Genomic DNA, 55708 nt, shown 5'->3' with positions numbered 1-55708 from the left:
CGAGCGCGATGCACGCGACCTTCGAACGCAACCGCCATGTCTGCATCAACGTGCTGCCGGCCGAGCACGAACTGCTCGCACGGCACTTCGCAGGGCTCACCGACCTGCCGATGGAGCGGCGCTTCGATCTGCCCGTATGGGATCAGGGTGAGCAGGACGTGCCCGTGCTGCGCGACGCGCTCGCGAGCCTGCAGGGCACGATCGCCGAGATGAAGGAAGTCGGCTCGCATTCGGTGATGTTCATCGAGGCGACGTCGATCCGCGTGCGCGACGACGGCGACAGCCTCATCTACTTCAGCCGCGCGTTTCATCGCGTATCGCGCACGGCATGCGTGCGGTGACGTTCGCGTGATCAAGCGGGCGGGCGCAAGGCGCGCTGCCCGGCCGCAAGCGCCGCGCCCGCAAACAGCGTCAGCGCCGAATACACGAGCCCGCGCGCGAGCCCCGCGCTGTCCGACACCCAGCCGATCGCGACCGGCCCGGCGATCTGGCCGAATGCAAACACCGTGGTGAACGCGCTGATCCCTTTCGCCCAGCCGTCGGGCGGCAGGTTGTGCCGCACGAAGGCCGTCGTCGAGGCCACCGCCGACAGGAACGTCGCTCCGAACAGCACGCCCGATGCAAACGCGGCGGCCGGATGCACGAACATCGCGGGCATCAACGTCGCGATGCCGAGCAGCGCATTGAGCACGGCAAGCGCCTGGCCGCCGCGCATCCGGTCGAGCAGCCCCGACCACAACCGCGCCGACACGACGGTCGCGACACCGAGCATCACGTAGAACGCCGCGACCACCGTGCCGCTCATGCCCGCGCCGCGCAGCAGCGCGACGATGAACGTCATGTAGCCGATGTAGCCGACACCGAACAGGCCGTAGCCGGCCAGCGCGAGCGCGAAACGGGCCGGGCTCGCGGTCGCGGCCGGCGGCGTGCCGTCGCGCGGCCTGGCCGGTGCCGCATGCCCTTGCTCGATGCGGCGCGCGGCCGACACGGCCACCACCGAAAACAGCACGCATGCGACCGCAAGCGCGAACCATGCCGGCTGCCAGCCGTGCACGCCGTGCGTGAGCGTGGCCGGCACGAGCAGCGACGACGCGACGATGCCCCACCCCGTGCCGCCGTAGTAGAGGCCGAGCAGCAGCCCCGCATCGCGCGGCGATGCCGACGCAAGCCGCGCGGCCAGCACGCCGCCGCTGATGAAGATCAGCGCGCTGCCGACACCCGTTGCCAGCCGCTGCACGAGCAGCACGTGCATGCCCGACGCGAGCCCGCACGCGGCCATCAGCACCGCGGTCAGCGCGCAGCCGGCCGCCAGCAGCGTGCCCGTGCGCCAGCGCCGCGACAGCGACGGAAACGCGAGCGCGCCGATCAGGTATCCGGCCGCGTTCGCGGTGTTCAGCGCGCCGGCCTGCGCGAATGTCCAGCCGAGATCGGCCTTCATCGGCGGCAGCAGCAACGCATACGAAAAGCGCGCGAGGCCGAGCGCGATCGCGCTGCCGAGCGACAGGCAGATCGCGAGCCGCCACGCGGCCACGCGGTCGGGGTCGGTTGCGCCGGCGTCCGGCCGCGAGGGGCCGGCGTGTTCCGGTTGCGGCGCTGCGCGCATCGGGTTGTCTCCATCGTTGTCATGCCGTCCTGATGACGGCGCGCGCGGCTTCAGCCGTCGCGCAAGATCGTCAGATGGTGCCAGAAAACCGGGGGCGCCGCCGCACGCGGGCCGGCGTGCGATGGGCGCGCGCGGTCCTCTTTTTCGAATCACGCGATTCGAAATAATCGGCGTCATTGCATGTCATATTGGAAAAATTCACCGAATGGTTTTAAACGGTATCGATCCCGATAATTGAAAAATCAGGTCGGCTCCGTTATTCGATTTATCGGCGGATTTTCTGCATCGACCACGAAGAAACGCCCGTGTTTAGCACGTCCCGGCTAAAAACCTTGCAACGCATTGCATTCGTAAATTCGTCAGACTAATATCGACGCCACTTGTCCGGCATTCACAAAATGCTGAACGAGGAGCGGGAATATTTTTCCGGCGATTTCATGTTGAATCACTCATGTTCACCACAGGAGAATTGACATGCAGGAAACCCAGCAGATCGAATTGCTTGACTGGATGCAGGAAGACACGCACCCCGAGGCCGTCGACATGATGGTCGAGGATGCCGTGGTGCCGTTCGGCACCGCGCTCTGGCCGGTCTGAGCGGGCCACCCGTTCTCGCGGAAGGGCTTCGGCCCTTCCGCCGCTTCCGGAGATACGCATGCTGAACCTGCACCGCGCGCTCGGGTTTCACCCCGCACTGCGCGACAAGCTGGCACGCGGCGAGTCGGGAAAACTGCTGGTCGGCCATGACACCCGCAACCGCGATATCGCGTTGCGCGCCTTTTCCGCCCTGCCCGAATCGCTCGACGCCACGACCCTCTGCCTCGAAAGCACCGCGCCGGCCGACATCGCCGCCGCGCTCAATGAAGCCGACCTGTTCGTGCTGCTGTACGACTCGTCGTGCCTGCCGGCCCCGTCGCCGAGCGGGCCGCCGTTCCTCGCCGCGATCCGCCCCGCGATCGTCGAGCACTGGAGCAAGTCGGTCCTGTTCAAGGATTACGGCCCGCATCTCGACGAGGCGTTCGCCGAATCGCTCGACGACATTGCCGCACGTAACGGCCGGCTGATCGACGCGGCCAGGCACGCATCGCAGATCCGCTTCATCGACGAAGCCGGCAACACGCTGACGGGCTCGCTCGCGCCGGACCAGAAATGGACGAGCGTGGACGGCATGGGCAATCTCGACGTCGTGCCCGGCGAGATCGCGACGCACGTGACCGACCTGAACGGCTCGGTCGTGTTCAGCGGCACGTTTCTCGGCACCGTGCCGTTCGCGATCAAGTACAAGGTGGCCGAGCGGCTCGCGACGCTGCAGGTCGAACACAGCACGATCGTCGATTTCGACACCGACGACGCGGGCTTCCGGCGCGATTTCACGACTTATCTCGACCGGCACGCGAATCACCGGCGCATCGAGGAATTCGGCATCGGCACGAACCTCGGCATCCGCGGGCTGTACGGCCGCAACGCCGGGTTCGAGGAACGCCACCCCGGCCTGCATCTCGGGCTCGGCGGCGGCGAAAACGGCAGCCACCACCTCGACCTGATCTTCGCGCGCGGCACGCTCGCGCTCGACGAGCGGATCGTGTTCGACGGCGCGTTCACCGTCTGACGAGGTAGCGGGTTGCGTGCTCAGGCTTCGGCGGCAGGCGGGTCGCCGAGCCACTTGAACATCACGAGGCAGTCGACGAACCCGAGCCGCGCGTGACGGTATGCGCGCGGCAGCCGGCCGACGATCTCGAATCCCAGCTTCTGCCACAGCGCGACCGCGACCTCGTTCGTCGCGACCACCGAGTTGAACTGCATCGCGAGGAAGCCGCGCTCGCGCGCGACCTGCTGCGAGTGTTCGCACATCAGGCGCGCGACGCCGCGTCCGCGCGCGGCCTCGCTCACCATGTAGCCGCAGTTGCTTACGTGCTTGCCAGGCCCCGCCGCGTTCGCCTTCAGGTAGTACGAACCGAGCACGACGCCATCCTCCTCGGCAATCCACGTGCAAAGCGGCGCGCCGAGCCACAATGCGCGCGCCGCTTCCTCTGTCGGCGCGGAATCGAATGCATAGGTTTCCTGAGCAGCGACGATGGCGCGATAGATCGGCCAGAAGCGCGGGAAATCGTCCTCGGTCATCGGGCGAATCGTGATCATGCAGGTTCTCTCGTGTTGGCGATGTCGACAGGCAAGCAGCCGATCGTACCGCGATTCATTGACGATTGCCCGCTCGCAGCGCCGCGCAGCGATACGCGCCCGGCGGCACGCCATACCAGCGCTTGAACGCCTGCGAAAAACTCGACAGGTCGCTGAAACCGAGCCGCTCGGCCACTTCCGCGAGCGACAGCCGCGCGTCGCCGAGCAGCGTCTCGGCCATCGCGCCACGCGCCTGCGCAAGCAGCGTACGAAACGTCGTCCCTTCCTCCTGCAGCCGGCGCTTGAGCGTGCGCGGGCTCGTGTTCATCAGCCGCGCCATGTCGTCGAGCGAGAACGGCGCGCTGCCGGGCGTCGAGCCCAGGTACTGGCGCACCATCTCCGACGTGCCCACGCGCGCGCGCCGCGCTTCGACGAGTTGCCCGCAGATCTGTTCGCACATCGACACCGTCAGCGGATTCGCATGCGGCAGCGGCCGGTCGAGAAACCCGCGGTCGAACGCGAGGCTGTTCGCGCGCGCCGAGAACGCCGGCTCGATGCCGGCGATGCGCGGCACGACAAGCGACGTCGAGCGCGCGGCCTGCAGCGTGAAGTGCGACAACGTGAAATCGCCGCTGGCGATTTCCTGCAGCAGCACGGCCGCGGCCGTCATGTCGCGCTCGACGAGGAACCGGCTCAGGTCGCCGTCGAGTTCCGGCGCGCCGAAGTTGAGCACGCCGGTATCGGGCGCCTCGCGGTACGTGATGACGGTGTACGCGTACGTGAGCGGCAGGAAGCGCATCGCCAGCGCAAGCGCGTCGCGCCCGGTCGCGCTCGCGATCAGCCCGTAGCCCCACACGCCGTACGCGGAGAAGTGATAGCGCAGGCCGACCTCGAACCCGAGGCCCTGCGCACGGCCGAGCGCGCGCAGCAGGTTGCCGGTCAGCCGCAGTTCCTGCGCGGCCGTCACCTCGACTTTCGGATCGTCGAGTTGCGCATCCGCGAGGCCCGTACCGGCCAGCAGCGTCGTGTGCGACACGCCGCGTTCGTCGCCGAAATCGACCAGCAGCCGGGCGCTGGCCGGACTCCGGGTGAAATCCCAGAAGCTCATGCGGAGAAACCCTCGAAGCGCCGATTTGGCCCAAATACTAAAACAATTGTCCCCAAGCAGCATTGGTGTTTTCCCATGCGGCCCGCACCATCGGCGTCATCCAGTCGTCGCCCGAACGACCCCAACGCCCCAGGAGGAGACACCATGCGACCGCGTCGCCCGACCGATCCCGCCGCCCGCTTCGCACACCGCCGCGCCGCCTGCGCCCGCATGCCGGCGCGCCTCGCCTGATCCATCGACTACCGAAGCAAGGAGACGATTCCATGAGCAAGACCTTCGACTACATCGTCGTCGGCGGCGGATCGGGCGGCTGCGTCGTCGCGGGGCGCCTGACCGAGGATCCGGCCGTGACCGTGTGCGTGCTCGAGGCCGGCGGCCGCGGCGACAGCGCGGTCGTCAACGTGCCGACCGGCGCGGTGGCGATGATGCCGACCCGCCTGAACAACTGGGCGTTCGACACGGTGCCGCAGCCGGGGCTCGGCGGCCGCATCGGCTACCAGCCGCGCGGCAGGACGCTCGGCGGATCGTCGGCGATCAACGCAATGGTCTACATCCGTGGCCATCGCGTCGACTACGACGGCTGGGCCGCACTCGGCAACGAAGGCTGGGCGTACGACGACGTGCTGCCGTACTTCCGCCTGAGCGAGCACAACGAGCGCTTCGACGATGCGTGGCACGGTCGCGACGGCCCGCTGTGGGTCAGCGACCTGCGCACCGGCAACCCGTTCCATGCGCGCTACCTGGCAGCCGCGCAACAGGCCGGCCTGCCGCTCACCGACGATTTCAACGGCGCGCAGCAGGAAGGCATCGGGATCTACCAGGTCACGCAGAAGCACGGCGAACGATGGAGCGCGGCGCGCGCGTACCTGCTGCCGCATCTCGGCCGTCGCGACAACCTGACGGTCGAAACGCACGCGCAGGTGCTGCGCATCCTGTTCGACGGCACGCGCGCGAGCGGCGTCGAAGTCCGCCAGCACGGCGAAGTCCGCACGCTGCACGCACGGCGTGAAGTCGTGCTTGCGGCCGGCGCGCTGCAGACGCCGCAGTTGCTGATGCTGTCGGGCGTCGGCCCCGGCCGCGCACTCCAGCAGCTCGGCATCGCGGTGCAGGCCGACCTGCCCGGCGTCGGCCGCAACCTGCAGGATCATCCGGATTTCATCTTCGGCTATCGCACGCGCAGCGTCGACACGATGGGCGTATCCGCACGCGGCGGCCTGCGGATGCTGCGCGAGTTCGCGCGCTTTCGCCGCGAACGGCGCGGGATGCTGACGTCGAATTTCGCGGAAGGCGGCGGTTTCCTGAAGACGCGCGCCGATCTCGCCGCGCCGGACATCCAGCTGCATTTCGTCGTCGCGCTCGTCGACGACCATGCGCGCAAGCTGCATGCCGGCCACGGACTGTCGTGCCACGTGTGCCTGCTGCGGCCGCGCAGCCGCGGTTCGGTCACGCTGAGCAGCGCCGATCCGCTCGCGGCGCCGCGCATCGATCCCGCGTTCTTCGACGATCCGCGCGACGTCGACGACATGGTCGCGGGCTTCCGCATCACGCGCCGGCTGATGGAAGCGCCGGCGCTCGCGAGCTGGATCACGCGCGACCTGTTCACCGCGAACGTGACGACCGACGACGAGATCCGCGACGTGCTGCGGCGGCGCACCGACACCGTGTATCACCCGGTCGGCACCTGCCGGATGGGCCGCGACGAATGGGCCGTCGTCGATCCTCAACTGCGCGTGCGCGGCCTGCAGGGGCTGCGCATCGTCGATGCGTCGGTGATGCCGACGCTGATCGGCGGCAATACCAACGCGCCGACGATCATGATCGCCGAGAAGGCCGTCGACCTGATGCGCGGCGTGAGCCGTGTGCCCGCGCGGTCGCACGATGAAGCCGTCGGTCCGTCGACGGATCGCGATGCCGCTCTTTCCGCGTGCGCCACGCACGATGCCGTCCAGCCTGAGGAACCCCGCCATGCTGTCGCCTGATCCTTCCCGTTCCGCCGACTCCGCCGCACCGCTGGCAGCGATCGTCATCGGTGCCGGCTTCGCCGGCATCGGCATGGCCGTCGCGCTGCAACGCGCCGGCATCCACGATTTCGTGATCGTCGAACGCTCGCACGACGTCGGCGGCGTATGGCGCGACAACCGCTACCCGGGCGCCGCGTGCGACGTCCCCTCGCACCTGTACTCGTTTTCGTTCGAGCCGAATCCGGCCTGGTCGCGCATGTTCGCGCCGCAACCGGAAATCCACGCGTACCTGCAGCATTGCGCACGCAAGTACGGCCTCGCGCGCTACCTGCGCTTCGGCGCCGACGTCGACCATGCGCGCTACGACGAAGCCCGCGCGCCGTGGCACGTCACGCTCAGCGACGGCACGACGCTGAGCGCCGCGCTGCTCGTCAGCGGCACCGGCCAGTTGAGCCGTCCTGCGCTGCCCGACCTGCCCGGCATCGACACGTTTCGCGGCCGCGCATTCCACTCCGCGCACTGGGATCACGACTATTCGCTCGCCGGCAAGCGCGTGGCCGTGGTCGGTACCGGCGCATCGGCGATCCAGTTCGTCCCGGCGATCGCCGGCAGCGTGCAGCACCTGACCGTGTTCCAGCGATCGCCGGCCTACGTGATACCGCGCCCCGACCGCGCGTATCGTCCGTGGGAGAAGGCGCTGTTTCGGCGGATGCCGTGGGCGATGAAACTGCATCGCGCTTCGATCTACATGCGCTACGAATCGCGTGCGATCGCGTTCACGCGCCTGCACGGACTGATGAAAGTGGCGGTCGCCCGGCCGTTCCGCAAGCTGCTCGCGCGCGACGTGCCGGACCCCGCACTGCGCGCACTGCTCACGCCCGACTACCCCATCGGCTGCAAGCGCCTCCTGCTGTCGAGCGAGTACCTCGCGACGATGAGCCGCGACAATGTCGCGCTCGTCACGCAGCGGATCCGGCGCGTGACGGAGGACGGGATCGAGACCGTCGACGGCGTCCATCATCCGGTCGACGCAATCGTCTACGGCACGGGGTTCGCGGCCACCGAGTTCCTGTCGCCGATGCGCATCGCGGGCCGCGACGGGCTCGACCTGAACGACGTGTGGCGACGCGGCGCGCAGGCGTATCTCGGGCTCACCGTGCCCGGCTTTCCGAATTTCTTCATGCTGTACGGCCCGAACACCAACCTCGGTCACAACTCGATCGTCTACATGCTCGAAAGCCAGATCGCGCACGTGATGCGCTGCGTGCGAGCGATGCGGCGCAACGGTGCGCGCGAGATCGACGTCGACGCACGCCGCTACCGGCGCTTCAACGCGCACGTGCAGCAGCGGCTCGCCGGTTCGGTGTGGAGCGGCTGCAAGAGCTGGTACGTCGATGCATCCGGGCACAACAGCACGAACTGGCCGGGCTTCACGCTGACCTACCGGTGGATCACGCGCTTCACCGGCACGTCCGCGTACCGCTTCGCGCATCCGCTGCCCGGGCCGGCCGCGCCGGTGCACGGCACGGTGGTCGCGCCGCCGGCCAGCCGGCTGGAGGCGCTCGCGGCGGCTTCGCTGCGCGGCTTCCTGCGCATCGCGTTCCGGCCGCTGATCGGGCCGCCGTTCGGCGCGCGCACGCAGCGCCGTGTCGTCGCGCTGCTGTCGCCGCTGATGCCCGGCGCGGGCGGCACGCTGCGCTACCGCACGTCCGCGTGCCACGTGCCGGTCGAAGTCGTCGCGCCGAAGCGCGGCGATACCGGCGGCGCGATCCTGTATCTGCACGGCGGTGCGTTCTGTCTCGGCGGGCCGCATACGCATCGCGGCGTGACGACGCGGCTCGCGAACGATGCCGGCCTGCCGGTGTGGGTGCCCGATTACCGGCTCGCGCCCGAGCACCCGAGCCCGGCCGCGCTCGACGATGCGCTGGCCGTGTACGACGCGATGCGCGCGCAGGGATATGCGCCGCACCGGATCGTGATCGCCGGCGACTCGGCCGGCGGCGCGCTGGCCCTCGCGCTCGCCATTGCGCTGCGTGCGCGCGGCGAACCGGCCGCCGCCGCGCTGCTGCTGATCTCGCCCGTGACCGACCCGGCGCTCGGCGGCGCGACGCTGGCCTCGCGCCGCCACGACGATCCGATGATCCGGCGCGGCTGGCTCGAACAGGGGCTGCGCTGGTATCACGGCGCCGGCTCGGCCGCCGCGCGCGGCCCGCTCGACACCGACCTGCGCGGCCTGCCGCCGATGCTGATCCAGGCCGGCGACCAGGAGGTGCTGCTGTCCGATGCGCAGCGGCTCGCCGATCATGCGCACGCATGCGGCGTGCCGTGCCGGCTGGAGATTCATGCCGCGCGCTGGCACGTGTTTCATCTGCAGGCGTTTTACCTGCGCTCGGCGCGGGATGCGTTGCGCACGCTCGCGGGGTTTGCATCGCAACGCGTCGCCGCGACGGCTGGACGCTGAAACGGGCGTGCCCGGCGGTCGGCACATGGCCGGTCGCCGCGGCGGCTTGCGGCGAAGCGACACCGTCTTGCAAAAACCGGCCGTTTATTTTTTTCCGCCGCGCGCGGCCGTCATGATCCCCGCAAGCCCCGGCGTGCCGCCGGGGTGACAACCACCCCACTCTGGCGGACACATCATGAAAAGAAGGCACACCCTCAACGCGCTTGCGCTGCTCTGCTGCGTCGGCATCCAGTGCGCGACGTCGGCGTTCGCCGACGAACCGAAGAAGGTCGCATTCGTCGACACGGGCAACACCGGGCGCAGCGTGATGGCCGAAGCGATTGCCGGCCAGCTGATCGCGCAGCGCCATGCGCACATCGCGGTGATCTCGCGCGCAGTCGACGAAGATCCGTATGACGAAAAGCCGGAAGAGAACGGTGTGATCCTGATGAAGCGGCGCGGCATCGACACGTCCGCGCACCGCTCGGTGCAGTTGAACGCGAACGACGTCAAGCATTCCGACGTGATCCTGACGATGACCGACAAGCACAAGGAGAAGGTGCTCGCGCTCTATCCGTCGGCCGCCGGCAAGGTCTTCACGCTCGCCGAGTATGCGTCCGGGAAGCACCTCGACGTGCCCGATGCTTGGGGCAAGCCGATCGACTTCTACGAGTCGGTGACCGCGCAGCTCGACACGTACATTCCGGCCGCGCTCGACAAGGTCGCGACGATCGCGCCGGCGAAGCAGTAACGCGGGAAGCCTGTCGGCCGCCGGACGCGCAATGCGCTGGCGCCGGCGGCTTGCCGCTACTCCCGCCCATCCGTCCTCGACGGCGCTTGCCCCGTCATCGCGCCATCGACACCGGCCATTCGGCCGAATCGCCACGCCTCGTACCGGAAGAAAGAATGACCGTGGGCCGGGAAATCGCGGTATCGCACGCCATCCCCGAACGGCAACCCAACGCTGAAAACCCTGCTGGCTGTGCTCAAGACCGTCGGCCTGCGCCTGTCCGTCGTCCCCGCGCAGCCCGCACGCGCTTGAGCGGCACCGTCCCGCTCACGGCCTGACCATCCACACGAGCAGCATCTCGGCGGGCGCGGCCGCCATCCCCGCCGGCGGATGCTCGATCGTCGGCTCGACCGCCAGCGCCTGCGCGATCGCCGCCGCATCGTCGATCGTCGTCGTGCGCACGATCGTCATCAGCCGGGCCGGCCGGCGCAGCGTCTCTCGATACAGCGCGCCGTACCACAGCGGCCGCATGCCGAGCGCGTCCTGCAGCACGTACGGATAACGCCACAGCCGCAGTACGAAGCGGCTTTCCGGATGGGCCGGATCGGCGCGGACGAACACGCGCCGCGTGCTTTCGCCATGCGTATAGCGCGGCAGCACGGGCAGCGCGTCGGCCGGCGCCTGCGGCAGCAGCCAGCGCAGCGCGGTGGCCGGCGACCACGGCGTCGCGCGCTGCCAGCCGGCCTGCGCGAGATGCCGGTCGAGCGTGTCCGACGTCGCGCTCCATTGCAGCGGCAGATACTCCTCGCGATCGCCGCCGATCTCGGTGCGCCGCGTCGGCACGCGCTGCCATCCGCCGCGCAGCCACTGGTCGACGGTCATCGCGACCACGTCGCCGACATGCGGGCGCGACGCGCGATCGAGCTGCCATTGCGCGGGCACCGTCCATACCGCGGCCGTCGCGAGCACGACCACCACCGCGACGAGCGCGCCCCGCGGCTGCACCTGCTCGCGCACACGCCAGTACGCATAGGCGCCGGCAAGCAACGCGAACCAGGCCAGCCCGAGGCTCCAGCCGCCGAGCAGGCCCGACAACCAGGTATCGCCGACGTACAGCCGCGCGAACCCGCCGAGCACGATCCACAGCACGACCGCCGTCACGACCGGAATGCGCCACCGTGCTGGCCGGTCGCGCGTGAGCACCCAGCCGAGGCCGCTGCTCGCGAGGATCGCGAACGCGGCGTCGGCATCGGGCAGCGGCACGTGCAGCGCGCCGGGCGGCAGGCTCGCGGGCGTCGCGCCCGGTACGCCCGCGCCGAACGCCGGCACCAGCACGACGGCGACGCCGACCGTCGCAAGCCACCACGCGGCATTCAGCCAGCAGCGATGGATCATCAGCCAGACCAGAAACGCGGCCGCGACGATCAGCCCCGTATCGTGCCCGTGCAGCACGGCAAGCGCACTCATCGCGGCATCGACGGGCGGCGTACGCAGGTTCTGCAGGAACGCAAACAACGCGATGTCCGCATGCATCAGCGGATCGTTCGCGACGACGTCCTGCACGATGCCCGCGAACAGCCACACGCAGCCGACGAACAGCAGCGCGAGCACGGGCACGGCGCCCGGCAGGCCACGCAAGTACGCGATCGCATCGTGCAGCCGCGCACCGAAGCGCGGCCAGCGGTGTGCGCATGCGTGCACGGCTTCGACGAGCACGCGGCGCAACAACGGCCAGCCGCGCCGCAGCGCGACGCGTACGCCGATCCACACGAGCGCGACCAGCGCGGCGACGACCAGCAGGATCGCGGCGACCCGCACGCTGATCGCCGCGGCCAGCGCGGCCGACGCGCCGAACAAGATGCCGGGTGCGACGTGCACGGGCGCCCATACGAGGGCCGACACGACGTTGACCGGATAGAACGACCGGCGCGGCAGCGTCGCACAGCCGACGACCACCGGCACGACCGCACGCACCGGCGCAAGGAAGCGCGCGAGCACGATGCTCTTCATCCCGTGACGCAGCACGAACTCCTCGCCGCGCGCGTACGCGTTCGCATAGCCGAAGCGTGCCCACGCATTGCGGATCATCCCGCGGTAATGCCGTCCGAGCTCGTAGCTGATCCCGTCGCCGATCACCGCGCCGACGGCCGCGACGCCGATCGTGGTCCACCCGTCGAGTGCGCCCGCGCCGATCAGCGCACCGGCCGCGAACATCACGGCGCCGGCCGGCACGACCGTGCCGATCAGCGCGATCGCCTCGGCGCACGCCGTCACGAACACGATCGCCAGCACGAGCAGCGGATGCGCGCCGATCGTCCCGATCCACGCGTGGATCGTGTCGCTCATGGCACGCACCGTGGCGAAACGATCCGGCGGACGAACACCGGGTCGGCGATGGCATGGGGAACGGTCATGGCGAGGTGCGCGCGGTCGAGCCGGCGTGAACGGTCAATCGAACTCGTGCTGCCGCGCGTCGGCCTCGAGCGGCGCGTCGTGGTAGCCGACCGTCGCGATCTCCTGCAGATAGCGCGCGAGAAACGCGCCGATCGAGCCGGCGGCCTCGTATTGATGCACGTGACGGAATTCGTGGGTCAGCAGGCGGCGCGTGTCCTGCCCGCGCAGCACGTACACCGCATGACCGAGCGTGAGGCCGATCGTCCCCGGCGACAGCAGCCCCGTGTCGCGGGCAATCGCGGCCAATGTGGAGGTCTCGGGAAACGGCATGCGGTCAACGATCACGAGGCGGACCCGCTCCGGCCGCGCAACGCCCACCGTGCGCGCGTCGTCGGCCTGCGCCGGCGTCAGCGGCGCGCCCTGCGCGATCCCGCGCGCCGCCTCCGCATCGGCCCATGCGATCGCAGCAGGCAGGGCGGACGGCAGGATATCGGCAAGGTCGATCATCGCGGGGCTCCTCGGCGGGTGGCGTGGCGAGTGCATTGGCATCGGGCACCAGTTTAGTCCCGAATCAGGACGGTTCGCGGAGCGGTTCCCGTGACGCCGTGCCGGCCCGCCCATTGCGCAGCAGTCACCCGGGAATACCCTGATCCGCAAGCGCTTCGCATCGTACCCTTTCCGGCTGATTATTTCGTTTCAGTACACATTCGGCTCCAAGCTATCTCGAAAATTTCCCGGATGAGTACCGTTTTTGGGTCCGACGGAATATATTGGTCAGAAGAACGGCCGCGGCGACAACCTGACAAGCAGTTCGCGGCGTCATCCCGAAGAGGGTCGCTAGATGATCAGGGTAATTCTGGCTGACGATCACGCAGTCATGCGGGACGGACTGCGTTACATCCTGGAAATGGCCGGCGGTTTCGAGATCGTCGGCGAGGCGAGCGACGGCTCGGCCACGCTCGCGCTGGCCGAACGCGCCGCTGCCGACGTGCTGCTGCTCGACCTGTCGATGCCCGCACCGACCGGCATCGAGCTGATCCGCCTGGTCAAGCACCATGCGCCGTCGCTGCGCACGCTCGTGCTGACGATGCACGCCGAGGCGCAATACGCGGCGCGTGCGTTCAAGGCCGGCGCCACCGGCTACCTGACGAAGGACAGCGCGACGGCCGAGCTCGTCGAGGCCGTCGGCAAGGTTGCAGCGGGCGGCGTGTACGTGAGCCCGTCCGCGGCCGAAAGCCTCGCGCGCACGTTGCGTGCGCCGGCTCAGACCTTGCCGCACGAACGGCTGTCCACCCGCGAGCTCGACGTGATGCGCCGCATCGTCGCGGGCCAGACCGTCACGCAGATCGCGTCCGAACTCGCGCTGAGCGCGAAGACGGTCAGCACGTACAAGACTCGGATCCTCGAGAAAATGGAATTGCCGCACGAAGCCGCACTGGTCCGCTATGCGGTGCGCCACGACCTCGACCCCGGCTCCGACGACGCATGACGACCGCCTTCCCCTTCCCGCCCGCGCCGCCGGACGACGACGATCCCGACGCGTCGCGCCTGTTCATGTCGTCGCTGCCGCCGGGCCGGCGCGAACGGCGGTTCGCGCTCGCGACCGTGCTCGTGTCGGCCGCGATCTTCGCCGTGCTCGCGCCGTTCGCGGGCATGCCGCTCGCGCCCGGCTGGGCATTCATTCCGGTGTACCAGTCGGCGATCGTCGTCAACGACATGGTGACGGCCGGCCTGCTGCTCGGCCAGTACGCGATCCTGCGCCAGAAGCCGCTGCTCGTGCTCGCGGGCGGCTACCTGTTCACGGGCTTCATGGCCGGCACGCACATGCTGACCTTTCCCGGCCTGTTCGCGCCGAAGGGCCTGCTCGGCGCCGGCGACCAGACCACCGCATGGCTGTACCTGTTCTGGCATGGCGGCTTTCCGCTGGCGGTTTCCGCCTATGCGCTGCTGCGCGCGACGTCGCGCGCACGCCCGATCCCGACCCCGCAGCGCCGTGCGGCGATTCCGGTGGTGTTCTGCATCGCGTCGGCGGTCGCCGCGACGGTCGCGCTCGCGCTGCTCGCGACCGCCGGCCACGACCTGCTGCCGCGCATCATGAACGGCAACCGGATGGCCGCGACGATGACGAACGCGATCACGGTCGTCTGGGGGCTGAACCTGATCGCGCTGATGCTGATGTGGTGGCAGCGGCGCCGCCATTCCGTGCTCGACCTGTGGGTGATGACGGTGCTCGTCGCGTGGCTGTTCGACATCGCGCTGTCGTCGATGCTGAATCACGGCCGCTACGATCTCGGCTTCTACGCGGGGCGCGCATACGGTCTCGTCGCGTCCGGCGTCGTGCTGTTCGCAATGCTGTTCGAGAACGGCCGGCTGCATGCGCAGACGGTGCGCGCGCTGGCCGGCGCACGTTACCAGCATCTGCTCGTCGTGCAGAAGAGCGCGCAGCTGAACGATGCGAACGAACGGCTCGAACAGCGCGTCGCCGCGCGCACCGCGCAACTGAGCGCGTCGAACCGCGACCTGCGGCGCGAAGTCGAGGAGCGCGTACGCGCGGAGCGGGCGCTGCAGGCCTCGCGCGAAGAATTGCGCGAGATTGCCGCGATCAGCGCCAGCGCACGCGAAGCCGAGCAGCGCCGCATCGCGCGCGAACTGCACGACGAACTCGCGCAGACGCTCGCGACGCTGAAGAACGATCTCGAATGGCTGATCGACCGCGTACCGCAGGACGACGCGCAGCTCGCACGCAAGATCGCGGCGATGCATACGCTGGCGCGCGGCGCGGTGGCCGCGACGCGGCGCATCGCGTCCGACCTGCGCCCGCTGATGCTGGATGACCTCGGCTTCGCCGCGGCGATGCAATGGCTCGTGGAAGATTTCCGGCACCGTCACGGGATTGCGTGCTCGCTGCACGTCGAGCCGGCCGAGCTGCAACTCGACGAGCCGTATGCGACGGCCGTGTTCCGCATCGCGCAGGAAGCGCTGGCCAACATCGCACGGCACGCGGCCGCGTCGCGTGCGAGCGTCGAACTCCTGTACGGCGGCGATGAGATCGCGCTGACGATCCGCGACGACGGCGCGGGATTCGATCCTGCCGTGCCGCGCAAGTCAGGTTCGTTCGGGCTGGTGGGATTGCGCGAGCGCGCGTATCTGGTCGGCGGCACGCTGCGGATCGCGACGACGCTCGGCGAAGGCACGACGGTCGAGGTCGAGATTCCGCTGACGCATGCGCCGGCGGCGGTCGCGCATGGCGGGAATGGGGGGGTGCGGATCGATCGCTGACCGAGGCGGCAATATCGGCGAATGCCGGCTGCCGCGTCGATCACGCATCAGTGGTAGTCATCTTCCCGTTGATGGCGTACGGCGAGAATCGTGACTTGCTCGGCCGCTTCGATCTCGAACAGCAGGACATAGCCCGATGTGCCGAAGGACACGATCAGCTCGCGCAAAAACGGATTTCCATCGTCGATCTTGCGGCATGTGAACGGAAACATTCGCAGCATGGCGATACCGTGTTCGATCGCGTCCGCGGCGCGCGCCGCAGCATCCACATCACGTTCGAGCAGGTATCGATACATCCGGACCAGATCTTCACGCGCCGCACGCGTATATCGGACCTGATAGATCAACCGGCCGCCTTCGGTGCACGCGCAGCCTTCAGCATGCCCTCGAGTTCGGCCTGCACGTCGGCGGCATCGACGTATTCACCGGTACGACGCGCCTCGTCGCGCGATGCGAGGCCACGGGTCACAAACTCGCGCTGCAGGCGGCGGCGCGCAATACCATCGCGCAGCGCCGACTCCATGAACGCGGACAAGGTCTCGTTTTCCTCGAGGACCGACTCTGCCGCCTCCCGCAATTGCGGATCGACACGCAGCGCCGGCATGGTCGCGGTTTTCATCGCACACCCCATGTATTACATATGTAATGCATGGTAGCACACCCGCTTTTTCGCGGGCAGTCGGCCATTCGGCCTAACCAACTTATCCGGAACCGCCATCCGGCGGGCGGCACGCTGCGGATCGCGACGACGCTCGGCGAAGGCACGACGGTCGAGGTCGAGATTCCGCTGACGCATGCGCCGGCGGCGGTCGCGCATGGCGGGAATGGGGTTCGCGGAGGTAGGCCGGGTGAATGCCGCAGGCGATGGAAAACGCCGGGGCGCGATGGCTTAGTCGACCGCCTTCGTCACACCTGCCACTTTCAACATGCGCTCGTGTTCCGCCTGAACGTTTGCAGCTTCGACATGTTCACCGGTCCGGCAACCACGATTCATTCGCTACCCGACACTTCGCGCTTGCCATCATCCCGTGGCAACAGGATTCGTACCGACCCCGGCGCGACGCTACAATTCGTCGCGGCCCTCGACATCGGCCGTTCCATTGCACCGGCCAACCGGATTCCACCCCATCGCCACGATGAAAACCCTCCGCAACTACGTCCTTTCCTTCTTCATCGTCGTGGTCGGCTGGCTTGCGGTATCGCTGCTGTGCTGGCCCACCCTGCTCGCGCTGCAGGCGCTGACGAAGATCCTGTTCATTCCGCATCCGGCCGGCAGCTACATCGGGCTCGGGTTCGTATCGACCGCCCGGCTCACGGATTTTCCGACCAGCTTCGTCGGCGCCTATTCGGTGCCGTTCATGAACGTGCCGCTCGGGTTCATCGCGATCGCCTGGTGGCTGGGCGTTGCGATCATCGTACCGACGACCTGCGCGCGATACCGCGTCATGGTGCGCGGCCGCCCGTCGGCACGGGCCGTCCTGTGGCGCGGGGCGCGCTCTTTGCTGGTCTTCACCGTCGCCGTGCTCGTCGTCGCGACGCCGTTCCTGCGTCGCTACGAGATCGTGACGCCGGATCACCTCTACGTGCGACACCTGTTCGACTGGCACGAACGCGCGTATCCGCTTGCATCGCTGCAGGCAATCCGCGTGGACAACCCCGGCGGCAGCCGCAGCATCATCACGTGGGATTTCATCTTCGACGGCGACAACCGCTTCACGACGACCGCGCCGGACATCCACGCGCTCAAATACCTGCTGTCGAACACGCACGCGTCGGCCAATTTCGCGGTCGTCGGGAACCAGGTGATGAAGCGGTAGCGCCGCCCGTCCTCACACCCGCGCCGCGACCATCCCCCGCTCCGACCGCGTCCACGCGACCAGCGCGCCGATCCCGAGCAACGCGAGGCACACGATCGGCACGATCATCGGCCCGAACGCGCTGCCCGTCACCTTGCCCGCGAACGGCATCAGGTTCTGGCTGAAGAAGCCGCCGAGGTTGCCGATCGAGTTGATCGCCGCGACGCTCGCCGCCGCCCGTGCGCCGGTGAAGTAACGCGGCGGCATCGACCAGAAGCACGGATACAGCAGCGGGATGCATGCACCGCCGAGCACGAGCGCGATGAAGCGCAGCGGCGTCGACGGCAACACGAGGCTCAGCAGGAAGCCGAGCGCGCCAAGCGCCGCGACGATCGCGATCGTGCGCAGGATGCTCTTCGCGCGGCGCAGCTTCGCCGGCAGCCACAGCAGCAGCAGCACCGCGAGCGCCCACGGCAGCATGCTCAGGAAGCCGTTCATGCTGCTCGACACGCCGAACGATTTCACGAGCGTCGGCAGCCAGTACGTGACGCCGTACAGCGACGTCGACATCAGCATGTAGGTGGCCGCGAACAGCATCACGCGCGGATCGAGCAGCGCCTTCCACGGCTGACCGTGTTCGGCCTGCGCCGGCTTCTCGCGCTCCAGCGCGGCCGCGACGATCTGCTTCTCGCGCTCGTCGAGGAACGGCGCTTCGCGGAACGATGCCGGCAGCACGCGGAACACGACGACCGCGACGATCACGGCCGGAATGCCTGTCGCAATGAATACCCATTGCCAGCCCGCGAGGCCCCACACGCCGTTCAGGCTCAGCAGCACGCCGCCGACCAGCGAGCCGAGCATGTTCGCGAGCGCGCTGCCGAGCGTGAAGATGCCTAGCACCTTCGCGCGGTAGCTCTGCGGAAACCACAGCGTCAGGTAGTAGATCACGCCCGGATAGAAGCCGGCCTCGGCGATACCGAGCAGGAAGCGCAGCGAGCAGAACGCGGGCATCGACGTCGTGAAGCCCATCAGCACCGTGATGAGGCCCCACGTCAGCATGATCCGCGCGAGCCACACGCGCGCGCCGTAGCGATGCAGCGCGAGCGTGCTCGGCACCTCGAACAGCAGGTAGCCGATGAAGAACAGCGACGACGCGAGCCCGAAGGCGGCCTCCGTCATCCCGAGGCTGTGCACCATCTGCAGTTTCGCGAAACCGACGTTCTGCCGGTCGATGAACGCGATCAGGAACATCACGACGAGGATAGGCAGCAGGCGCCGCGCCATCTTCGACATGATGCGCTGTTCTTCGGCGGACGCGGGGTCCAGGGTGTCGGTAGCGTTCACTTCAGGCTCCTTGCGTGAATCGGTTGCGTATCGGTTGCATATCGTTTGAACCGGCGCCGCGCGCAGCGTGCGCGGGCGCAGGATGTCTCGTTGACGGAGCGGCCGCGCTCAGCCCGACCGGTAGTCGTCGAGCATCGGCGCGAACATCTCGTGCCACGCACGTGGCTTCGCCTTGATCGTGCCGGCGAGGTACAGGAATTCGACGTAGTCCATCAGCTGGTTCGGCAGCACCGAGAAGCGCGTGTCGGGTGCGGCGAGCATCCGCATCACGTCGTCGTGCGACACGCCGACGCCCGACGACGCCGCATACAGCGCGGCCGCCGCGCGCGGGTCCTGCGCGATCAGGCGGTTCGCTTCGTCGAGCGCGCCGAGAAACGCGACGGCCAGCGCGGGCTCCGTATCGACGAGCCGCTTCGGCGCGAACACGACGTCGAGCGTCATCGGGCCGAGCACGTCGACCGAGCTCACGACGCGGTGAATGCCCGGCTGCCGCAACTCGAGCGTCGAGAACGGCGGCGACGTGAAGTGTGCGGTCACGCCGTTCTCGCGGCGGATCAGCGCCTGCATCGCCTGCGGATGCGGGAGGTTCACGGTGATCGAATCGAGCTGCGCGAAATGCTTCGGGCCGAGTTGCCGGCTCGCGACCATCTGCAGCACGACCGCCGACAGCGACGTGCGGATGCCCGGCACCGCGATCCGGTCGGACGGCGTGAAGTCGTGCAACGACACGAGGCCCGGACGGTTCGCATTCAGCGACAGCGACGTGGTCGACAGCCCGCTGATGCCGATCACCTCGACATTCGGAATGCCGCGCGCCCGCGCCCACAGCTCGATGAAACCCGGTGCGCCGGCGCCCGCGAAATCGAGCGTGCCGGCCATCATCGCGTCGTTGACGGAGTTGCCGCCGTCGAGCAGCACCCAGTCGACCGCGACGTCGCGCACGCCGTGGCGCGCCGCGTGTTGCTCGAACAGCCGCTGCTTCTCCATCACGAGCAGCGGCAGGTACAGCACGCCATAGCCTTTGGAAATCCGGACCGTGCGCGGCTTCGCCCGCACGAGCGACGGTGCGGCGAGCACGCCGAGCCCGGCGGCGATCAGCGCGCGGCGCCGCGGCGACGCGGTCATGCGCGCCCCGCCGTGCGACGGACGGCGCACGGCCACGCGAAGGCCGCCGTCGCGCGGCGTCGCACGTTCGTCGCTCCCGTGACATGCTGCATGTTGCCGTCTCCTTGAATATTTCTGGTATTAATGCCGTCCTTGCCTGCTGCTTCCGGCTCGACACAGGTTATCGACCGAGTCTGAGAAAATGCTGACATCCCGGCCCCGGGAAAACCCCTAATCCACCTACCTGCAAAACGGCACCATGCGCATTCTCGTCGTGGAGGACGATGCCGAAATCGGCGCGGCGATCCGCAGCCGCCTGGCGCGGCTCGGCCACGCGGCCGATCTCGAAACCGACGGCGCGACCGCGAACGGACTGCTGCGCGTCGAGCGCTTCGACCTCGTCGTGCTCGATGCGAACCTGCCCGGCATGGACGGCTTCACGGTCTTGCGCCACCTGCGCGCGTCGGGCAGCACGACGCCCGTGCTGCTCGTCACCGCGCGCTCGGCGATCGACGACCGCGTGAGCGGCCTCGGCCTCGGCGCCGACGACTACCTCGTGAAGCCGTTCGACTATCGCGAATTCGACGCGCGCGTGCAGGCGCTCCTGCGCCGCAACAGCGGCCATGCGAACGACGTGCTGACGCTCGGCGGCCTCGTGATCGACCGCAGCAGCCGCCTGGCGGAGCTCGACGGCCAGCCGCTGTCGCTGTCGCGCCAGGAGTTCGCGCTGCTCGAAATCCTCGCGAGCCGGCCGCAGCGCATCTTCTCGAAGGACGAACTGCTGAACCAGCTGTTCAGCTTCGGCAACGAGCCGACCGCGAACGCGGTCGAGCAATACGTGACGCGCGTGCGCAAGAAGCTGCAGGGCAGCTCGGTCGAGATCCGCACCGCACGCGGGATGGGGTATCAGATTGCCGCGCATTGACTGGTTCCCGAAGACGCTGTTCGGGCGGACGCTGCTTTTCATCGCGCTGGTCGTCGCGACCGGCGCGCTCGCGCTCGCGGCGATCGCGCGCTACTACGCGGGCGTCGCGGCCGAACGCGCCTACGACCAGTTGCTGGCAGGCGCATCGATCCAGGTCGCGGAGAATCTCTACGTACAGGGCGGCGTACTCGCGCTGAATCCGCCCGTCGCCGCACTGTCGACGCTGTCGCGCTACGACCTCGTCTATTACAAGGTCGTCGATTCGCGCGGCGTCGTCGTGGCCGGCTACAACGATCTCGCGAGCCCCGCGACGCTCGCCGCCGCGAAACAGGGCCCCGCATTCGCGAATGGCGTCTACCAGGGGCACCGCATCCGCACCGCGACGATCGCACGCTACATGCCCGAGGAAAGCACGCCGGGCTGGGCGCTCGTGACGGTTGCGCAAACCACCCACGCGCGCCAGCAGCTCACGAACGACATGAGCATCAAGGTGTGGACGCTGATCCTGCTGATGAGCGTGCTCGCGATCGGCGCAAGCGGTCTCGCGATCCGGCGCGGCCTGCGCCCGCTCGCGCAGATCGGCACGATCATCGCCTCGCGCGATCCGGCCGACCTGCGGCCGGTGGCCGTCGATACGCCGAGCGAGATCGACGCGATCATCGGGTCGATCAACGGGCTGATGCGCCGTCTCGCCGAACGCATCAACGCGATGCAGCGCTTCATCGCCGACGCCGCGCACCAGATGCGCACGCCGCTCGCGCGGCTCGACGCGCAGATCGAGCTGCTCGACGGCGAATCCGATCCCGCGCGTCACGCGGCGCGGCTCGATGCGCTGCGCGCGACGTCGTCGGACGTCGGCCGGCTCACCGGGCAGTTGCTCAATCATGCGATGGTGATTCATCGCACCGAGGTCGTGCCGCTGCAACCCGTCGAACTCGTCGCGCTCGCGAAGGAGGTGCTGGGCCGCACGATTCCGCTCGCGGGCGAGCGCGACGTGGCCGTTGCGTTCGCGAGCGATGCGCCGCTGGCATGGATCGACGGCGACGCGATCAGCCTGCAGGAAGCGCTGTCGAACGTGCTGCACAACGCGCTGCTGCACGGTCATGCGGACGACATCGTCGTGTCGGTCGCAACCACGGGCAATGCCGACGGCGCGGTCACGATGACGGTGACCGACAACGGCCGCGGGATCCCGCGCGAGCATTGGGAAGCAGCACTGCAACCGTTCGTGCGGATCGCGCCGGACGGCAGCGAGCGGCGCACGGGGTCGGGCCTCGGGCTGGCGATCGTGCAGGAAGTGATGAAGGCGCACGGCGGGCGCGTGGGGTTCGCGTTTCCCGATGCGGGCGGGTTTTCGGTGGTGCTGACGTTCCCGCGCGCAGCGGGAACCGACGCGAAAAAGGCATAAGCCGTCGAATCAGTGCCGTGCCACGCGCAGCCGACGCTCAGTCGTCGTTGCCGTCGTCGAACCGGTTGCGCTCCGCATGCCGCGCCACCAGCTCGTCCAGTTCGTCGTACCGGCGATCGCAGAACAACCGGCACAACGTATCGACATCCGCGCGCGCGTCGACGTCGATCGTGTCGACGTGCTGCTCCAGCTTGCCCTTCCCGATCCCGAAGAGACCCTTCTTCATCCGCATGGACAGCGCATTCAGCTGGAAGCCGTCCGAATGCGCGTCGCTCAATGCAGTCACCCACAGCTCGCGCTGATCGTCGGCCTGCTGCAGCACGAGCGCCGGAAACGGGCCGTCCTGCGTCTCGTTCCATTCAACGTGCTGGGCCGCCCACGGGAACGCATCGAAGGCATGAACGAACGACGCATAGTCGGTCGCGCCTTGCTGATCGAGCTGATTGAAATCGTAGCCGACTTTCTGGATGGAGTAGGTCAACATGACGCGGCAGCCCCCGTGGCGTTCGAGATCAGGAGACCGTCAATCTACCCTGAATTTCGGTATCCGTGATGATTTTCCCGCGCCGCTCATGAACGCGCATTCGTGGTCGCAGCACATGGATCTTCGACGTAACGGCGCGCCAGCCCGACGAGCTCGCGCTTCAGTTTCGGATCCGTCAGCAGCCCGCGCCGGGCCGCGTTGTGCACGACGCCTTCGAGCGCAGACGACAGCACCTGCGCGGTCAACGTGTCGGCCTTGACCGGTGCACGCCCGCGGCACGCGGCAACGATCAGCGCATACCGGCGCAAATATTCCTTCTGGAACGTGTCGTAAGCATCCTTCGCACCGCCCGGATCGGGAAGATCGAGCAGCACCCGGTGCAGCGCAGGGTAATCGCAGTGCGCGGCGATCAGATCGCCGATCAGGCCTTCGAGCCGGCGCCCGGCGCTCGCCCGGCGGTCATGCGCGCGCTGCAGCACGGCGAGCACGTCGTCGAAATGGCGACGCCGGATCGCATCGACCAACGCGAGCTTGTTCGGGAAATACTGATACACGGAGCCGATGCCCACGCCGGCGACCTGCGCGACCTCGTTGGTCGTGAATCCCGCCCAACCGTGCCGGTCCAGAACGCGAGCCCCGGCCGTCACGATCACGTCCACCGTCGCGCGCGAGCGGGCCTGGCGCGGGGCTTTCCGCATCGCGGCGGCCGCCCCGGAAACGCGAGTGGACATGCGGACTCCGACTGAAAATAATGGTGGCGAAGCTCACATATTAGGTGAAACCGACAAGGAAACGACCATGAGCGCGAACGCACTCCTGTCCCGCATGCTGCGCTACCAGGCATGGGCCCATGACGAAATGCTCGGGGCCGTGTCGGCGCTCGACCCGGTGCAGCACGCGGACACGCGCCATCTCGCGCTGCGGCTGATGAATCATTGCCTCGTCGTGAACCGGATTTTTGCCGCGCACCTGAGCGGCGAGCGTCATGGGTTCGCGTCCGACAACACGCCTGAAACGCCCGAACCCGATGCGCTGCGCGCGGCATTTGCCGCGCTCGATCGCTGGTACCTCGACTATGTCGAGACCGCTACGCCCGACATGCTGTCCGAGTCGATTCCGTTCGCCTTCACCGACGGCGACAACGGCGCCATGACGCGCGAAGAGATGCTGACCCATGTCGTCACGCACGGCGGCTACCATCGCGGCGAAGTCGGCAGACTGATGATCCAGGCGGCCGCGCGCTCGGCGCAGGATATCAGGCTCCCGTGGGACACCTACGCCGTTCACCTGCACCGGACGGAGCCCGGGCGCAGGCTTGAACGCCGGATCGATGAGGCGGACCCGACGCATGCCGGGCGATGAAGGCGGTACGCCTGCTACGCCGCCACCGCCTCCCCGCCCAGATACGCATCGCGCACGCGCTCGTCGTCGAGCAGCGCCTTCGCGGGCCCTTCGAGCACGACGCGCCCCGTCTGCAGCACGTACCCGTAATGCGCGATCTCGAGCGCGAGGCTCGCGTTCTGCTCGACCATGAACACCGTCACGCCCTGCTTGTTGATCGCGTCGATCAGTTCGAGCACCTTGTCGACGTAGAGCGGCGACAGCCCCATCGTCGGCTCGTCCATGCAGATCAGCTTCGGCCGCGCCATCAGCGCGCGCGCCATTGCGAGCATCTGCTGCTCGCCGCCCGACAGCGTGCCCGCGCGCTGCGTCAAGCGCTCGCGTACCCGCGGAAACAGGTCGAGCACGCGCTCGACATCCTCGGCCACGGCCGTGCGATCGCCACGCGTGTAAGCACCCATCAGCAGGTTTTCGCGCACGCTCATGTCGCCGAACAGCCGCCGCGCCTCGGGTACGGCCGCGATTCCGCGCCGCACGCGCTGCGGCGTCGCGAGCGTCGTCACGTCGTCGCCGTCGAAACGCACGACACCGCGGCGCGGCCGCATCAACCCGAGGATCAGCTTCATCGTCGTCGACTTGCCGCTCGCGTTGCCACCGAGCAGGCTGACGATCTGCCCGCGGCCGACTTCGAAGTTCACGTCGAAATGCACCTGCACGGGCCCGTAGTACGTGTCGAGGTGTTCGAGTTTCAGCAGCGCGTCGGTCATCGTCGTAACGGATCCGGAAGAAAGCAGGGTCATGCCGCCGCCTGCGCAGGACGATCGGCCGGCGCGCCGCCCGCATGGCGGCGGCCGAGATAGGCTTCGATCACGCGCGGATCGTGCCGCACGTCGCGCGGCGCACCTTCGGCGATCTTCACGCCGTTGTCGAGCACCATCACGCGGTCGGACACGCGCATCACGAGTTCGAGCTTGTGCTCGATCAGCAGGATCGTCAGGCCACGCGCCTTCAGCGACTGGATCAGCTGCAACATCTCGGCCGTTTCCGTCTCGTTCATCCCGGCCGTCGGTTCGTCGAGCAACAGCAGGCGCGGATGCAGCGCGAGCGCGCGGCCGATCTCCACGCGCCGCCGGTTCGCATACGACAGGCTGTGTGCCGGATGATCGATGCGCGGCGTGAGCCGTTCGCCGAACCCCGCGACGATCGCGCGCGCTTCTTCGCGCAATGCGGCCTCCTCGCGCCGTACCGACGCGGGCCGCACGAGCGCACGCAGCACCTCGGCCGCCGCGCCCAGCGCGGGCCAGCCGGGCCGCGCCGCCCGCAGCCGCGCATGCGCGCCGATCAGCACGTTGTCGAGCACGCTCAGGTTGCCGAACACGCGGCCGTGCTGGAACGTGCGCGCAATACCGAGCGCCGCCAGCCGTTCGGGCGCCGTGCCCGTGATGTCGCGGCCGTCGAACGTCACGCGGCCCGCATCGGGCCGGTCGGCGCCCGCGATCAGGTTGAACAGTGTCGACTTGCCGGCGCCGTTCGGCCCGATCACGCTCAGCAGCTCGCCGTCGGCGAGCGTCAGGCTCGCGTCGTCGAGTGCGGTCACGCCGTCGAAGCGGCGCGTCAGGCCCTGCACGTCGAGCAAGGGTTGGGGGGTCGTCATCGCATTCCCTCTTACACCGTACCGAGCAGGCCCTGCGGCCGGAACCGCACGAGCAGCAGCAGCACGAGGCCGTAGATCAGCATCCGGTAGTCGGCCGCCCAGCGGAACAGTTCGGGCAGCCCGATCAGCGCGATCGCGCCCGCGATGCTGCCGGGCACGTTGCCGAGCCCGCCGAGGATCACCATCGTCAGCGCGAGGATCGATACCTGCGAATCGAAGGTCTGGTGATTGATGTAGCTGTACAGGTGCGCGGCAATGCCGCCGCTCACGCCGGCCGCGACACCGCCGACCGCGAACGCGATCGCCTTGTAACGGTTCGGCGCGATGCCGTGCGCCCGCGCGGCGACATCGTCCTCGCGCACCGCGCGCAGCGTGCGACCCAGATGCGAGCGCAGCAGCCGCGCTTGCACGAGCGCAAACCCGACGAGCACCGCGAACGTGAACCAGTACGCGGCGCGCGCGGTCGTCGCCCACGGCAGCGGCGCGATGCCGGTGATGCCGAGCGGGCCGCGCGTCAAGCCGTCCCAGTTCAGGATCACGAGGCTCACCACTTCACCGATGCCGAGCGTCGCGATCGATACATAGTGCCCGCGCAGCCGGAATGCCGGATACACGAGCAGCGTGCCGAGCACTGCCGTGATGACGCCCGCGCACGGGATCGTCACGGCCGGCGGCCAGCCGAGATCCGACGACAGCAACGCCGACGCATACGCGCCGATCACGAGCAGTGCGGCATGGCCGAGCGAAATCTGCCCGACCGTGCCCGCGACGAGCGTGAGGCTCAGCGCGAGCAGCCCGTACAGCCACGCGTTGGTCAGCGTCTGCAGCACATAGGGCGACGCGCCGAGCCACGGCAGCACGGCCGCCAGCGCGATCAGCGCGACGAGCACCGGACGCGGCACGCGCACGGCTTTCGCGGCCGCGAGGAACGTGCCCGTCATCGGCTCGGGCGGCAGCGCGCGGTTCGCGCTGAACAGGCCGTTCGGCCGCCACACGAGGAACACGATCAGCAGCCCGAATGCGAACAGGTCGCGATAGCTCGTGCCGAACAGCGCGACGCCGTAGCTTTCGACGAGGCCGAGCAGCAGGCTGCCGGCGATCGCGCCCGGCACGTTGCCGAGCCCGCCGATCAGCAGCGCGACAACGCCCTTCAGCGTCGCCTGGAAACCCATCGCCGGATCGATGCTGTTGTAGTACATGCCGACCAGCAGCCCGCTCACGCCGCCGAGCGCGCATGCGATCGCGAATACGGTCTGGTTCACACGATCGACGTCGACGCCCATCTGCAGCGCCGCATCGCGATCCTGCGCGGTCGCGCGCACGGCCTGGCCGAGCCGCGTGAAACGCAGGAAGCCGTACAGCAGCGCGGCCGCCGCGATACCGATGCCCGCGATCAGCAGGTCGAGCGAGCCGAGCGTCGCGCCGGCGATCCGCACGTGCCAGTCGGGCAGCGGCGTCGGCACCGCGCGCGGGTCCGCGCCGAATGCGAGCTGCGCGAGCTGGTCGAGGATGAAGCTGATGCCGATCGTCGCGAGCAGCGGCGCGATGCGCGCCGCGTGGCGCAGCGGCCGCAGCCCGATCCGCTCGATCGCGACGCCGAGCGCGCCGCAACCGGCGACGACCGCCGCCAGTGCGACCGGCAGCGGCAGCCCGAAGCGCGTCAGGCACAGCCAGCCGATGAACGCGCCGACCATGTAGACCGAGCCATGCGCGAAGTTGATCAGGTGCGACACGCCGAAGATCAGCGCGAGCCCGACCGCGAGCAGCGCGTAGATGTTGCCGACGATGAGGCCGTTGAGCGTGTAGTCGAGCCAGGAAGCCATCACGATGCGTCCGTCACTTGCATGCGGTTCATGTCGGGTTCAGCGCGCCGCGAGCTGCGGCTTCGCGCCATCCCACAGCGCCCACTGCCCCTGCTTCACGACCAGGTACACGGTGCGCGCGCCTGCAACACGGCGTGTCTGCGGATCGAAGCGCACCTTGCCGAAGATCACGCTCGGCACGTCGCCGACCTTCGCGAAGCCGTCGTGCGCGGCCTGGCGCGTCGTGCCGTAGCGGCGCAGCACTTCCGCCGACAGGATCAGCGCGTCGTACGCACGCGCGACGAACGAATCGGGATCGGCATGGAATTTCGCGCGATAGCGCTGCACGAACGCCTGCACCTCGGGGCGCGGCTCGGCCGGGAAGAAGTTCGATTCCGTGTAGACGCCTTCGACGGCCGTGCCGCCCAGCTCGAGAAACTTCGGCGAATACACGGAGCCGACCGCCGCGATCGGCAGCGTGACGCCCGACGTGCGCGCCTGCCGCACGATCTGCGCGCCGTCCGCGTAGTACGAGATCAGCACGATCGAATCGGGCTTCGACGCGCCGATCCGCACGAGCGTCGAGCGGAAATCCTTCTCGGCCGGCTGGTAGCCCTCGGCCGCGACGACCTGCGCGCCGAGCCCGGCGACCGCCTTCGCGAAGATGTCCTTGCTGGTGCGGCCCCAGTCGGTGTTCAGGTACAGCACCGCGATCCGCTTGAAGCCGAGTTCCTTCACCGCATAGCGTGCGAGCAGCGGCTGTTCTTCGGCCTGGCTCAGCGCGGTGCTCCACAGATAGTCGCCGCCCTTCGTGAAATCCGGATGCGAATTCGTAAAGCCGAACTGCACCAGCTGGCCGCGCTGGTAGATCGGCGACGCGGCCATCGACGTCGCGCTCGAGAAGTCACCCAGCTCGATCGCGATGCGCGGATCGGCGACGAACTTCTGCGCGATCGCCACTGCCTGACGCGGGTCGCTGCGGCTGTCCTGGAAGTCGATCGCGAGCGGCCGGCCGTGAATGCCGCCGCTGCCGTTGATCTCGTCGAGCGCGAGATCGAAGCCGCGCTTCCATTGTTCGCCGTATTGCGCGTCCTGGCCCGTCAGCGGCCCGCTCACGCCGACCACCACCGGCTCGCCCGACACGCCCGCCGCGAGCGCGCCGCCGGCCGACAAACTCCATGCGGCAGCGAGCGCCGCCACCGTGCCCAGTACGCGCCGCCATGCGCCGCGTGTGTCGTTCCCCGAAACGTTCATGCGTCCCCCAGCTTCAATCGGTCGAAAAGAGTGAGGGCATGTAACCATCCGGTTCAGGACGATCCAACGAAGTTTTGCGCATATCGATATCGCGTGCGACGCGAAGCGGATCACATACGCGAACGGTCATCCGTTCGACCCGCTTTGCACGCTGCATCGACATACGTCGCATCGCGTTGATTCGATGGGTGTTTCCTTCGAGTCGCCCCACACATTCGGTGCGCATGCGTGTGCAACCGGCCACCGCAGCGATCACACGCTTCGCAGTTTTCACGCTGTCGATAGCAAAAATCATTATATGAATCACGCATGCTCGCACTCCTACAATGCGCAAATCGCATCATCGGAACGCGTCATGGAGCTGCATCAACTCGAAGCCTTTTCCGCGGTCATGTCGGCCGGCAGCGTGACCGGCGCGGGCGAATTGCTCGGCCGCTCGCAGCCGGCCGTCACGCGGCAGATCCAGGAGCTGGAAGCCGATCTCGGCTACGCGCTGTTCGACCGGCACGGCCCGCGCGTCACACCGACACGGCGCGCGTTCCTGCTGTACGAGGAAGTCGAGCGCTCGCTGGTCGGCCTGCGCGCGATCGAGGCGCGGGCACGCGCGCTCGGCAACGAAACGGCCGAACCCGTGCGCATCGCGGCAACGCCGTCGCTCGCGGCCACGCTCGTGCCGGCCGCGCTCGCCGCGCTACCCGACGACGCACACGCGCCGCATTACCAGTTGCGCAGCGAATCGGCCGAGCATGTCGTGCACGAAGTGCTGGCCGGCACGGCGGACGTCGGCGTCGTCACGCTGCCGATGGCGCATGCCGGGCTCGACGTGCACTGGATCGCACAGACCCCTTGCGTCGCCGTGCTGCCCGCCGGCGATCCGCTCGCTGCGAAGCCACGTATCGCGCTGCGCGATCTCGCGCGCCGTCGCATCGTGACGGTCGCGAACCGGCACCGGCTGCGCCAGCGGATCGACGCGGCGTTCGCCGCCGCGCGCGTCGATGCGCGCGTGTTCATCGAAACCAATGCGTCGCTGAATGCGGTGATGGCCGCGCGCGCGGGCATCGGAATCGGCATCGTCGATCCGGCGACGGGCGTCGCGCTGCCGGTGGACGGCGTCGTCGCACGCCCGCTCGACGTCGACATCCCGTTCGCATTCGGCGTCGCAACCCCGGCGGGCAAGCCGCGCACGGCCGCCGTCGATGCGCTGCTCGACGCGCTGCATCGCACGACGCGCGCACTGCTCGACGACGTGATCTTTCACGACGCCGCCGCGCACGATGCGCTGCTGCGCGGCGACCGGCTGCGCAGCGAGCGGGCCGCACGCCCGCCACGCGCCGCACGTGCGCGCCGCACACGACCGGAGGCCGCGTGACGACACCGCTCGACGCACTCGAAGCACGGCTCGCGCAGGATCTGCGCTGGCTCGACCTGCCCGCGCCGTCGTGGGTGCCGCCGCGCGAAGCGGACGGCGCACGCGTGCTCGACGTCGCGATCGTCGGCGGCGGCATGGCGGGGCTCGCGGCATCCGCCGAACTGCGCCTGCTCGGCATCGACAACCAGTGCGTGATCGACCGCGCGCCGGCCGGTTATGAAGGCCCGTGGGTCACGTTCGCGCGGATGGAAACGCTGCGTTCCCCGAAACAACTTGCCGGCCCCGCGCTCGGCCTGCCCGCGCTGACGTTCCGCGCGTGGTTCGAAGCGCAATTCGGTCGCGACGCGTGGGACGCGCTCTACAAGATTCCGCGCACGCAATGGATGGACTACCTGCGCTGGTATCGGCGCGTGCTCGACCTGCAGGTGCGCAACGACACGACGCTCGTCGCGCTGCGCCCGCGCGACGACGGCCTGCTCGCGCTCGACGTGCGCGGCAACGGCGAGGCGCAGACGCTGCTCGCGCGGCACGTCGTGCTCGCGACCGGCCGTGACGGTCTCGGTGGCCCGTATGTACCGCCCGTCGCGCAACGCGCACCGCGCACGCGCTGGGCCCATTCATCCGAGCCGATCGACTTTGCGGCGCTCGCAGGCAAGCGCGTTGGCGTAGTCGGTGCGGGCGCGTCCGCATTCGACAACGCGGGCACCGCACTCGAAGCGGGCGCCGCGCGCGTCGACCTGTTCTTCCGCCGCGCGGACATCCCGCGCATCAACAAGCTGACCGGCATCGGCAGCCCGGGGCTCGTGTACGGCTATGCCGATCTCGACGACGCGACGAAGTGGCGCTTCATGCACTACGCGCTGACGTCGCAAACGCCGCCGCCGCGCGACAGCGTGCTGCGCGTATCGCGCCACGCGCATGCGCATTTTCATGCGGGCAGCCCGATCGAGACGCTTGCCGGCCACGCGGGCGGCCTCGATGTGACGACGCCGCGCGGACGTTACACGGTGGACTTCCTGATTTTCGCGACCGGCTTTCATTCGGACTGGACGACGCGCGCGGAATTCGCATCGTTCGGCGCGCACGTGCGGCGCTGGAAGGATCGCTATCGACCGGAACCGGATCTGCGGCTCGACGAGCTTGCCGAGTCACCCGACCTCGGCCCCGCGTTCGCGTTCCAGGAGCGCGAGCGCGGGGCATGCCCGGCCGTCACGCGTATCCATTGCTTCAACCATGCGGCGAGCCTGAGCCACGGCAAGCTGTCCGGTGATATTCCGGCGATCAGCGCGGGCGCGAAGCGGCTGGCGCGCGGTATCGCGAGCCGGCTGTTCGACGCCGACCGCGACCGCCACTACGACGCGCTCGTTGCTTACGCGAATGCCGAACTGCAAGGCGACGAATGGCGCGACGCCGATGCGTGACCGCGCGCCATCGATCACACCGACGAAGAAGGAAAAACGAAACGATGACTGATTCCATCACGCCGGCCGCCGTGCCGGATACGATCGACGCGGTCGCGGGCCTGCGCGACGGCGACGCCGTCGCCGCGCTGCGCCGTGCACGCGCCAAGGTGCTGCTGCATACGCAGTTGAGCGAAGCCGCGTTGTTCGATCCCGCATTGCCCGATCTTTCGCTGGTCGAGCGGCTGCATGCGGCAAGGTACGTCGCGCGGAAGTCGAATGCATCCGCGCTGGCCGACACCTATCGCGCCCGGCTGCTCGACGCGGGCGGCTCGGCCGGCGACATCGAACAGGCCGATGCCGACGCGTTCGACGCACTGCCGCAACGCGTTGGCGCGATCCTCGCGCACGCGAAGCGCCTGGCGCTCTCCCCTGTCGATGCGCGCGCATCCGATCTCGACGCGCTGAAGTCGGCCGGCCTCACGACGCCCGCGATCGTCGCGCTGTCGCAGCTCGTGGCGTTCGTCGCCTATCAGTTGCGCGTCGCCGTTGCCGCCCGTGCGCTTCAGGCACGCAAGACCAGGGAGGCTGCATGACGACGGCAACCCACGGCTTCACGTCCGACACGCTCGGCTGGCGCGCCTGGCTCGACACGGTCTCGCTCGATGCGGCGACGCCCGATCAGCTTGCGGTGCTCGAAGCGAGCCACCCGCAGGCGAAGACGTCCGACTACTACCTGCTGCTCGTCCATCTGCCCGAGATCCTGCGACAACGCTCGGGCGTGTTCAACGCGATCATGTACGGTCCCGGCGGACTCTCACGCGCCGAGCGCGAACTGGCCAGCACGGCCGTATCGCGCGTGAATGGCTGCGTGTATTGCGCGTCGGTGCATGCGCAGCGCTTCGCGCAACTCGCGAAACGCACCGATGCGATCGAGCAGGTGTTCGACGATCCGGCGACGGCCGGCACGACGACGCGCGAACGCGCGATCGTCCGTTATGCGATCGCATTGACCGAACGCCCCGACGCGATCGACGAACGCGCCATCGCGGCGCTCGAAGCCGAAGGGCTGACGCACGAAGAGATTCTCGACCTGTCGCACGCGGTTGCGATCTTCGCGTGGGCGAACCGGCTGATGCTGACACTGGGCGAACCGGTGTTTCCGGAACCGGCGGCCAGCGCCTGACTGCACGGAAAGACGGGCTGCGGGCCCCGCCCGCGTTACGCCTTGTGCGTCGACAGCAAGATACTCGTCTCGGTATTCGCGATCCCGTCGATCAGCCGGATCGCACCGAGCACGCGATCGAAGTGCTCGAGCGAATCGGCATGCAGCTCGGCGACGAGATCCCAGCGCCCGTTCGTGCTGTGGATCGACGCGACGTTCGGATGCCCGCGCAGCACCTTCACCACCTCCGCGCCGCGATTGCCCTGCACCGCGATCGACATCAGCGCGCGGATCCGGTGGCGTTCCGCCGCCGGCTTGAGCCGCACCGTATAACCGACGATCACGCCGTTTTTCTCCAGCCGCGTCAGCCGGTTCTGCACGGTCGCACGCGCGACGCGCAATGCCTTCGCCAGCGCGACGACGGGCAGTCGCGCGTTGTCGCGCAGCAGTGCGATGAGCTGACGGTCGACGTCGTCGAGCGTGATCATGAACGGGCTTCCAGTTGAGCGTGAGCCGGCCGCCAGCGTGCCGGAGACTGCGCATTCCGGCCAGTGCAAACCGGACACATTGCCGGAATGGGCTGGCAATTTGCCAAGTCTATCGAGAAATCTGCCACTTTTGCTGTCTTTTTGTTGGCTCGACTCACGGAAATAATGACTCCATCGACCGGCCGACCACGCCGCGCCGAGGCTTTTCCAGGAAGCCCGGACGCGCGCCGAAGCCCCGCCCGGTCGACCAGAACGCCAGGACACCCGTACCGGCACTGAATATGGAGACAGACCGATGACCCGCTTCCTCGACGTTCCCGCCACCGCCCGCCTGATCGCCAGGACCGGCGTGACGACGTTCCTGCGCGAACTCGTCGACACGCTGCGCGCCGATTACCTGCACTGGGCCGATTTCGACAAGTCGCCGCGCGTCGCCTGCCATTCGCGCGACGGCGTGATCGAGCTGATGCCCGTCGCGAACGCGTCGCTGTTCGCGTTCAAGTACGTGAACGGCCACCCCGTCAACGCGGCGCGCGGCATGCACACGGTGATGGCGTTCGGCGCGCTCGCCGAAGTCGATACCGGCTACCCGCTGCTGCTCGCCGAACTCACGCTCACCACCGCGCTGCGCACGGCCGCCACGTCGGTGCTCGCCGCCCAGCTGCTGGCGCGGCCCGATTCGCGCAAGATGGCGCTGATCGGCAACGGCGCGCAGAGCGAATTCCAGGCGATCGCGTTCCACACGCTGCTCGGCATCGACGAAATCCGCGTATTCGACGTCGATCCGCTCGCGACCGACAAGCTCGTGCAGAACCTCGCCGCGTATCCGGCGTTGCGCGTCGTGCGCGCGGCATCGACCGCCGACGCCGTGCGCGGCGCCGACATCGTGACGACCGTCACCGCCGACAAGGCGTACGCGACCATCGTCACGGCCGACATGATCGAGCCCGGCATGCACCTGAACGCCGTCGGCGGCGATTGCCCCGGCAAGACCGAGCTCGAAGCGGGCGTGCTGCACGCAGGCCGCGTGTTCGTCGAATTCGAGCCGCAGTCGCGCATCGAAGGCGAGATCCAGCAGATGCCGGCCGACTTCCCCGTCACCGAACTGTGGCGCGTGCTGCAACGCGAGACGACCGGCCGCGAACGCGCGGATGAAGTCACCGTGTTCGATTCGGTCGGCTTCGCGCTCGAGGATTACTCGGCGCTGCGCTACCTGTACGCGCTCGCGCAGCAGCACAACGCGGGCGTCGAGATCGCGCTGATTCCGCCGGCCGTCGATCCGAAGAACCTGTTCGCGCTGATCGACGACCCCGCTGCGATCGCGCAGGGTCACGCTGCGTTCGTGACCGAAGCCGTCGCCGCGTTCGCGCGCTGACCGTCATCCGCGGGCGGCCCGTGCGCCGCCCGTTTTCCTGCCCTTCGCTCCTGCCTTTCATGAATCTCGTATCGATCCAGGCGCCGGCCGCCGTCGTGATGATCCGGCCGCACCGCTTCCTGCCGAACCCGCAGACCGCGGCCGACAATGCGTTCCAGCGCACGGCCGGCGGCGGCGCGGGCGACACACCGTCGGTATCGGCCGCCGCGCGCGACGAAGTCACGGCCGCCGCGCAGACGCTTGCCGACGCGGGCGTGCGCGTGCACGTGTTCGACGACCACGGCGAGCGCGACACGCCCGACTCCGTGTTCCCGAACAACTGGTTCTCGACGCATCCGGGCGGCCATGTCGCGCTGTTTCCGATGTACAGCCCAAACCGCCGCCGCGAGCGGCGCGCGGACGTGATCGAGATGCTGAAGGCCGAGTATCGCGTGCAGGACGTGATCGACTACTCGGGGCTCGAATACGACGACGTGTTTCTCGAAGGCACCGGCGCGATGGTGCTCGACCACGTCGCACGGATCGCGTACACGGCGCGTTCGCGCCGCGCCGATCCGGTCGCGCTCGAACGCTTCTGCACGAACTTCAATTTCGAGCCGATCTGCTTCGATACCGCCGATGCGAGCGGGCGGCCGATTTATCACACGAACGTGATGATGAGCGTCGCGACCGAATTCGCGATGGTCGGCCTCGACCTGATCGCCGACAGCCGGCGCCGCGGCGAAATCGCACAACGCCTGACCGAAACGGGACGCGCGGTGATCGCGCTCGATCAATCGCAAATCGAGAATTTCGCCGGCAATACGCTGGAACTGTCGGGCAAGGACGGCCGCGTGCTCGCGCTGTCGCGACGTGCGTTCGATTGCCTCACGCGCGACCAGCGAACGGTGATCGAACGCTCCGCGCGGCTGCTACCGCTCGACGTGCCGACGATCGAACTGGCCGGCGGGTCGGTGCGCTGCATGCTCGCGGGGATTCATCTCGCGCGGCGTCATGCGGCGCACGATGCGCCGGAAATCGAAGCAGTGGACCGGCAACGCGAAGCGGTATCGCACGCCTGAAGGGAAAGCGCATCGGCCTCACGTTACCGCCGACGCAACCGGATGCTTCGACCTGCGAACGAGGCCGAAGCATCCTGCACGCCGTTCAAACGGCCAGCAGCTTCAATCCGGCCGGCAATGTCTCGCCGAACACGCGCACCGTATCGGCTTCGTCGAATGCGATCGCTTCACGCACCATGTCGATCCAGGCCGACGATGCATTCGCAGCCGACAGGCGCTTGATGACCGCCTCGCGCATAGCGTCGGGCAAATCGCGCGAACGATCGCCGGTCATCCGCGCAATCTGTGCGGCCGCGAACGCGGCCGGCTCGACCTGTTTCCAGTCGAGCGCGAACAGCGCATCGAGCCAGCCATTGGCCACTTCCGCCGGCACCACACTGTGCGCGCTGCCGTAGAACGGCCGGCGCGCACCGATCCGCCCGAGCGCCCACGCGCAAAGCGCACGCTCGGCCGGCTTCTGCAGTTGCGCGATCAGGCGCTCGGCCAGTTCGACCTTGCGCTCGACCGGCAGCCGTTCGAGCGACGCGGACAGCCGTGTCATGTCGGCCGGGCCGACCTTGCCCGGATCGAACGGCAGCTTGCGGCGCTTGTCGTCCGACGGTTCGAGGAACGCGATCGCGTCACGCACCTGCGTCTGCGCATCGTCGTCGAGGCCGCCGGCCACGCGCCGCCACAGCGTCCACCACTCGGACCACACCTGTCCGTCGGTCACGTATTGAATCCCGTCGTCGAACAGCGGCCACAGCTGCTCGATGCGCCATGCATCGAGCGGATGACCGAAACCCGGACGCAGGCAATAACCGGCAAGGTTCAGCCACGCGCGTTCGTGATCGGCCGAGCGGCGTCGGCGCCGTGCGCGCGCGAGCAACGCGTCGAACAGTTCTCGCGCGAGCGCCACATCCCACGCTTCGCGCGCGCCGAGCACGTGCTCAAGTTGTACGCGTAACCGGCGCGTGTCCTTCGGCGTCACGTCCGCGGCCTTGCTGCCGAACGAGCGCTCGATCAGCTCGATCGCCTGGTCGAGCCGCGGATGCCGCGCGGGCCCGGCATCGTCGCCTTGCACCGGCGCATCGCCGCGCAACTGGAATTCGAGCCGCCAGCGGCGCGCCGCGTCGTCGGTCGCGATGCAGTGCATTTCGAGCGTGCCGACCTCCGTCAGCGACGCGGTGAGCTTCACCGGCGTTTCGCGTGCGTCGCTGCCCGCCTTTGCGTCGACGACCGTCGCGATCGGCGGCAGCCGCACGAAATCGCCGCCGTCGAGATCGACGAGATCGCCGGGTTGATACTTCGTCTCGGCCACCGTCGACACGAGGTGGAAACGCACCGGCTGTCCGAGCTGCAACGCGAACGTGCGATCGTCGAGCCGGATCTCGCGGCCCTCTTCCGTACCGCGCGGCAGCAGGCAGACGCCGCGCGCGGCCGAATCGGCCGCACCGTCGTCGAGCACAAGGAAATAGCTGCGCGCGGAGCCGCCGCCGATACGGGGCGCACGCCCGGCTCGCGCAAGCCCGTATGCGACGGCACCACGCGCGACGGCCACATCCGGATGCGCGTTGTGCAACACGTCGAGCGGCGCGCCGCGCCACGCGCCGAGCGTCTGCGCGAGACGGCCGGCGAGCGCGCCCGCGCGGAACACGCCGCCGTTGAGCAGCAGCGTGTCGGGCAGCGGGCCTTCCGCATGACGGTTCAGGAATGCGGCGACGTGCCGCGTGACGGCCGCGTCGCTCGCATACGGCAGCCCGAATTCGACGATCGCCGCGCGCGCACGGCGCGGCAGCTCGCCGGCTTCGACCTGCGGAAAGAAACCGTCGACGACGATCTGCTCGACTTCCTGCCGCGTCAGTTCGGCCGAGCGCGCGCCGCCGACGAGCTTGCTGCCTGCGCCGAGCAGCGTGACGGTGACGGACGCCGGCGCGTCGTCGCCGAGCAGCCGCTCCTTCGCCGCGCGGCAGCGCTCGACGAGCTGCGACAGGCTCGCGGCCGACAACCGCGTGCCGGGCTCGGTCAGCCGCGTTTCGACCAGGCGCGCAAGCGCGAGGTCCATGTTGTCGCCGCCGAGCATCAGGTGATTGCCGACGCCGACGCGTGTAAACGCCGGCTCGCCGTCGTCGCCTGGCGCGACATCGACGAGCGTGAGGTCGGTCGTGCCGCCGCCGACGTCGCAGATCAGCACGCGCCGCGCAGCGGCAAACGTATCGCGCAGCGTGTCGCGCTGACCGTACAACCAGTCGTAGAACGCGGCCTGCGGCTCTTCCAGCAGCCGCAGCGCCGGCAGCTTCGCGCGCCGCGCGGCCTCGATCGTCAACGCGCGCGCGCCGTCGTCGAACGACGCGGGCACCGTCAGGATCACGTCCTGCTGCGCGAGCGGCGCATCGGGAAAGCGCGCGTTCCACGCATCGCGCACATGCGCGAGATAGCTTGCGCTCGCATCGACCGGCGACACCTTGTCGACGCCCTCGGCCGCGCCCCACGGCAGGATCGCCGCGAGCCGGTCGACCGCTGCGTGCGACAGCCAGCTCTTCGCGCTCGACACGAGCCGGCCCGGCACCTGCGCGCCGAGCGTGCGCGCATAGCGGCCGATCACGGCCGGCGGCACACCGGCGGCGTTCGCCTTCGCATCGGCCGCCCACGGCAGCCGCAACGCGTCCGGCGGCAATTCGCCGGCCGCCGGGTGATAGCGCACCGACGGCAGCAGCGGCTGCGCGGCCACCGCGCCGGGGCCGACCAGTTGCTCGACGTCGAATACGCGGATCGCGTCGGAACCGGCCTCGACGTACGCGACGACCGTATTGCTCGTGCCGAGGTCGATGCCGACCGTATAACGCTTCATCGCGCTCAGGCGGCGCCGCGCACGTCGAACTCGACCTTCCAGCGCTCGTTCGTGCCGCTCGGGATCGCCTCGAGTTCGAGCGTGCCGGCTTCGGTCACGCGCGCATGCAGCTTCACGGGCACGACTTCGCCGACCGTGCGCCCTTCGGCGGGCAGCGTCGCCTGGATTTCTTCCAGTTCCTGCAGCTCTTCCGGCGACCAGTAGTCGAGCAGCGTGCCGACCTGGTCCTGGCGGCGCACCGACGAACCGAAGAAGCGGAACTGCACCGGTTCGCCGACGACGAGGCCGAACTCCTGCGGCGGCAGCGCGGCGTCGGAGCCTTCCTCCATCCCGAACGGCGCGACGCACAGCGCCTGCACCGGCGGTTCGAGCCCCGGCACCGCGGGCATCGCCGACTCGATCGCGACGTAGTACGCACGCGCCGTGCCGCCACGAATGCGCACGCCGCGGCCGCGCTTCACAAAGCCGTAGTACGCCGCGCCACGCGCGACCGCGAGGTCGAGATCGGCGCCTTCGAGCAGGCGCGCGGGCGGCGCGCCTTCGGCGGCCAGCCAGCTGTTGAGCGTATCGAGCACGCGCTGCGTGAGCAGCGTCGACTTGAACACGCCGCCGTTGAACAGCACGGCGGTCGGATGCAGGAACGTCGCGCCCTGCGGCAGCGTGCGCTGCACGCCTTCGAGCGAGTCGAGCGCCGCGACCTGGCGGCCGAGGAACGCCGCGAGATGGCGCGTGATGCCCGCGTCCTGCGCATACGGCAGGCCGAGCTGCGTCAGGCCGACCCGCGCGCGGCTCACCGGGCGCGCAGCGGCATCGACCTGCGGGAAGAAGCCTTCGAGGATCGTCTGCGTGAGTTCGGCGCGCGTGAGCTCCGTGCGGATCGAGCCGCCGATCAGCTTCGAGCCGCGGCTCGGCACGACGAGCGGCACCGCATCGGCTGACGGGTCGGACAGCAGCGTTTCCTTCGCGGCGCGGCACGCGTACGTGAGCGCGCGCAGTTGCCACGGATCGGCTTGGGTGCCCTGCTGCGCGAGCTTGCGTGCGACCACGTGCGCGAGCGCGAGGTCCATGTTGTCGCCGCCGAGCAGGATGTGCTCGCCAACGGCCACGCGATGCAGTTCGAGATTGCCGTCGCGCTCGACCACCGCGATCAGCGACAGGTCGGTCGTGCCGCCGCCGACGTCGACGCACAGGATCAGGTCGCCGACCTGCACCTGCTTGCGCCAGCCGCCCTGGCTCTTCTGGATCCAGCTGTACAGCGCGGCCTGCGGCTCCTCGAGCAGCGTCATCCGCGAGTAGCCGGCGGCGCGTGCCGCCTCGGCCGTCAGTTCGCGCGCGGCCGGATCGAACGACGCAGGGATCGTGACCGTTACGTCCTGGTCGGCGAACGGTGCATCGGGATGCGCGTGGTCCCACGCTTCGCGCAGGTGCGTCAGGTAGCGGATCGAGCTTTCCAGCGGCGACACGCGCGACACTTCCGGCGGCGCATCGCTCGGCAGGATCGCCGCGCGGCGGTCGACGCCGGGGTGGCACAGCCAGCTCTTCGCGCTCGACACGAGGCGGATCGGCGTGCCGGCGCCGCGCGTGCGTGCCATTTCGCCAACCGCGAAGGCGCGCGATGCCGTCCACGGCAGCGTCAGGTCGCCCTGCGTCAGTTCGCTTTCATGCGGCAGATAGAGGAACGACGGCAGCAGGTCGCGCGATTCCAGCGCGCCGGGCGCGGTCAGCTGCGCGATCGGCAGCACTTGCTGCGTGATCTTTTCGCCGTCGCTTGCGCTGCTGTCGACATACGACAGCGCGCAGTGGGTCGTCCCGAGGTCGATACCGATCGAATAGCGCGGATCGCTCACAGTTCCACCTCCGCCGGTGCGACCACCGAAGCGTCGTGGCTGCCCGTCAGCTTCGGCAGGCGCACGTCGGCCACACGCCAGCCGCGATGGCTGACCGTGCCCGTGAACGGCGCCGAGCCGACCACGTTGCCCGTCACGCGCACGGCCGTCGCGTCGAAGCCGGCCGGCAGCGTCACGCGGCTGCCTTCCGCTTCATCGCGCACCGGCACGATCGTGAAGTGTTCGCGCAGCGCAGCGCGGCAGCCGTCGTGCACGAGGCGTGCGGCGGCACCGATGTCGGCGTCCGCGTAGCCGGCGATGTCTTCCTCGACGAAATCGATGAAGCGCGCATCGCGCTGCAGCAGGCCGAGCAGTTGCAGCGCAGCCTGCGGGCTCGCTTCGCGCAGCTCGGGCGCCGGCGCCTTCACGGGTGCGGGCGCCGGTGCAACCGGCGCGGCAGCCGGGGCCGGGGTCGGCGCGACCGGCGCCGGGGCGCCATCGCGGACGCGCAGCACGCCGGCCGCGAACTCGCGGTTGCCGAGCACGGAGAAGAACGTGCCGACGGCCAGCGACAGCCGGCCGAAGAAGGACAGGTTGGATTCGGGCATGGGGTCTGGACTCCTGTGGGCTCGCGACATGGCGAGCGATCTTGCCTGGGCGCCGGGCGGCGGCGTGCGGATTGCGCACTGCCGCCGCCCGGCGCGTGATTCGGTCGCGCCCTCGCGGGTGCGGAAAACCCGTATTTTGCCCTGTGGCGGGCGAACCGGGCAGAAGTTGGGGGACAGAACATCGCGGCACGGCAGTTTCAGCCGCGCCGGATCGCTCGTCAGGTGCGAGCGACCGCGATGCTGCGATGCGTCAGCGCGGCTGGCGCAGCCGGGCCGCCTTCGCCTCGAAATCGCGCGACAGCATGCCGAGCGTGACTTCGCCGAAGCGCGCCAGCAGCGATGCTTCGGCATCCTTCAGCGTGGCCGACAGATGTGCGTTGACGGCCTGTTCGACCAGGCATTCGGGCTCGTCCTCCGGCACCAGGTCGGAAAACAGCGGCGGCTCGCCCACCGCGCGATAGACGTCGAGCAGCGTGATGTCGTCGAGCGCGACGCTCAACGCCCAGCCACCGCCGTGCCCTTTCTCCGACTGCACGTAGCCGCCATCGCGCAGGCCGCCGAGCAAGCGCCGCACGACGACCGGATTCGTGCACAGCATCGTCGCGATCGTCTCCGACGTCAGCGGGCCGTCGGCCTGGTCCATGTGGATCAGCGCATGCAGCATGCGCGACAAACGGCTGTCGGTTCTCACGGGCGGCACTCCCCTCTCTCGAAACTTCTGAAGTTGCATGAATGATACCATCGCCCTATCATGCAACTTCTCGTGTTTCATGAGTTGGCCGCCAGCGGAGCACGTGTGTCATTCACGCAGGTTCAGAAAGGAGTGGATACATGGATACCCATCATGAAGTGATCGTGGTCGGCGGCAGCTTTGCAGGACTGTCGGCCGCGATGCAGCTGGCACGGGCACGCCGTCGCGTGCTCGTGATCGACGCAGGCCGGCCGCGCAACCGCTTTGCCGAACACGCGCACGGTTTCTTCGGACAGGACGGCAAGCCGCCCGCGCAGATCGTCGCGGAAGCGACCGCGCAGCTCGCCGCGTATCCGACGGTGCAGTTGATCGAAGGCGAGGCGCGCACGGCCGAACGCGATGCGAACGGCCGCTTTCACGTGACGCTGGCCGACGGCGGCCGCGCGAGCGCCGACCGGCTGATCCTCGCGACCGGCATCCGCGACGAGCTGCCCGCGCTGCCGGGGCTCGCCGAACGCTGGGGTGTCAGCGTGCTGCATTGTCCGTACTGCCATGGATACGAAGTAAGCGGCCAGCGGCTCGGCGTGCTCGCCACCCATCCGCTCTCGGTCCATCAGGCGATCCTGATTCCGGACTGGGGCCCGACGACGTGGTTCACGCAGGGCGTCGTCGAGGAAAACGACGAAGAAGCCGCGCTGCTCGCCGCGCGCGGCGTGCGCATCGCGCGCTCGCCGGTCGTCGAGATCCTCGGCGATGCACCGCGTATCGACGCACTGCGGCTCGCCGACGGTCAAGTCGTGCCGGTCGAGGCGCTGTTCATCGGCGCGCGCACCGACATGGCCAGCGACCTCGCGCAGCAGCTCGGCTGCGCGTTCGACGAAGGGCCGCTCGGCACCGCGATTCGCGTCGATACGTGGAAGCAGACGAGCGTCGCCGGCGTGTATGCGGCCGGCGACGCGTCGAGCCTGATGACCAACGCGACGTTCGCATCGGCATCGGGCGTCGCGGCCGGCGTGGGCGCACACCGGTCGCTGATTTTCGGGCTGCACGCGTAGGCTGGCAGGCAGCCGGGAGTCACGCGATGCGCGGCGCGGCGTCCACCGCCGGCTGCGCGTCGGCTTCCGCGCTGCACGCCTCGAGCGAAATCCGCCGCGTCTCGCGCCCGTTGATCCACCACAGGCCGGCCGCGAGCGGGCCCGGCAACGCGAGCACGAGCAGCACGATCAGCGCGGCCGACGGCGCGCCGGACATCGCGTAGACGTTCGTCAGCATCAGCGGCGCGATCACCGCGCCGAGCCGGCCGATCGCGACCGACACCCCGAGCCCCGTCGCGCGAATCCGCGTCGGCAGAATCTCGGACGACACGACATAGCCCGAGATGTACGCCCATGTGACGCCGAACTGGATCAGGCAGTAGCCGAGCACCATGCCGGGCAGCGCATGCATCGCGTAGATGAACACGATAGCCGCGACGGTGAACGTGTAGCTCGCGAACAGCGACGCGCGCCGCCCCCACGCCTCGACGAGCAGCGCCGCGACGATACCGCCCGCGAGCGCCGCGGCGTTGCCGATCATGTAGTAGACCGGCATGTCGGTCGACGGTACCTTCATGTACGGCAGGATCACGAGCGCCATCAGCGACAGCACGCCGTACACGACGGCCGCCTGCGAGAAGTTCAGCGCCCCGGCCAGCGCGCAGCGCGCGCGGTACGCGCCGAACAGCTCGCCGACGTTGCGCCAGAACGCGGGCGCCTGGTGCGCGAAACGGGTCGGCGTATAACGTTTCGTCAGCTGCGCGCGATCGTTCTGCACCCGCGGATCGCGTGCCTCGCGCTCGACGATCTGCGCGACGATCGCTTCGGCTTCCGCCACGCGCCCCTGCTGGATCAGCCAGCGCGGCGACTCCGGAATCACGCGGCGAATCCAGAAGAACACCAGCGCCATCGTCGTGCCGAGGCCGAAGCCCACGCGCCATGCCCACTCGGCCGGCAACTGGTTCAGCACGAGATACGACACGGCCGCCGACAGCAACGCACCGACCGGGAAGCCCGACAGGATCAGCGCGTCGGTGCGGCCGCGATGGCGTTTCGGGATGAACTCGCCCATCGTCGCGGTCACCGCCGAATATTCGCCGCCGACGGCCAGCGCCGTCATCGCGCGGAAGAACAGGAACGCATCGTAGTTCCACGACAGCACGGTCGCGACGCTGAACAACGCGTACCAGAGCAGCGTCGCGAGAAACAGGCGCTTGCGGCCGTAGCGGTCGGCGAGATAGCCGAACGCGATTGCGCCGACGAGCATCCCGAACACCCAGATGCTGACCGCGAGCGAGCCCTGCGCGGCGCTCAGGTGCCAGTGCGACTTGAGCACGCCGAACACGCTGCCGATGATGTTGGTTTCGAACGAATCCAGCGCCCAGCCGACGCCGAGCGCGACCAGCATCAGCGTGTGAAAGCGTGTCCACGGCAGGTTGTCGAGACGCGTGAGCGCGTCGGTTTCGATCGGGTGAGACGGTGTCATGATGGAAGTCCTCGTCAGTGAAGCGCCCGCTCGGGCTGCTCCGGGCTGAAGTCGAAATGCGGAAAGCGTGCGCGCGTGCCGATGAAGTTGCGCCCGCGTGCGCCGTCGAATGCGTGATCCACGATCTGCGCCCATTCGTGCGCGCCGATCCCGTACGCGGCCGGGTGGCTCGCGACGCCGAGCGCATCGAGCAACGCGCCGAGCTGCGCGGGCGCCGTCGCCGTATCGCCGAAGATCTCGCGCAGCGCGGCGTCGCACGCGGCGTCGACGCCGAGCGCCGCCTGCATCACGGCCGGCAGGCAGAACGAGCACGCGATGCCGTGCGCGACGCCGCGCGTCAGCGTGATCGCGTAGGAAATGTTGTGGGCGAGCGCGGTATGCGTGTTCGAGAACGCGAGCCCCGCGCGCAGCGCGCCGAGCGCCATGTCGCTGCGCGCGTCGAGATCGTCGGGATGCGCATTCACGCGGCCGAGGCCGCGTATCAGTTCGCGCGCCGCCTGCACGGCGAGGCCGCGTGTCACCGGGTTCGCATGGATGTTCCAGATGCTTTCGAGCGCGTGCGACAGCGCGTCGAGGCCGCTCGCGAGTGTCGGCTGCATCGGCAGGCCGACCATCAGCCGCGGATCGACGATCACCGTTTCCGGATAGAGATCGGGCCGCGACAGCGACAGCTTGCGCGCGTTGTGCGGATCCCAGACGGTCGCCCAGTGCGTCACTTCACTGCCGGTGCCGGCCGTGGTCGGGATCGCGACGATCGGCAGCGCAGGCCGCGCGGTATCGTCATTGCCGGCGCCGCCGGACAGGATGCGCAGCACGCGGTCGAAGTCGCCGTGTTCGGCGGCCAGCACTTTCGCCGAATCGATCACCGAGCCGCCGCCGAGCGCGATCAGCACGTCCGGCTTGCCGGGCAATGCGGCGAGCCGGTCGCACGCGCGACGCAGCATCGGCACCGACGGGTTCGCCTCGACGCAGTCGATCCGCGTGAGCGCCGGCCCGAGCTGTGCTTCGACACGGTCGGCGATCCGCGCGAACACCGCGTCGGGATACGTGACGATCGCGTAGCTGCGCCCGGCGAGCGCCTCGTTCAGATCCGCCAGCGCGTCGACGCCGAAGCGGATCCGGACGGGATTGTGAAAGCGCCAGTCGCTCATGCCGCCGCTCCCGCGCGACACGGCGTGCCGTGCACGTGCACGGCCCAATAATCTGCATGACGAATCATGCGGGAAGGCCAATCTGCAGCGAAGTTCATGCTCGTCCCTGGATGGAATGGGGTTGAGCAGCAGGTTAGGCATCCGCGATGACGCGTTCATGATCGAAAATCCCGGTGATCGACGATGGATCGATCGAAATTTTCGATCGATCGCCGCCGCGGGCCGGCACCGGACGATCCGCTGTCACGCGTCGAGCGGCCGGCACCGCGCGACCGCCTCGAAAAACGACGCGACCAGCCGGCTGTCGCGCCGCTCGCTCAGGCAGCACACGTGGATATGGGTTTCGACCGGATCGCCGTCGATGCGCAGCGGCCGCAGCCGCTCGTCGGGCACGTACTCGGCCTTCGACACGGTGCCGACGCCGAGCCCGCGCGCGACGGCCTCGCGCAACGCCTCGCGGCTGCCGATGTCCATCGCGATGCGCGGCGTCAGGCCGGCCGTCTCCATCGCGTCTTCGAGCGCGCGGCGCGTCGTCGAGCCCGGTTCGCGCATCAGCAGCGGCTCGCCGGCCAGTTCGCGCAGCGTGATCGCGTCGCGCGTCGCGAACGGATGGGTCGCGCGCACGAACGCGATCACCGGAAAGCTCGCATAGCGCTGCGTGAAGTAGCGCGCGTCCTCGAACGCACGCGCCACCACGCCGACGTCGCACACGTACTGGTCGAGATCGCGCAGCACGGTTTCCGAATTGCCGAGCGCGACCGACAGGTGCAGGCGCGGATGAATCGCGTGATACGCCTCGATCATCTCCGTCACGTGGAACGGGCCGACCGCGCCGATCCTCAGCGAGCCGCGCTGCAACGCACCGCTGTCGCGCAGCAGCGCGGCCGCGTCGCTCTCGTCGCTGCAGATGCGGCGCGCGATCGGCAGGAATTCGAGGCCGACCGCCGACAGTTCGACGCGCCGGCCGCGCCGGTGGAACAGCTCGACGCCGTGTTCGTGTTCGAGGGTCTGGATCTGCGACGTGATCGTCGTCTGGCTGGTGGACAGCGCACGGGCGGCCGCGGTGAAGCCGCCGTGCTGGACGACGGCGATGAAGCTGCGAAGCTGGGTGAGGGTCATGACGGACGGTCGGTCAATCGATCGGAAAATTCGTGCCGAATGCCGGACGGCATCGGGAAATTCAATGTATCGGCCGAATGTGACAAGCGCGGTCCCGCCGCGTCGATGGCTTCGCCGCGTGATATGCGGTTTAATGACCGACGCCCCCAGCATTAAGAGACATGAAATGCTCGATCTCGACGACCTGCGGCTCGTCCGCGCGATCGGCGCGTCGCGCTCACTGGCCGCTGCCGCGCGCCTGCTCGACCTCACGCCGCCCGCGGTCACGATTCGCCTGCAGCGGATGGAAGCGCGCCTGAACGCGCGGCTCGCGGTGCGGCAGCCGAAAGGGATTGCGCTGACCGACGAAGGGCAGCGGCTCTACCAGGAGGCCGTCGGCATTCTCGAGCGCGTGGAGGCGCTGCCGGTCAGCATCGCGGGCGATCACGGCGACGTGCAGGGCACGCTGCGCGTCGTCGCTCCGCTCGGCTTCGGCCGCCAGTACGTCGCGCGGATCGTGCGCGATGTGCAGCGCGCGCACCCGAAGCTCGAAATCTCGCTGCACCTGTCGGAGAGCCCGCTGACCAGCGCGCCGGGAGCCGACGTGGTCGTCCATGTCGGCAGCCTCAGGTCGTCGTCGTGGATCGGCTATCCGCTCGCGCCCAACGAGCGTTTCCTGTGTGCGAGCCCGGCTTATGCGCGCCGCATCAAGGACCTGAATCATCCGTCCGACCTCGCGCGATACGACTGCCTGTGCCTGCGCGAAAACGACGAGGACATTCCGCGCTGGCGTTTCTCGCCCGATGGTGACGTCAAGGGCGAGTCGCGGCGGTCCGCCGTCATTCGCGTTTCCGGCGCGCTGTCGTCGAACGACGGCACCGTCATCACCGAATGGGCGCTGGCCGGGCTCGGCATCGTCGAACGCTCGGAGTGGGACGTCGCGCCGCTACTCGCGAACGGCAAGCTCGTCCGGCTGCTGCCCGGCTGGCACCTGCCGTCCGCGCCGGTGACGGCGCTGTTGCCGTCGCGCACCGGCCGTTCGGCGCGCCAGCGGGTCTTTCTCGAAGCCGCGCGGCAGTTTCTCGATCCGCCGCCGTGGCGTGCCAACGCATGAGTCGCGCCACGCGTCCGCGAGGTCCGCTTGATTAAGTCGCATTTAATGATGGATTAGTCCTGCGTTAAACACGGTGCATGCCAATCGTCCTACAGTGTCCGCATCGGCAACCTCGCAATCGAACCCATCGTGGACCTTCAAACCCTCAACACCCCGGCCGCGTTGATCGATGTCGGCCGCATGCATCGCAACATCGCGCGCATGCAGGCGCATCTGGACACGTTCGGCGTCACGTTCCGGCCGCACGTCAAAACCACCAAATGCCGGCACGTCGTCGATGCGCAGATCGCGGCGGGCGCACCGGGCATCACGGTGTCGACGCTCAAGGAAGCCGAGCAGTTCTTCGCGGGCGGCGTACGCGACATCGTCTATGCGGTCGGCATGGTGCCCGCCAAGCTCGGCCAGGCGCTTGCGTTGCGCCGGCAAGGCTGCGACCTGAAGATCGTCGCCGACAGCCTGCAGGCCGCGCACGCGATCGCCGCGTTCGGGCGCGAGCACGGCGAACGCTTCGACGTGTGGATCGAGGTCGACGTCGACGGCCACCGCTCGGGCATCCCGCCCGCAGCCGACCTGCTGATCGACGTCGGCCGCGCACTGGTCGACGGCGGGATGGTGCTCGGCGGGGTGCTGGCCCATGCGGGCTCCAGCTACGAATTCGACACGCCCGACGCGCTGGCGGCGGTCGCCGAACAGGAGCGCAGCCGCACCGTGCGGGCCGCGGAGCGCCTGAGAGCCGCCGGGCTGCCCTGCCCGGTCGTGAGCATCGGCTCGACGCCCACCGCGCTGTCGGCGCAACGCCTCGACGGCGTGACCGAGGTGCGCGCCGGCGTGTACGTGATGTTCGACCTGGTGATGCACAACATCGGCGTATGCGGACTGTCCGATATCGCGCTGTCGGTGCTGACCACCGTGATCGGCCATCAGGAAGAGAAAGGCTGGGCGATCGTCGATGCAGGCTGGATGGCGATGAGCCGCGACCGCGGCACGCAGCGCCAGGCGCACGATTTCGGCTACGGGCAGGTCTGCACCGAAGCCGGCGACGTGCTCGGCGACTACGTGATGAGCGCGGCCAACCAGGAGCACGGGATCGTATCGCGCACGGGCTCGCCGGACACCGGCATCGCGCAACGGTTTCCGATCGGCACGCGCCTGCGCATCCTGCCGAATCATGCGTGCGCGACCGGCGCGCAACATCCCGAATACCAGGCCATCGGCGAAGGCGGCGCCGCACAAACGTGGCCGCGCTTCTACGGCTGGTGAGCGACGCCCGGGGTCCACGCCGCTCCGCCACGGATTGACTATTTATCCAAATCTGGACAAAATTTAAAAACCTTCGATTCGTCTTGCGCCGAAAAGGCGCTCCCGACCATGCCGACAGACGCCCGACTCCTGCTTCTCGACCACGATGCCGTCGCGCCCGCCCTTCAGGCCGGACAAGTCATGACGGCGGTCCGCGAAGCCTTCGTGCTGCACCGTCGGCGGGCCGGACGCGTATTCCCGGTGGTGCGCGAGAAGCTGCACACCGGCGGCGTGTTCGGCATCAAGTCGGGCGACGTCGCCGGCCAGGATCTGCTCGGTTTCAAGGCGGCCGGGTTCTGGCCGGGCAACCGGCGCGTCGGCGGCGAGCCGCATCAGGCCACCGTCGCACTGTTCGATCCGGCGACGGGCCGCCCGCTGTGCATCATGGACGGCAACGCGATCACCACCGCGCGGACCGGCGCAGCCGGCGGCCTCGGGCTGCAACAGCTCGCCCGCCCCGACAGCACGCGAATCTGCGTGTTCGGCACGGGCGTGCAGGCGCGCGTCCAGCTCGACTACGCGCTGAGCCTGCTGCCGCAGCGGTGCACGGTGCGGTACGTGAACGTCAGCGGCGAGCCGGACCCGGAGTTCGAATCGGCCTTCCTGGAGCGATGCACGATCAGCGTGGCGCGCGACCGGAACGACACGGTGGCCAGCAGCGACGTGGTCATCACGGCAACACCCGGCGGCGGTGCGTTGTTCGATGCGGCCGCGGTTCAGCCGGGCACCCATCTGACTTGCGTGGGCGCCGATACCGCAGGCAAGCGCGAGCTGCCGGCCGGCGTGCTGGAACGCGCGCGCATTTTCGTGGACGATCACGACCAGGCGCGCCGCATCGGCGAGTGCCAGTGGGCGCCGGATTTGCCGCGCACGGAAATCGGTGACATCCTCGCCGGTGCGGCGTCGGTCGACCGTGCCGCGCACGACATCACCGTGTTCGACATGACGGGGCTCGCGCTTCAGGACCTGACCGTCGCACGCTTCCTGTATCGGCACGCCCTCGACAACGGCACCGGAACCTCCGTTCCGTGGCCCTGGTAAGCAACCCTCCTCTTTCAACCGCCATGCGTCTCGCCAAAGTTTCCGCCGTCTCGTTCGATCTCGACGACACCCTGTGGCCGTTCGGGCCTTCCGTCATACGAGCCGAGGCGCTGCTGCGCGCATGGTTGATCGAGCACGCGCCCAATACCGGGCGTGTGCTGCCCACGCAACAGGCATTGAGCGAGCTCCGTGAGGAATACGAACGGCTGCGCCCGGACCTCGCCGGCGATTTTCGCGCGATGAGAATCGGCTCGATCCAGCTGGCGCTGGCGCGCGCGAACGAAGATGTCGCGTTGACCGACGCCGCGTACGACGTGTTCTATGCCGCGCGGAACCGCGTCGAATTCTATGAAGACGCATTGCCAGCACTCGCGTGGTTGAGCGCCCGTTTTCCGTTGATTGCCGTGACCAACGGCAACGCGGATCTCCGGCTGACCGGCGGCGGCGAATTCTTCCGCACGACGCTCAGCGCGCGCGCATTCGGCTTCGCGAAGCCGGAACCCGAGATCTTCCATGCGGCGGCGGACGCACTCGGCGTGCGTCCGGCCGAACTGCTGCACGTCGGCGACGACTTCCACCTCGATATCGTCGGCGCGCTGAATGCGGGGCTTCAGGCCGCATGGGTCGTTCGCGACCCGCGGCCGGCAACGGAACCCACCCCGCAGCAGGCCGCGACGCCGCACCTCAAACTGCGCGACCTGTCGATGCTGTGTCGCGCACTCGGCGGCCCCGACGACGTGTCGTGACCGCAACCGGGTGCGGCGCATGCCCGCATCGCGCCGTCACGCCGCCTTGCGTGCGTCCGCGATCCGCTGCGGCGCCTTCGGCCGCGCATACAGCCGCTCGAGATACGCGCGCAGTTGCGGGAACGGTTCGATCAGGTGGCATTCGCTCGCCCAGTCGATCAGGTAGACCGTCACGCAATCGGCCACCGTCAGCGAATCGCCGACGATGAAGTCGCGCCCTTCGAGATGCTTGTCGAGGATCGCGGCCATCGTCGTGAAATCCTCACGCGCCAGCTCGATATCGGCCGGCGAGCGCTTCTCCGGCGGATAGATGAACGAATGCCGCGTAATTCGCCACAGCGGCTGCTCGAGCTCCGTCACCGCGAACATGACCCACCGGTAGGCCTCCGCACGCAGCGCCGGGTCGGTGGGCAGCAGCCCTTTTTCCGGGTACTTGTCCGCGAGGTACAGCACGATTGCGGCCGACTCGGGAATCACGAGGTCGCCGTCCACCAGCACGGGCACCTTGCCGGCCGGGTTGAGGCGCAGGAACTCGGGCCGCCGGTGCTCGCCCTCGAGCAGATTGACCGACACGAATTCGAAGTCCGCATCCAGTTCCTTCAGCCCCCACAGCGCGCGTTGCGAACGCGTGCCGGCAAATCCGTAAAGCTTCATCGCCAATCTCCATCCAGAATGTCGGGAAAATATCCGCCTGCCGGCCACGGCGCATCGACGCGACGCGCGGCGCCCGGCACGACGGGTCGCTCACGCGCCGGGAATCGCCAGCACCGGCATCACGTCGATCGCCACGCCCGGGAACAGCGTGAAATGCGGATGGCCTTCGAACAGCGCGGCGGCCGCCTCGTGCGACGCCGCGCGCACGACCGTAAAGCCGCTCAGCGCGTTGGCCGTGTCCTTGATGCCGCCCGCGTCGATGGTCTTGGTCTTGCCGAGCGGCCCGCCCATCTCGACGATCGCGTCGCGATGACGGTCGACCCACGCATGCCATGCGGCAATGCCGTCCCGCTCGCGCGTGCGCCGCGCCTCCTCCGGAAGCGCCACCCACGCCTTCATGGCCGGACTATCCTTGGTCCCGAGAAATACGGCGAGATACAACTGCTGTTGAGCACTCATGCCTTCTCCTCCGATGACGGGCGCGGCGGGCTGCCGCGCCTCGACCTTGACAAGATAGGTTGATATCAACACAATTGCAACATGGCACGAAAAGAAACGCTTCCTTTCGAAACGACGCTGATGGTGCGCGATTGCTGCCTGTGCCTGCACATGCAGCGCGCGGCGCGCAATCTTGCGCGCATCTTCGACGATGCACTGCGCCCGCTCGACCTCACCAACGGCCAGTTCTCGCTGCTGATGTCGCTGAACCGGCCGCAACCGGCCTCGATGAAATCGGTCGCGTCGCTGCTCGCGATGGACCGCACCACGCTCACCGCCGCGCTCAAACCGCTCGAGCGGCGCGGTCTCGTGACGATCATCCAGGACCCGGACGACCGGCGCAGCCGCCTGCTCGAACTGACGCCGGCCGGCCACGACCTGCTGGCCGACGCGTTCCCGCTGTGGCAACAGACCCATGCCGACATCGAGCGCCCGTTCGCACCGGGCGAAGTCGATCAGTTGCGCGGCCAGTTGCGTGCGCTATCGGTCGATCCGGCGGCACGCGACTGAACCGGCGCGCGACCGGTTGCCGGTCTCCTGCCATTCCTTGTCAGTTGTCATCGTACGAATGCCTCACGGCGCCCGATTCGGTGGCAATATCGCTCGGCACGACAACCAATCCGGTCTTCACAAGGAGGAGCGAGCATGAGCAGCAACGAGAAAGGCGCGTATTTCCGGTCGCTACACCGCGCGGGCCAGCCGCTGGCGCTGTTCAACGTGTGGGATGCCGGCAGTGCGCGCACGGTCGCCGACGCGGGCGCCGTCGCACTGGCAACCGGCAGCTGGTCGGTCGCGGTGGCCAACGGTTTCGTCGACGGCGAGCAGATGCCGCGCGCGCTGATGATGGAGGTGCTCGAACGAATCACGCGCGCAACGGACCTGCCCGTCACCGTCGATCTCGAAAGCGGGTACGGCGAGCGGCCGGACGATGTCGGCGACACGATCACGCTGAGCATCCAGGCCGGCGCGATCGGCTGCAACCTCGAAGACAGTGTTCCGGCAACGGGCGAATTGCGTGACACCGAAGCAGCGGCAGCCCGGATCGCCGCGGCACGGCAGGCGGCCGATCGTGCGGGTGCCGACTACTTCATCAATGCGCGCACCGACGTGTTCTTCAAGGCAGCGGCCGATACGCACGACGAACGCCTGCTCGACGCGACGCTGGCGCGCGCACGTGCGTATGCGGCAGCCGGGGCCGACGGCCTGTTCGTGCCGGGCCTTCGCTCGCCGGCGCTCATTCGCGCGCTGACGGCCGCGTCGCCGCTGCCCGTGAACGTGATGCGCGTCGCGGAAACGCCGACGCTCGCCGACTTCGCGGAATACGGCGTGGCGCGCATCAGCCACGGGCCCTATCCGTATCTGCAAGCGATGAAGACGCTGGCTTCGATGGTCAAGCAAGGCGGCTAGCGGATTCGCGGAGCGGTCGCGCGCCGGGTGTGCATCGAACGATTACATTGCATGTAATTGGCGCACGACACGCACGCTCTTACGCTTCGGGTGTCGCGCCGCCATTCCGGCGGCGCTCCTCGCCCGGGAACATCATGTCCGCCTTTCCGCTTCATACGATCGATTCCGCGCCGGCCGAATCGAAGCCCGCCCTCCGGCAGCTCCAGCACACCTTCGGCATCGTCCCGAACATCGCGGCAGCCATGGCCGCGTCGCCGGTGCTGATCAACGGCTTCATCGGCCTGTTCGAGCGCGTGCATGCCAGCAGCCTCACCGAGCCGCAGATCCAGACGCTGCTGCTCACCAACGCGGTGACGAACGCAAGCGAATGGCCGGTCGCGTTCCATACCGCGCTCGCGCTGAAACAGGGGGTGGCGCCCGCCGACGTCGATGCGATCCGGCGCGGCGATCTGCCCGCCGACGCGAAACTGGCCGCGCTGTCAGCCACGGCGCGCGCGCTGATCGACACGCGCGGCCACCTGGCCGACGCCGACCGGCAGTCGTTTCTCGACGCGGGATTCGGCGCCGGGCAGTTGCTGGAAGTGATCGCCGTCGTCGCCGCGTCGACGATCACGAACTACGTCGGCAGCGTCGCGCAGCCCGCGCTCGAAGCGCCGTTCGACGCATTCGCGTGGCATGCGCATGCCGCGTGAGTCCGATATAGTCGTTCGCGTCGATCACGGAACGATCAGGACCCTCCGATGAACGCCAGCCGCCGCGATCCGGACACGCCGCCGCACGAACTGGGCCAGTTGCTGCGCTACTGGCGCGACGTGCGCGGCGTGAGCCAGCTCGACCTGTCGCTCGACGCGGGCATCTCGCAGCGCCAGATCAGCTTCATCGAAAGCGGACGCAGCGTGCCGGGCCGCGACACGCTGCTGACGCTCGCGCAGGCGCTGGACGTGCCGCTGCGCGAGCGCAACGCGCTGCTGCTCGCGGCCGGCTATGCGCCGGTGTATTCGGAAGCGCCGTGGGATGCGCAGGAGATGCATGGCGTGATCCGCGCGCTCGAACGCGTCGTACGGCAGCACGAGCCGTTTCCGGCGATCGTGATGGACCGCCACTGGAACGTGTTGATGACCAACGATGCGGCGCCGCGCTTTTTCGGCTGCTTCATCGACATGGCTGCGCGCGAAGGCCCGCGCAACCTGCTGCGCCTGATGTTCGATCCGCACGGCATGCGGCCGTTCGTGGCCGACTGGGGCACCGTGTCGCGCAGCCTGCTGCAGCGCGTGCATCGCGAATCGGTCGGCCGCGTGCTCGACGACGAAACCCGGCAGTTGCTCGACGACCTGCTCGCCAGCCCCGATGCGCCGCGCGACTGGAACACGCCGCCGGCGCCGGCCGCCGCGCCGTCGCTGCCGGTCATCCCGATCGGCTTTATCCACGAAGGCGTCGTGCTGCGTTACTTCTCGTTGATCACGACGGTCGGTACGCCGCAAAGCGCGGCTGCGCAGGAACTGCGCATGGAGTGCATGTTTCCGGCCGACGACGCGACCGAAGCGCGTCACCGGCAACTGCTCGACGCGCACGCGCCGCTACGTTGAGCGGCGGGCCGGGCGGCCCGCCGGCATCCGTCATTCCGCCAGCGCGGACACCACGCCGACGCGCTTCGGCACGCCGGTCACGATCGTCGCGACCGCGACCGCCAGCACGACGGCCGCGCCGACGAACACGCCGGCCGCGCCGTTCGCGTCGAACACGACGCCACCGGCCGCCGCCCCCGTCGCGATCGCGAGCTGGATGGCCGCGACGATCAGCCCGCCCGCGCTCTCGGCCTCGTCGGGCACGGTGCGCGTGACCCACGTCGACCACGCGACCGGCACGCCACCGAACGCCATCCCCCACAACGCGACGAGCACCGCGTCGATCATCGGCGCACGGCCGAGCGCGACGAGCGCGATGCCGAGCACGACCATCAACGCGGGCATGCCGATCAGCATCGGCCGCAGCCGGTGTTCGAGCACGCGGCCGGCCAGCGACGTGCCGACGAAGTTCGCGATGCCGTAGCCGAGCAGGATCGCCGACAACCCGTTCACGCCGACACCTGCCACCTGTTCGAGGAACGGCCGCAGATACGTGAAGAACGCGAAATGCCCGGTGAACACGAGGATCGTCGCGAACATCCCGAGGCCGACGGTCGGCCGGCGCAGCACGTCGATCAGCGTACGCAGCCGCGTCGTGCCGCTCGGCGGCATCGACGGCAGCGTGAGGATCTGCGACACGAACGAGAGGCCGCCGAGCGCGGCCGCGATCAGGAACACGTTGCGCCAGCCGATCAGGTGGCCGAAGTAGCTGCCCATCGGCGCGGACGCGATCGTCGCGACCGCCACGCCGCTGAAGATGATCGACAGCGCGCGCGGCACCATCGACGTCGGCACGAGCCGCATCGCGGTGGCCGTCGCCATCGTCCAGAAGCCGCCGAGCGCGATGCCGAGCACGACGCGCCCGATCAGCAGCGTCGTCAGGTTCGGCGCGAACGCGACCGCCAGGTTCGACGCGACGAGCAGCACCGAGAACACGAGCAGCACGCGCCGCCGGTCGATCGTGCGCGTCAGCGCCGAGATCAGCAGGCTCGTGACG

At 68.7% G+C, this 55708-nt stretch carries 54 protein-coding genes and 1 pseudogene (2 of these 55 cut by a window edge); 28 read left to right on the top strand and 27 right to left on the bottom strand.

What is annotated here, in order from left to right; translation table 11 throughout:
* Positions 1 to 341, top strand: the 3' portion of a protein-coding gene (hpaC, locus tag OHZ10_RS21915) for a 4-hydroxyphenylacetate 3-monooxygenase, reductase component (RefSeq protein WP_059240803.1). Its footprint begins 205 nt before the window's first position; the window shows 341 of its 546 coding nt (coding positions 206-546); its start codon lies off the left edge, out of view; the stop codon is at positions 339 to 341.
* A gap of 11 nt (positions 342 to 352) precedes the next feature.
* Here the strand turns inward: hpaC and OHZ10_RS21910 are convergent, their stop codons facing one another.
* Entirely contained in the window at positions 353 to 1603 is a 1251-nt protein-coding gene (locus tag OHZ10_RS21910) for a YbfB/YjiJ family MFS transporter (protein WP_059237559.1), read from the bottom strand.
* Between the two features lie 474 nt (positions 1604 to 2077).
* Here OHZ10_RS21910 and OHZ10_RS21905 point away from each other — a divergent pair, with 474 nt between their 5' ends.
* Together OHZ10_RS21905 and OHZ10_RS21900 are read left to right on the top strand one after the other, a co-directional pair.
* Positions 2078 to 2200, top strand: a complete 123-nt coding sequence (locus OHZ10_RS21905) for a hypothetical protein (RefSeq protein ID WP_006479692.1) — start codon at positions 2078 to 2080, stop codon at positions 2198 to 2200.
* 58 nt (positions 2201 to 2258) lie between these two features.
* On the top strand, positions 2259 to 3212 hold the full coding sequence (locus OHZ10_RS21900) for a hypothetical protein (protein ID WP_059237560.1): 954 nt from the start codon (positions 2259 to 2261) through the stop codon (positions 3210 to 3212).
* 20 nt (positions 3213 to 3232) lie between these two features.
* Here the strand turns inward: OHZ10_RS21900 and OHZ10_RS21895 are convergent, their stop codons facing one another.
* Both OHZ10_RS21895 and OHZ10_RS21890 read right to left on the bottom strand, forming a co-directional pair.
* Entirely contained in the window at positions 3233 to 3742 is a 510-nt protein-coding gene (locus OHZ10_RS21895; protein WP_342705774.1) for an N-acetyltransferase, read from the bottom strand.
* A gap of 55 nt (positions 3743 to 3797) precedes the next feature.
* Positions 3798 to 4829: an AraC family transcriptional regulator gene (locus tag OHZ10_RS21890; protein ID WP_342705773.1), complete on the bottom strand. Its 1032-nt coding sequence runs from the start codon at positions 4827 to 4829 to the stop codon at positions 3798 to 3800.
* Between the two features lie 263 nt (positions 4830 to 5092).
* On the opposite strand from OHZ10_RS21890, the gene OHZ10_RS21885 reads away from it, so the two are divergent.
* From OHZ10_RS21885 to OHZ10_RS21870, 4 genes and pseudogenes are all read left to right on the top strand, one after another.
* A complete protein-coding gene (locus OHZ10_RS21885; protein ID WP_256086723.1) occupies positions 5093 to 6808 on the top strand; it encodes a GMC family oxidoreductase in 1716 nt (571 codons plus the stop codon).
* The gene (locus OHZ10_RS21880; protein ID WP_342705772.1) at positions 6795 to 9251 is read left to right on the top strand and encodes an alpha/beta hydrolase fold domain-containing protein; all 2457 of its coding nucleotides are present in this window, start codon (positions 6795 to 6797) and stop codon (positions 9249 to 9251) included. Before OHZ10_RS21885 ends, OHZ10_RS21880 begins: the two co-directional genes overlap by 14 nt.
* Positions 9252 to 9426: 175 nt before the next feature.
* Positions 9427 to 9981: a protein tyrosine phosphatase gene (locus OHZ10_RS21875; RefSeq protein ID WP_059237564.1), complete on the top strand. Its 555-nt coding sequence runs from the start codon at positions 9427 to 9429 to the stop codon at positions 9979 to 9981.
* Positions 9982 to 10152: 171 nt separating this feature from the next.
* Positions 10153 to 10272, top strand: a pseudogene (locus OHZ10_RS21870) (DNA-binding protein); the annotation flags it as partial.
* Positions 10273 to 10287: 15 nt separating this feature from the next.
* On the opposite strand, the gene OHZ10_RS21865 reads toward OHZ10_RS21870, so the two are convergent.
* A complete protein-coding gene (locus OHZ10_RS21865; protein ID WP_342705771.1) occupies positions 10288 to 12306 on the bottom strand; it encodes a VTT domain-containing protein in 2019 nt (672 codons plus the stop codon).
* 102 nt (positions 12307 to 12408) lie between these two features.
* Positions 12409 to 12861: a hypothetical protein gene (locus OHZ10_RS21860; RefSeq protein ID WP_059237566.1), complete on the bottom strand. Its 453-nt coding sequence runs from the start codon at positions 12859 to 12861 to the stop codon at positions 12409 to 12411.
* Positions 12862 to 13195: 334 nt separating this feature from the next.
* Here OHZ10_RS21860 and OHZ10_RS21855 point away from each other — a divergent pair, with 334 nt between their 5' ends.
* Entirely contained in the window at positions 13196 to 13843 is a 648-nt protein-coding gene (locus OHZ10_RS21855; RefSeq protein ID WP_342705770.1) for a response regulator transcription factor, read from the top strand.
* Positions 13840 to 15633, top strand: a complete 1794-nt coding sequence (locus tag OHZ10_RS21850) for a sensor histidine kinase (protein WP_342705769.1) — start codon at positions 13840 to 13842, stop codon at positions 15631 to 15633. The genes OHZ10_RS21855 and OHZ10_RS21850 overlap by 4 nt, the downstream gene beginning before the upstream one ends.
* 47 nt (positions 15634 to 15680) lie before the next feature.
* Here OHZ10_RS21850 and OHZ10_RS21845 read toward each other — a convergent pair whose 3' ends face one another.
* A complete protein-coding gene (locus OHZ10_RS21845) occupies positions 15681 to 15980 on the bottom strand; it encodes a type II toxin-antitoxin system RelE/ParE family toxin (protein WP_342705768.1) in 300 nt (99 codons plus the stop codon).
* Positions 15977 to 16252: a YlcI/YnfO family protein gene (locus tag OHZ10_RS21840; RefSeq protein WP_342705767.1), complete on the bottom strand. Its 276-nt coding sequence runs from the start codon at positions 16250 to 16252 to the stop codon at positions 15977 to 15979. The genes OHZ10_RS21845 and OHZ10_RS21840 overlap by 4 nt, the downstream gene beginning before the upstream one ends.
* Before the next feature lie 517 nt (positions 16253 to 16769).
* Between OHZ10_RS21840 and OHZ10_RS21835 the strand changes: the two genes are divergently transcribed.
* Positions 16770 to 17450, top strand: a complete 681-nt coding sequence (locus OHZ10_RS21835; protein WP_342705766.1) for a hypothetical protein — start codon at positions 16770 to 16772, stop codon at positions 17448 to 17450.
* A gap of 12 nt (positions 17451 to 17462) precedes the next feature.
* Here OHZ10_RS21835 and OHZ10_RS21830 read toward each other — a convergent pair whose 3' ends face one another.
* Both OHZ10_RS21830 and OHZ10_RS21825 read right to left on the bottom strand, forming a co-directional pair.
* Positions 17463 to 18773, bottom strand: a complete 1311-nt coding sequence (locus OHZ10_RS21830) for an MFS transporter (protein ID WP_342705765.1) — start codon at positions 18771 to 18773, stop codon at positions 17463 to 17465.
* A gap of 108 nt (positions 18774 to 18881) precedes the next feature.
* Positions 18882 to 19898 (bottom strand): ABC transporter substrate-binding protein, encoded by a 1017-nt coding sequence (locus OHZ10_RS21825; protein WP_342705764.1) that lies wholly within the window; start codon positions 19896 to 19898, stop codon positions 18882 to 18884.
* A gap of 238 nt (positions 19899 to 20136) precedes the next feature.
* Here OHZ10_RS21825 and OHZ10_RS21820 point away from each other — a divergent pair, with 238 nt between their 5' ends.
* Positions 20137 to 20802: a response regulator transcription factor gene (locus tag OHZ10_RS21820; RefSeq protein WP_059237572.1), complete on the top strand. Its 666-nt coding sequence runs from the start codon at positions 20137 to 20139 to the stop codon at positions 20800 to 20802.
* On the top strand, positions 20789 to 22210 hold the full coding sequence (locus tag OHZ10_RS21815; RefSeq protein ID WP_342705763.1) for a sensor histidine kinase: 1422 nt from the start codon (positions 20789 to 20791) through the stop codon (positions 22208 to 22210). Before OHZ10_RS21820 ends, OHZ10_RS21815 begins: the two co-directional genes overlap by 14 nt.
* 37 nt (positions 22211 to 22247) lie before the next feature.
* Here OHZ10_RS21815 and OHZ10_RS21810 read toward each other — a convergent pair whose 3' ends face one another.
* Together OHZ10_RS21810 and OHZ10_RS21805 are read right to left on the bottom strand one after the other, a co-directional pair.
* Positions 22248 to 22694, bottom strand: a complete 447-nt coding sequence (locus OHZ10_RS21810) for a hypothetical protein (protein WP_174992852.1) — start codon at positions 22692 to 22694, stop codon at positions 22248 to 22250.
* An 86-nt stretch (positions 22695 to 22780) separates the two neighbouring features.
* Positions 22781 to 23425 carry a TetR/AcrR family transcriptional regulator gene (locus OHZ10_RS21805; protein ID WP_342705762.1) on the bottom strand — a complete coding sequence of 215 codons (645 nt, stop codon included), beginning with the start codon at positions 23423 to 23425 and terminating at the stop codon, positions 22781 to 22783.
* Here OHZ10_RS21805 and OHZ10_RS21800 point away from each other — a divergent pair.
* Positions 23424 to 24056 (top strand): DinB family protein, encoded by a 633-nt coding sequence (locus OHZ10_RS21800; protein WP_342705761.1) that lies wholly within the window; start codon positions 23424 to 23426, stop codon positions 24054 to 24056. The two genes, OHZ10_RS21805 and OHZ10_RS21800, sit on opposite strands and share 2 nt — an antisense overlap.
* Positions 24057 to 24070: 14 nt before the next feature.
* Here OHZ10_RS21800 and OHZ10_RS21795 read toward each other — a convergent pair whose 3' ends face one another.
* Genes OHZ10_RS21795 through OHZ10_RS21775 form a run of 5 tightly spaced genes read right to left on the bottom strand, consistent with a single transcriptional unit; the run spans position 24071 to position 29040 of the window.
* On the bottom strand, positions 24071 to 24835 hold the full coding sequence (locus OHZ10_RS21795; protein ID WP_059237577.1) for an ABC transporter ATP-binding protein: 765 nt from the start codon (positions 24833 to 24835) through the stop codon (positions 24071 to 24073).
* Positions 24832 to 25689: an ABC transporter ATP-binding protein gene (locus tag OHZ10_RS21790; RefSeq protein ID WP_340625297.1), complete on the bottom strand. Its 858-nt coding sequence runs from the start codon at positions 25687 to 25689 to the stop codon at positions 24832 to 24834. Before OHZ10_RS21790 ends, OHZ10_RS21795 begins: the two co-directional genes overlap by 4 nt.
* Positions 25690 to 25700: 11 nt before the next feature.
* Positions 25701 to 27512 carry an ABC transporter permease gene (locus OHZ10_RS21785; protein WP_342705980.1) on the bottom strand — a complete coding sequence of 604 codons (1812 nt, stop codon included), beginning with the start codon at positions 27510 to 27512 and terminating at the stop codon, positions 25701 to 25703.
* 39 nt (positions 27513 to 27551) lie between these two features.
* Positions 27552 to 28745, bottom strand: coding sequence for an ABC transporter substrate-binding protein (locus OHZ10_RS21780; RefSeq protein WP_059237580.1), 1194 nt, complete (start codon positions 28743 to 28745; stop codon positions 27552 to 27554).
* A gap of 13 nt (positions 28746 to 28758) precedes the next feature.
* The gene (locus OHZ10_RS21775) at positions 28759 to 29040 is read right to left on the bottom strand and encodes a hypothetical protein (RefSeq protein ID WP_340625299.1); all 282 of its coding nucleotides are present in this window, start codon (positions 29038 to 29040) and stop codon (positions 28759 to 28761) included.
* Positions 29041 to 29100: 60 nt separating this feature from the next.
* Between OHZ10_RS21775 and OHZ10_RS21770 the strand changes: the two genes are divergently transcribed.
* From OHZ10_RS21770 to OHZ10_RS21755, 4 genes are read left to right on the top strand one after another with little or no spacing between them, the layout of a single operon-like run.
* Positions 29101 to 30114, top strand: a complete 1014-nt coding sequence (locus OHZ10_RS21770; RefSeq protein ID WP_174992857.1) for a LysR family transcriptional regulator — start codon at positions 29101 to 29103, stop codon at positions 30112 to 30114.
* On the top strand, positions 30111 to 31535 hold the full coding sequence (locus tag OHZ10_RS21765) for an NAD(P)-binding domain-containing protein (RefSeq protein WP_174992858.1): 1425 nt from the start codon (positions 30111 to 30113) through the stop codon (positions 31533 to 31535). Before OHZ10_RS21770 ends, OHZ10_RS21765 begins: the two co-directional genes overlap by 4 nt.
* Positions 31536 to 31579: 44 nt before the next feature.
* Complete coding sequence (locus tag OHZ10_RS21760) at positions 31580 to 32110, top strand: hypothetical protein (RefSeq protein WP_342705760.1); 531 nt, start codon at positions 31580 to 31582, stop codon at positions 32108 to 32110.
* Entirely contained in the window at positions 32107 to 32700 is a 594-nt protein-coding gene (locus OHZ10_RS21755) for a peroxidase-related enzyme (RefSeq protein WP_340625302.1), read from the top strand. The genes OHZ10_RS21760 and OHZ10_RS21755 overlap by 4 nt, the downstream gene beginning before the upstream one ends.
* A gap of 35 nt (positions 32701 to 32735) precedes the next feature.
* On the opposite strand, the gene OHZ10_RS21750 is transcribed toward OHZ10_RS21755, so the two are convergent.
* Positions 32736 to 33167, bottom strand: coding sequence for an Lrp/AsnC family transcriptional regulator (locus OHZ10_RS21750; protein WP_059237585.1), 432 nt, complete (start codon positions 33165 to 33167; stop codon positions 32736 to 32738).
* Positions 33168 to 33462: 295 nt separating this feature from the next.
* Here OHZ10_RS21750 and OHZ10_RS21745 point away from each other — a divergent pair, with 295 nt between their 5' ends.
* Positions 33463 to 34542: an ornithine cyclodeaminase gene (locus OHZ10_RS21745; RefSeq protein WP_059237586.1), complete on the top strand. Its 1080-nt coding sequence runs from the start codon at positions 33463 to 33465 to the stop codon at positions 34540 to 34542.
* A 59-nt stretch (positions 34543 to 34601) separates the two neighbouring features.
* Positions 34602 to 35603: a citrulline utilization hydrolase CtlX gene (ctlX, locus tag OHZ10_RS21740; protein ID WP_174992860.1), complete on the top strand. Its 1002-nt coding sequence runs from the start codon at positions 34602 to 34604 to the stop codon at positions 35601 to 35603.
* Positions 35604 to 35688: 85 nt separating this feature from the next.
* Here ctlX and OHZ10_RS21735 read toward each other — a convergent pair whose 3' ends face one another.
* The 4 genes from OHZ10_RS21735 to OHZ10_RS21720 form a co-directional block, all read right to left on the bottom strand.
* Complete coding sequence (locus OHZ10_RS21735) at positions 35689 to 38433, bottom strand: Hsp70 family protein (RefSeq protein WP_342705759.1); 2745 nt, start codon at positions 38431 to 38433, stop codon at positions 35689 to 35691.
* A gap of 5 nt (positions 38434 to 38438) precedes the next feature.
* Entirely contained in the window at positions 38439 to 40280 is a 1842-nt protein-coding gene (locus tag OHZ10_RS21730) for an Hsp70 family protein (RefSeq protein WP_059237589.1), read from the bottom strand.
* A complete protein-coding gene (locus OHZ10_RS21725; protein WP_059237590.1) occupies positions 40277 to 40867 on the bottom strand; it encodes a DUF2760 domain-containing protein in 591 nt (196 codons plus the stop codon). The genes OHZ10_RS21730 and OHZ10_RS21725 overlap by 4 nt, the downstream gene beginning before the upstream one ends.
* 250 nt (positions 40868 to 41117) lie before the next feature.
* Entirely contained in the window at positions 41118 to 41558 is a 441-nt protein-coding gene (locus OHZ10_RS21720; protein ID WP_174992863.1) for an RrF2 family transcriptional regulator, read from the bottom strand.
* A gap of 140 nt (positions 41559 to 41698) precedes the next feature.
* Here OHZ10_RS21720 and OHZ10_RS21715 point away from each other — a divergent pair, with 140 nt between their 5' ends.
* Positions 41699 to 42613 (top strand): NAD(P)/FAD-dependent oxidoreductase, encoded by a 915-nt coding sequence (locus OHZ10_RS21715; RefSeq protein WP_342705758.1) that lies wholly within the window; start codon positions 41699 to 41701, stop codon positions 42611 to 42613.
* A 19-nt stretch (positions 42614 to 42632) separates the two neighbouring features.
* Here OHZ10_RS21715 and OHZ10_RS21710 read toward each other — a convergent pair whose 3' ends face one another.
* The 3 genes from OHZ10_RS21710 to OHZ10_RS21700 form a co-directional block, all read right to left on the bottom strand.
* Positions 42633 to 44078 carry an MFS transporter gene (locus tag OHZ10_RS21710; RefSeq protein WP_340625307.1) on the bottom strand — a complete coding sequence of 482 codons (1446 nt, stop codon included), beginning with the start codon at positions 44076 to 44078 and terminating at the stop codon, positions 42633 to 42635.
* 14 nt (positions 44079 to 44092) lie between these two features.
* Positions 44093 to 45229, bottom strand: a complete 1137-nt coding sequence (psrA, locus tag OHZ10_RS21705; RefSeq protein ID WP_256086742.1) for an iron-containing alcohol dehydrogenase PsrA — start codon at positions 45227 to 45229, stop codon at positions 44093 to 44095.
* A 243-nt stretch (positions 45230 to 45472) separates the two neighbouring features.
* Positions 45473 to 46348 (bottom strand): LysR substrate-binding domain-containing protein, encoded by an 876-nt coding sequence (locus OHZ10_RS21700; protein WP_059237593.1) that lies wholly within the window; start codon positions 46346 to 46348, stop codon positions 45473 to 45475.
* A gap of 133 nt (positions 46349 to 46481) precedes the next feature.
* Here OHZ10_RS21700 and OHZ10_RS21695 point away from each other — a divergent pair, with 133 nt between their 5' ends.
* The 4 genes from OHZ10_RS21695 (at position 46482) to OHZ10_RS21680 (ending at position 50527) form a co-directional block, all read left to right on the top strand.
* On the top strand, positions 46482 to 47441 hold the full coding sequence (locus OHZ10_RS21695) for a LysR substrate-binding domain-containing protein (protein WP_407045105.1): 960 nt from the start codon (positions 46482 to 46484) through the stop codon (positions 47439 to 47441).
* A gap of 129 nt (positions 47442 to 47570) precedes the next feature.
* The gene (locus OHZ10_RS21690) at positions 47571 to 48701 is read left to right on the top strand and encodes a DSD1 family PLP-dependent enzyme (RefSeq protein ID WP_342705757.1); all 1131 of its coding nucleotides are present in this window, start codon (positions 47571 to 47573) and stop codon (positions 48699 to 48701) included.
* Between the two features lie 108 nt (positions 48702 to 48809).
* The gene (locus OHZ10_RS21685) at positions 48810 to 49781 is read left to right on the top strand and encodes an ornithine cyclodeaminase family protein (protein WP_342705756.1); all 972 of its coding nucleotides are present in this window, start codon (positions 48810 to 48812) and stop codon (positions 49779 to 49781) included.
* 23 nt (positions 49782 to 49804) lie between these two features.
* Positions 49805 to 50527: an HAD-IA family hydrolase gene (locus OHZ10_RS21680; protein ID WP_342705755.1), complete on the top strand. Its 723-nt coding sequence runs from the start codon at positions 49805 to 49807 to the stop codon at positions 50525 to 50527.
* A 36-nt stretch (positions 50528 to 50563) separates the two neighbouring features.
* On the opposite strand, the gene OHZ10_RS21675 is transcribed toward OHZ10_RS21680, so the two are convergent.
* Together OHZ10_RS21675 and OHZ10_RS21670 are read right to left on the bottom strand one after the other, a co-directional pair.
* The gene (locus OHZ10_RS21675) at positions 50564 to 51181 is read right to left on the bottom strand and encodes a glutathione S-transferase family protein (protein WP_174992871.1); all 618 of its coding nucleotides are present in this window, start codon (positions 51179 to 51181) and stop codon (positions 50564 to 50566) included.
* A gap of 90 nt (positions 51182 to 51271) precedes the next feature.
* On the bottom strand, positions 51272 to 51640 hold the full coding sequence (locus OHZ10_RS21670; protein ID WP_059237599.1) for a YciI family protein: 369 nt from the start codon (positions 51638 to 51640) through the stop codon (positions 51272 to 51274).
* A gap of 81 nt (positions 51641 to 51721) precedes the next feature.
* On the opposite strand from OHZ10_RS21670, the gene OHZ10_RS21665 reads away from it, so the two are divergent.
* From OHZ10_RS21665 to OHZ10_RS21650, 4 genes are all read left to right on the top strand, one after another.
* Positions 51722 to 52189, top strand: coding sequence for a MarR family transcriptional regulator (locus OHZ10_RS21665; protein ID WP_342705754.1), 468 nt, complete (start codon positions 51722 to 51724; stop codon positions 52187 to 52189).
* A 135-nt stretch (positions 52190 to 52324) separates the two neighbouring features.
* The gene (locus OHZ10_RS21660; protein WP_059237601.1) at positions 52325 to 53086 is read left to right on the top strand and encodes an isocitrate lyase/PEP mutase family protein; all 762 of its coding nucleotides are present in this window, start codon (positions 52325 to 52327) and stop codon (positions 53084 to 53086) included.
* 134 nt (positions 53087 to 53220) lie between these two features.
* The gene (locus OHZ10_RS21655) at positions 53221 to 53778 is read left to right on the top strand and encodes a carboxymuconolactone decarboxylase family protein (protein ID WP_342705753.1); all 558 of its coding nucleotides are present in this window, start codon (positions 53221 to 53223) and stop codon (positions 53776 to 53778) included.
* A 48-nt stretch (positions 53779 to 53826) separates the two neighbouring features.
* Entirely contained in the window at positions 53827 to 54672 is an 846-nt protein-coding gene (locus OHZ10_RS21650) for a helix-turn-helix domain-containing protein (RefSeq protein ID WP_256086747.1), read from the top strand.
* Positions 54673 to 54702: 30 nt separating this feature from the next.
* Here the strand turns inward: OHZ10_RS21650 and OHZ10_RS21645 are convergent, their stop codons facing one another.
* Positions 54703 to 55708, bottom strand: the 3' portion of a protein-coding gene (locus OHZ10_RS21645) for an MFS transporter (protein WP_059237604.1). The gene runs 206 nt beyond the window's last position; the window shows 1006 of its 1212 coding nt (coding positions 207-1212); its start codon lies beyond the right edge, outside the window — the gene reads right to left on this strand; the stop codon is at positions 54703 to 54705.

It is taken from the genome of Burkholderia arboris, from assembly GCF_038723655.1.
GTDB classification, from domain to species: Bacteria; Pseudomonadota; Gammaproteobacteria; order Burkholderiales; family Burkholderiaceae; genus Burkholderia; species Burkholderia arboris.
This window is presented reverse-complemented; position numbering and strand designations above follow the sequence as displayed.

Excerpts from the sequence above, each read along its gene's own strand:
- OHZ10_RS21900 (WP_059237560.1), top strand. The coding sequence starts at position 2,259 with ATGCTGAACCTGCACCGCGCGCTCGGGTTTCACCCCGCACTGCGCGAC.
- OHZ10_RS21750 (WP_059237585.1), bottom strand. The coding sequence starts at position 33,167 with ATGATCACGCTCGACGACGTCGACCGTCAGCTCATCGCACTGCTGCGC.
- OHZ10_RS21825 (WP_342705764.1), bottom strand. The coding sequence starts at position 19,898 with ATGACCGCGTCGCCGCGGCGCCGCGCGCTGATCGCCGCCGGGCTCGGC.
- OHZ10_RS21850 (WP_342705769.1), top strand. The coding sequence starts at position 13,840 with ATGACGACCGCCTTCCCCTTCCCGCCCGCGCCGCCGGACGACGACGAT.
- OHZ10_RS21695 (WP_407045105.1), top strand. The coding sequence starts at position 46,482 with ATGACCGACGCCCCCAGCATTAAGAGACATGAAATGCTCGATCTCGAC.
- OHZ10_RS21865 (WP_342705771.1), bottom strand. The coding sequence starts at position 12,306 with ATGAGCGACACGATCCACGCGTGGATCGGGACGATCGGCGCGCATCCG.
- OHZ10_RS21715 (WP_342705758.1), top strand. The coding sequence starts at position 41,699 with ATGGATACCCATCATGAAGTGATCGTGGTCGGCGGCAGCTTTGCAGGA.
- OHZ10_RS21885 (WP_256086723.1), top strand. The coding sequence starts at position 5,093 with ATGAGCAAGACCTTCGACTACATCGTCGTCGGCGGCGGATCGGGCGGC.
- OHZ10_RS21895 (WP_342705774.1), bottom strand. The coding sequence starts at position 3,742 with ATGATCACGATTCGCCCGATGACCGAGGACGATTTCCCGCGCTTCTGG.
- OHZ10_RS21650 (WP_256086747.1), top strand. The coding sequence starts at position 53,827 with ATGAACGCCAGCCGCCGCGATCCGGACACGCCGCCGCACGAACTGGGC.
- OHZ10_RS21655 (WP_342705753.1), top strand. The coding sequence starts at position 53,221 with ATGTCCGCCTTTCCGCTTCATACGATCGATTCCGCGCCGGCCGAATCG.
- OHZ10_RS21890 (WP_342705773.1), bottom strand. The coding sequence starts at position 4,829 with ATGAGCTTCTGGGATTTCACCCGGAGTCCGGCCAGCGCCCGGCTGCTG.
- OHZ10_RS21735 (WP_342705759.1), bottom strand. The coding sequence starts at position 38,433 with ATGAAGCGTTATACGGTCGGCATCGACCTCGGCACGAGCAATACGGTC.
- OHZ10_RS21770 (WP_174992857.1), top strand. The coding sequence starts at position 29,101 with ATGGAGCTGCATCAACTCGAAGCCTTTTCCGCGGTCATGTCGGCCGGC.
- OHZ10_RS21905 (WP_006479692.1), top strand. The coding sequence starts at position 2,078 with ATGCAGGAAACCCAGCAGATCGAATTGCTTGACTGGATGCAGGAAGAC.
- OHZ10_RS21835 (WP_342705766.1), top strand. The coding sequence starts at position 16,770 with ATGAAAACCCTCCGCAACTACGTCCTTTCCTTCTTCATCGTCGTGGTC.
- OHZ10_RS21805 (WP_342705762.1), bottom strand. The coding sequence starts at position 23,425 with ATGTCCACTCGCGTTTCCGGGGCGGCCGCCGCGATGCGGAAAGCCCCG.
- OHZ10_RS21880 (WP_342705772.1), top strand. The coding sequence starts at position 6,795 with ATGCTGTCGCCTGATCCTTCCCGTTCCGCCGACTCCGCCGCACCGCTG.
- OHZ10_RS21745 (WP_059237586.1), top strand. The coding sequence starts at position 33,463 with ATGACCCGCTTCCTCGACGTTCCCGCCACCGCCCGCCTGATCGCCAGG.
- OHZ10_RS21685 (WP_342705756.1), top strand. The coding sequence starts at position 48,810 with ATGCCGACAGACGCCCGACTCCTGCTTCTCGACCACGATGCCGTCGCG.
- OHZ10_RS21820 (WP_059237572.1), top strand. The coding sequence starts at position 20,137 with ATGCGCATTCTCGTCGTGGAGGACGATGCCGAAATCGGCGCGGCGATC.
- OHZ10_RS21875 (WP_059237564.1), top strand. The coding sequence starts at position 9,427 with ATGAAAAGAAGGCACACCCTCAACGCGCTTGCGCTGCTCTGCTGCGTC.
- OHZ10_RS21785 (WP_342705980.1), bottom strand. The coding sequence starts at position 27,512 with ATGGCTTCCTGGCTCGACTACACGCTCAACGGCCTCATCGTCGGCAAC.
- OHZ10_RS21700 (WP_059237593.1), bottom strand. The coding sequence starts at position 46,348 with ATGACCCTCACCCAGCTTCGCAGCTTCATCGCCGTCGTCCAGCACGGC.
- OHZ10_RS21675 (WP_174992871.1), bottom strand. The coding sequence starts at position 51,181 with ATGAAGCTTTACGGATTTGCCGGCACGCGTTCGCAACGCGCGCTGTGG.
- OHZ10_RS21760 (WP_342705760.1), top strand. The coding sequence starts at position 31,580 with ATGACTGATTCCATCACGCCGGCCGCCGTGCCGGATACGATCGACGCG.
- OHZ10_RS21780 (WP_059237580.1), bottom strand. The coding sequence starts at position 28,745 with ATGAACGTTTCGGGGAACGACACACGCGGCGCATGGCGGCGCGTACTG.
- OHZ10_RS21790 (WP_340625297.1), bottom strand. The coding sequence starts at position 25,689 with ATGACGACCCCCCAACCCTTGCTCGACGTGCAGGGCCTGACGCGCCGC.
- OHZ10_RS21860 (WP_059237566.1), bottom strand. The coding sequence starts at position 12,861 with ATGATCGACCTTGCCGATATCCTGCCGTCCGCCCTGCCTGCTGCGATC.
- ctlX (WP_174992860.1), top strand. The coding sequence starts at position 34,602 with ATGAATCTCGTATCGATCCAGGCGCCGGCCGCCGTCGTGATGATCCGG.
- OHZ10_RS21840 (WP_342705767.1), bottom strand. The coding sequence starts at position 16,252 with ATGAAAACCGCGACCATGCCGGCGCTGCGTGTCGATCCGCAATTGCGG.
- OHZ10_RS21725 (WP_059237590.1), bottom strand. The coding sequence starts at position 40,867 with ATGCCCGAATCCAACCTGTCCTTCTTCGGCCGGCTGTCGCTGGCCGTC.
- OHZ10_RS21665 (WP_342705754.1), top strand. The coding sequence starts at position 51,722 with ATGGCACGAAAAGAAACGCTTCCTTTCGAAACGACGCTGATGGTGCGC.
- OHZ10_RS21810 (WP_174992852.1), bottom strand. The coding sequence starts at position 22,694 with ATGTTGACCTACTCCATCCAGAAAGTCGGCTACGATTTCAATCAGCTC.
- OHZ10_RS21755 (WP_340625302.1), top strand. The coding sequence starts at position 32,107 with ATGACGACGGCAACCCACGGCTTCACGTCCGACACGCTCGGCTGGCGC.
- OHZ10_RS21855 (WP_342705770.1), top strand. The coding sequence starts at position 13,196 with ATGATCAGGGTAATTCTGGCTGACGATCACGCAGTCATGCGGGACGGA.
- OHZ10_RS21710 (WP_340625307.1), bottom strand. The coding sequence starts at position 44,078 with ATGACACCGTCTCACCCGATCGAAACCGACGCGCTCACGCGTCTCGAC.
- psrA (WP_256086742.1), bottom strand. The coding sequence starts at position 45,229 with ATGAGCGACTGGCGCTTTCACAATCCCGTCCGGATCCGCTTCGGCGTC.
- OHZ10_RS21670 (WP_059237599.1), bottom strand. The coding sequence starts at position 51,640 with ATGAGTGCTCAACAGCAGTTGTATCTCGCCGTATTTCTCGGGACCAAG.
- OHZ10_RS21660 (WP_059237601.1), top strand. The coding sequence starts at position 52,325 with ATGAGCAGCAACGAGAAAGGCGCGTATTTCCGGTCGCTACACCGCGCG.
- OHZ10_RS21775 (WP_340625299.1), bottom strand. The coding sequence starts at position 29,040 with ATGATTTTTGCTATCGACAGCGTGAAAACTGCGAAGCGTGTGATCGCT.
- OHZ10_RS21795 (WP_059237577.1), bottom strand. The coding sequence starts at position 24,835 with ATGACCCTGCTTTCTTCCGGATCCGTTACGACGATGACCGACGCGCTG.
- OHZ10_RS21910 (WP_059237559.1), bottom strand. The coding sequence starts at position 1,603 with ATGCGCGCAGCGCCGCAACCGGAACACGCCGGCCCCTCGCGGCCGGAC.
- OHZ10_RS21800 (WP_342705761.1), top strand. The coding sequence starts at position 23,424 with ATGCGGACTCCGACTGAAAATAATGGTGGCGAAGCTCACATATTAGGT.
- OHZ10_RS21680 (WP_342705755.1), top strand. The coding sequence starts at position 49,805 with ATGCGTCTCGCCAAAGTTTCCGCCGTCTCGTTCGATCTCGACGACACC.